General features: G+C 55.1%; 59 protein-coding genes, 1 tRNA gene, 1 pseudogene and 1 riboswitch (2 of these 62 cut by a window edge). Of the genes and pseudogenes, 33 read left to right on the top strand and 28 right to left on the bottom strand.

Annotated features, from left to right (window positions below; genetic code table 11):
• The 4 genes in view from ACR0IU_RS03325 to ACR0IU_RS03310 are tightly spaced (at most 5 nt apart) and all read right to left on the bottom strand, a layout consistent with a single transcriptional unit that may run on beyond the window.
• Positions 1-41 carry the start of a cobalamin biosynthesis protein CobG gene (locus ACR0IU_RS03325; protein WP_480715238.1) on the bottom strand. The gene continues 1,099 nt to the left of window position 1, outside the view, so the window shows 41 of its 1,140 coding nt (coding positions 1-41); the start codon lies at positions 39-41; its stop codon lies off the left edge, out of view.
• Positions 38-3,331 carry a cobaltochelatase subunit CobN gene (cobN, locus tag ACR0IU_RS03320; protein ID WP_480715237.1) on the bottom strand — a complete coding sequence of 1,098 codons (3,294 nt, stop codon included), beginning with the start codon at positions 3,329-3,331 and terminating at the stop codon, positions 38-40. Before cobN ends, ACR0IU_RS03325 begins: the two co-directional genes overlap by 4 nt.
• Before the next feature lie 5 nt (positions 3,332-3,336).
• Positions 3,337-4,392 (bottom strand): cobalamin biosynthesis protein CobW, encoded by a 1,056-nt coding sequence (gene cobW, locus ACR0IU_RS03315; protein ID WP_480715236.1) that lies wholly within the window; start codon positions 4,390-4,392, stop codon positions 3,337-3,339.
• Positions 4,389-4,769, bottom strand: coding sequence for a DUF1636 domain-containing protein (locus tag ACR0IU_RS03310; protein WP_319546809.1), 381 nt, complete (start codon positions 4,767-4,769; stop codon positions 4,389-4,391). The genes cobW and ACR0IU_RS03310 overlap by 4 nt, the downstream gene beginning before the upstream one ends.
• Positions 4,770-4,854: 85 nt before the next feature.
• Positions 4,855-5,057, bottom strand: a riboswitch (cobalamin riboswitch).
• 145 nt (positions 5,058-5,202) lie between these two features.
• Here ACR0IU_RS03310 and ACR0IU_RS03305 point away from each other — a divergent pair.
• The 5 genes from ACR0IU_RS03305 (at position 5,203) to ACR0IU_RS03285 (ending at position 10,005) form a co-directional block, all read left to right on the top strand.
• Positions 5,203-6,150: an NAD(P)-dependent oxidoreductase gene (locus ACR0IU_RS03305; protein WP_480608525.1), complete on the top strand. Its 948-nt coding sequence runs from the start codon at positions 5,203-5,205 to the stop codon at positions 6,148-6,150.
• A 296-nt stretch (positions 6,151-6,446) separates the two neighbouring features.
• Positions 6,447-7,454 (top strand): glycosyltransferase family 2 protein, encoded by a 1,008-nt coding sequence (locus tag ACR0IU_RS03300; protein ID WP_480608523.1) that lies wholly within the window; start codon positions 6,447-6,449, stop codon positions 7,452-7,454.
• Positions 7,447-8,058 carry a class I SAM-dependent methyltransferase gene (locus ACR0IU_RS03295; protein ID WP_480715235.1) on the top strand — a complete coding sequence of 204 codons (612 nt, stop codon included), beginning with the start codon at positions 7,447-7,449 and terminating at the stop codon, positions 8,056-8,058. The genes ACR0IU_RS03300 and ACR0IU_RS03295 overlap by 8 nt, the downstream gene beginning before the upstream one ends.
• Before the next feature lie 109 nt (positions 8,059-8,167).
• Entirely contained in the window at positions 8,168-8,992 is an 825-nt protein-coding gene (locus tag ACR0IU_RS03290) for a glycosyltransferase family 32 protein (RefSeq protein ID WP_480715234.1), read from the top strand.
• 14 nt (positions 8,993-9,006) lie between these two features.
• On the top strand, positions 9,007-10,005 hold the full coding sequence (locus tag ACR0IU_RS03285) for a glycosyltransferase family 2 protein (RefSeq protein WP_480715233.1): 999 nt from the start codon (positions 9,007-9,009) through the stop codon (positions 10,003-10,005).
• A gap of 296 nt (positions 10,006-10,301) precedes the next feature.
• Here ACR0IU_RS03285 and ACR0IU_RS03280 read toward each other — a convergent pair whose 3' ends face one another.
• Both ACR0IU_RS03280 and ACR0IU_RS03275 read right to left on the bottom strand, forming a co-directional pair.
• Positions 10,302-10,925 (bottom strand): hypothetical protein, encoded by a 624-nt coding sequence (locus ACR0IU_RS03280; protein WP_480715232.1) that lies wholly within the window; start codon positions 10,923-10,925, stop codon positions 10,302-10,304.
• Between the two features lie 125 nt (positions 10,926-11,050).
• Positions 11,051-11,124, bottom strand: a tRNA-Cys gene (locus ACR0IU_RS03275).
• A 225-nt stretch (positions 11,125-11,349) separates the two neighbouring features.
• Between ACR0IU_RS03275 and ACR0IU_RS03270 the strand changes: the two genes are divergently transcribed.
• The 3 genes from ACR0IU_RS03270 (at position 11,350) to ACR0IU_RS03260 (ending at position 14,340) form a co-directional block, all read left to right on the top strand.
• The gene (locus tag ACR0IU_RS03270) at positions 11,350-12,003 is read left to right on the top strand and encodes a protein-L-isoaspartate O-methyltransferase family protein (protein WP_170770249.1); all 654 of its coding nucleotides are present in this window, start codon (positions 11,350-11,352) and stop codon (positions 12,001-12,003) included.
• A 95-nt stretch (positions 12,004-12,098) separates the two neighbouring features.
• Entirely contained in the window at positions 12,099-13,517 is a 1,419-nt protein-coding gene (locus tag ACR0IU_RS03265; RefSeq protein WP_480715231.1) for a TolC family outer membrane protein, read from the top strand.
• 73 nt (positions 13,518-13,590) lie between these two features.
• Complete coding sequence (locus tag ACR0IU_RS03260; protein ID WP_480715230.1) at positions 13,591-14,340, top strand: hypothetical protein; 750 nt, start codon at positions 13,591-13,593, stop codon at positions 14,338-14,340.
• A 3-nt stretch (positions 14,341-14,343) separates the two neighbouring features.
• Here ACR0IU_RS03260 and ACR0IU_RS03255 read toward each other — a convergent pair whose 3' ends face one another.
• On the bottom strand, positions 14,344-15,801 hold the full coding sequence (locus tag ACR0IU_RS03255) for a cobyric acid synthase (protein WP_480715229.1): 1,458 nt from the start codon (positions 15,799-15,801) through the stop codon (positions 14,344-14,346).
• Positions 15,802-15,861: 60 nt separating this feature from the next.
• On the opposite strand from ACR0IU_RS03255, the gene ACR0IU_RS03250 reads away from it, so the two are divergent.
• Positions 15,862-16,431: a cobalamin biosynthesis protein CobQ gene (locus ACR0IU_RS03250; protein WP_480715228.1), complete on the top strand. Its 570-nt coding sequence runs from the start codon at positions 15,862-15,864 to the stop codon at positions 16,429-16,431.
• Positions 16,432-16,495: 64 nt separating this feature from the next.
• On the opposite strand, the gene ACR0IU_RS03245 is transcribed toward ACR0IU_RS03250, so the two are convergent.
• Positions 16,496-16,816: a DUF6280 family protein gene (locus ACR0IU_RS03245; protein WP_008757056.1), complete on the bottom strand. Its 321-nt coding sequence runs from the start codon at positions 16,814-16,816 to the stop codon at positions 16,496-16,498.
• A gap of 219 nt (positions 16,817-17,035) precedes the next feature.
• On the opposite strand from ACR0IU_RS03245, the gene efp reads away from it, so the two are divergent.
• Positions 17,036-17,599: an elongation factor P gene (efp, locus tag ACR0IU_RS03240; RefSeq protein ID WP_010439041.1), complete on the top strand. Its 564-nt coding sequence runs from the start codon at positions 17,036-17,038 to the stop codon at positions 17,597-17,599.
• A 34-nt stretch (positions 17,600-17,633) separates the two neighbouring features.
• Here the strand turns inward: efp and ACR0IU_RS03235 are convergent, their stop codons facing one another.
• Together ACR0IU_RS03235 and ygfZ are read right to left on the bottom strand one after the other, a co-directional pair.
• Positions 17,634-18,587: an ABC transporter transmembrane domain-containing protein gene (locus ACR0IU_RS03235; RefSeq protein WP_480715227.1), complete on the bottom strand. Its 954-nt coding sequence runs from the start codon at positions 18,585-18,587 to the stop codon at positions 17,634-17,636.
• 90 nt (positions 18,588-18,677) lie between these two features.
• On the bottom strand, positions 18,678-19,415 hold the full coding sequence (ygfZ, locus tag ACR0IU_RS03230) for a CAF17-like 4Fe-4S cluster assembly/insertion protein YgfZ (protein WP_480715226.1): 738 nt from the start codon (positions 19,413-19,415) through the stop codon (positions 18,678-18,680).
• 73 nt (positions 19,416-19,488) lie between these two features.
• On the opposite strand from ygfZ, the gene ACR0IU_RS03225 reads away from it, so the two are divergent.
• A complete protein-coding gene (locus tag ACR0IU_RS03225; protein ID WP_480715225.1) occupies positions 19,489-20,163 on the top strand; it encodes a TIGR04283 family arsenosugar biosynthesis glycosyltransferase in 675 nt (224 codons plus the stop codon).
• Positions 20,164-20,170: 7 nt separating this feature from the next.
• Here the strand turns inward: ACR0IU_RS03225 and ACR0IU_RS03220 are convergent.
• Together ACR0IU_RS03220 and ACR0IU_RS03215 are read right to left on the bottom strand one after the other, a co-directional pair.
• Positions 20,171-20,926: pseudogene (locus tag ACR0IU_RS03220) on the bottom strand (hypothetical protein); the annotation flags it as partial.
• A gap of 81 nt (positions 20,927-21,007) precedes the next feature.
• Complete coding sequence (locus ACR0IU_RS03215) at positions 21,008-21,877, bottom strand: MurR/RpiR family transcriptional regulator (RefSeq protein WP_170779195.1); 870 nt, start codon at positions 21,875-21,877, stop codon at positions 21,008-21,010.
• A 123-nt stretch (positions 21,878-22,000) separates the two neighbouring features.
• Between ACR0IU_RS03215 and ACR0IU_RS03210 the strand changes: the two genes are divergently transcribed.
• The 5 genes from ACR0IU_RS03210 (at position 22,001) to ACR0IU_RS03190 (ending at position 26,813) form a co-directional block, all read left to right on the top strand.
• A complete protein-coding gene (locus tag ACR0IU_RS03210) occupies positions 22,001-22,795 on the top strand; it encodes an N-formylglutamate amidohydrolase (protein ID WP_480715224.1) in 795 nt (264 codons plus the stop codon).
• The gene (locus ACR0IU_RS03205) at positions 22,792-23,373 is read left to right on the top strand and encodes a TRAP transporter small permease subunit (RefSeq protein ID WP_480715223.1); all 582 of its coding nucleotides are present in this window, start codon (positions 22,792-22,794) and stop codon (positions 23,371-23,373) included. The genes ACR0IU_RS03210 and ACR0IU_RS03205 overlap by 4 nt, the downstream gene beginning before the upstream one ends.
• A complete protein-coding gene (locus ACR0IU_RS03200; RefSeq protein WP_480715222.1) occupies positions 23,370-24,689 on the top strand; it encodes a TRAP transporter large permease in 1,320 nt (439 codons plus the stop codon). The genes ACR0IU_RS03205 and ACR0IU_RS03200 overlap by 4 nt, the downstream gene beginning before the upstream one ends.
• Positions 24,690-24,740: 51 nt before the next feature.
• A complete protein-coding gene (locus ACR0IU_RS03195) occupies positions 24,741-25,775 on the top strand; it encodes a TRAP transporter substrate-binding protein (RefSeq protein ID WP_319546851.1) in 1,035 nt (344 codons plus the stop codon).
• Between the two features lie 267 nt (positions 25,776-26,042).
• Positions 26,043-26,813, top strand: coding sequence for an alpha/beta hydrolase (locus tag ACR0IU_RS03190; protein WP_480715221.1), 771 nt, complete (start codon positions 26,043-26,045; stop codon positions 26,811-26,813).
• A gap of 59 nt (positions 26,814-26,872) precedes the next feature.
• On the opposite strand, the gene ACR0IU_RS03185 is transcribed toward ACR0IU_RS03190, so the two are convergent.
• The 4 genes from ACR0IU_RS03185 to parE all read right to left on the bottom strand — a co-directional run bounded on the left by ACR0IU_RS03185 (position 26,873) and on the right by parE (position 30,195).
• On the bottom strand, positions 26,873-27,154 hold the full coding sequence (locus ACR0IU_RS03185) for a hypothetical protein (RefSeq protein WP_480715220.1): 282 nt from the start codon (positions 27,152-27,154) through the stop codon (positions 26,873-26,875).
• A gap of 307 nt (positions 27,155-27,461) precedes the next feature.
• Entirely contained in the window at positions 27,462-27,872 is a 411-nt protein-coding gene (locus tag ACR0IU_RS03180; protein WP_480715219.1) for a hypothetical protein, read from the bottom strand.
• Positions 27,865-28,215 (bottom strand): DUF6864 domain-containing function, encoded by a 351-nt coding sequence (locus ACR0IU_RS03175; RefSeq protein WP_480715218.1) that lies wholly within the window; start codon positions 28,213-28,215, stop codon positions 27,865-27,867. Before ACR0IU_RS03175 ends, ACR0IU_RS03180 begins: the two co-directional genes overlap by 8 nt.
• 21 nt (positions 28,216-28,236) lie before the next feature.
• Positions 28,237-30,195 (bottom strand): DNA topoisomerase IV subunit B, encoded by a 1,959-nt coding sequence (gene parE / locus ACR0IU_RS03170; protein WP_170770271.1) that lies wholly within the window; start codon positions 30,193-30,195, stop codon positions 28,237-28,239.
• Between the two features lie 158 nt (positions 30,196-30,353).
• Between parE and ACR0IU_RS03165 the strand changes: the two genes are divergently transcribed.
• The 4 genes from ACR0IU_RS03165 to ACR0IU_RS03150 all read left to right on the top strand — a co-directional run bounded on the left by ACR0IU_RS03165 (position 30,354) and on the right by ACR0IU_RS03150 (position 35,353).
• Entirely contained in the window at positions 30,354-32,120 is a 1,767-nt protein-coding gene (locus ACR0IU_RS03165) for an adenylate/guanylate cyclase domain-containing protein (RefSeq protein ID WP_480715217.1), read from the top strand.
• Between the two features lie 30 nt (positions 32,121-32,150).
• Positions 32,151-32,759, top strand: coding sequence for a carboxymuconolactone decarboxylase family protein (locus ACR0IU_RS03160; RefSeq protein WP_480715216.1), 609 nt, complete (start codon positions 32,151-32,153; stop codon positions 32,757-32,759).
• Positions 32,760-32,939: 180 nt separating this feature from the next.
• On the top strand, positions 32,940-33,869 hold the full coding sequence (gene ppk2, locus ACR0IU_RS03155; protein ID WP_480715215.1) for a polyphosphate kinase 2: 930 nt from the start codon (positions 32,940-32,942) through the stop codon (positions 33,867-33,869).
• Between the two features lie 119 nt (positions 33,870-33,988).
• Positions 33,989-35,353 (top strand): MATE family efflux transporter, encoded by a 1,365-nt coding sequence (locus ACR0IU_RS03150; RefSeq protein WP_480715214.1) that lies wholly within the window; start codon positions 33,989-33,991, stop codon positions 35,351-35,353.
• A gap of 4 nt (positions 35,354-35,357) precedes the next feature.
• Here ACR0IU_RS03150 and ACR0IU_RS03145 read toward each other — a convergent pair whose 3' ends face one another.
• The gene (locus tag ACR0IU_RS03145; protein WP_170469092.1) at positions 35,358-35,759 is read right to left on the bottom strand and encodes a hypothetical protein; all 402 of its coding nucleotides are present in this window, start codon (positions 35,757-35,759) and stop codon (positions 35,358-35,360) included.
• 7 nt (positions 35,760-35,766) lie between these two features.
• Positions 35,767-36,969: a pyridoxal phosphate-dependent aminotransferase gene (locus ACR0IU_RS03140; RefSeq protein ID WP_170779171.1), complete on the bottom strand. Its 1,203-nt coding sequence runs from the start codon at positions 36,967-36,969 to the stop codon at positions 35,767-35,769.
• A gap of 92 nt (positions 36,970-37,061) precedes the next feature.
• Here ACR0IU_RS03140 and ACR0IU_RS03135 point away from each other — a divergent pair, with 92 nt between their 5' ends.
• The 3 genes from ACR0IU_RS03135 to ACR0IU_RS03125 all read left to right on the top strand — a co-directional run bounded on the left by ACR0IU_RS03135 (position 37,062) and on the right by ACR0IU_RS03125 (position 38,283).
• Positions 37,062-37,454, top strand: a complete 393-nt coding sequence (locus tag ACR0IU_RS03135; RefSeq protein WP_010439102.1) for a helix-turn-helix domain-containing protein — start codon at positions 37,062-37,064, stop codon at positions 37,452-37,454.
• Complete coding sequence (locus tag ACR0IU_RS03130) at positions 37,451-37,708, top strand: succinate dehydrogenase assembly factor 2 (protein WP_170779169.1); 258 nt, start codon at positions 37,451-37,453, stop codon at positions 37,706-37,708. Before ACR0IU_RS03135 ends, ACR0IU_RS03130 begins: the two co-directional genes overlap by 4 nt.
• Positions 37,709-37,785: 77 nt before the next feature.
• On the top strand, positions 37,786-38,283 hold the full coding sequence (locus tag ACR0IU_RS03125; RefSeq protein ID WP_170538906.1) for a MarR family winged helix-turn-helix transcriptional regulator: 498 nt from the start codon (positions 37,786-37,788) through the stop codon (positions 38,281-38,283).
• A gap of 80 nt (positions 38,284-38,363) precedes the next feature.
• Here the strand turns inward: ACR0IU_RS03125 and ACR0IU_RS03120 are convergent, their stop codons facing one another.
• Together ACR0IU_RS03120 and ACR0IU_RS03115 are read right to left on the bottom strand one after the other, a co-directional pair.
• Positions 38,364-39,059 (bottom strand): DUF1194 domain-containing protein, encoded by a 696-nt coding sequence (locus ACR0IU_RS03120; RefSeq protein ID WP_480715286.1) that lies wholly within the window; start codon positions 39,057-39,059, stop codon positions 38,364-38,366.
• Entirely contained in the window at positions 39,053-39,481 is a 429-nt protein-coding gene (locus ACR0IU_RS03115) for a VOC family protein (protein WP_480650645.1), read from the bottom strand. Before ACR0IU_RS03115 ends, ACR0IU_RS03120 begins: the two co-directional genes overlap by 7 nt.
• A gap of 179 nt (positions 39,482-39,660) precedes the next feature.
• Between ACR0IU_RS03115 and thyX the strand changes: the two genes are divergently transcribed.
• On the top strand, positions 39,661-40,572 hold the full coding sequence (gene thyX, locus ACR0IU_RS03110; protein ID WP_480715213.1) for an FAD-dependent thymidylate synthase: 912 nt from the start codon (positions 39,661-39,663) through the stop codon (positions 40,570-40,572).
• A 124-nt stretch (positions 40,573-40,696) separates the two neighbouring features.
• Here the strand turns inward: thyX and ACR0IU_RS03105 are convergent, their stop codons facing one another.
• The gene (locus ACR0IU_RS03105) at positions 40,697-40,903 is read right to left on the bottom strand and encodes a cold-shock protein (protein WP_010439113.1); all 207 of its coding nucleotides are present in this window, start codon (positions 40,901-40,903) and stop codon (positions 40,697-40,699) included.
• Positions 40,904-41,117: 214 nt separating this feature from the next.
• Here ACR0IU_RS03105 and ACR0IU_RS03100 point away from each other — a divergent pair, with 214 nt between their 5' ends.
• Positions 41,118-41,435, top strand: coding sequence for an ArsC/Spx/MgsR family protein (locus ACR0IU_RS03100; RefSeq protein ID WP_170538913.1), 318 nt, complete (start codon positions 41,118-41,120; stop codon positions 41,433-41,435).
• A 42-nt stretch (positions 41,436-41,477) separates the two neighbouring features.
• Complete coding sequence (locus ACR0IU_RS03095; protein ID WP_170469113.1) at positions 41,478-41,846, top strand: hypothetical protein; 369 nt, start codon at positions 41,478-41,480, stop codon at positions 41,844-41,846.
• Position 41,847: 1 nt separating this feature from the next.
• Here ACR0IU_RS03095 and ACR0IU_RS03090 read toward each other — a convergent pair whose 3' ends face one another.
• From ACR0IU_RS03090 to thrS, 5 genes are all read right to left on the bottom strand, one after another.
• Entirely contained in the window at positions 41,848-42,366 is a 519-nt protein-coding gene (locus ACR0IU_RS03090) for a hypothetical protein (RefSeq protein WP_480715212.1), read from the bottom strand.
• Positions 42,363-43,124, bottom strand: a complete 762-nt coding sequence (locus ACR0IU_RS03085) for an HvfC/BufC family peptide modification chaperone (RefSeq protein WP_480715211.1) — start codon at positions 43,122-43,124, stop codon at positions 42,363-42,365. Before ACR0IU_RS03085 ends, ACR0IU_RS03090 begins: the two co-directional genes overlap by 4 nt.
• On the bottom strand, positions 43,121-43,978 hold the full coding sequence (gene bufB, locus ACR0IU_RS03080) for an MNIO family bufferin maturase (protein WP_480715210.1): 858 nt from the start codon (positions 43,976-43,978) through the stop codon (positions 43,121-43,123). Before bufB ends, ACR0IU_RS03085 begins: the two co-directional genes overlap by 4 nt.
• Positions 43,979-44,049: 71 nt before the next feature.
• Positions 44,050-44,352 carry a BufA1 family periplasmic bufferin-type metallophore gene (locus ACR0IU_RS03075; protein WP_010439128.1) on the bottom strand — a complete coding sequence of 101 codons (303 nt, stop codon included), beginning with the start codon at positions 44,350-44,352 and terminating at the stop codon, positions 44,050-44,052.
• 222 nt (positions 44,353-44,574) lie between these two features.
• Positions 44,575-46,533, bottom strand: a complete 1,959-nt coding sequence (thrS, locus tag ACR0IU_RS03070; RefSeq protein WP_480715209.1) for a threonine--tRNA ligase — start codon at positions 46,531-46,533, stop codon at positions 44,575-44,577.
• A 216-nt stretch (positions 46,534-46,749) separates the two neighbouring features.
• Here thrS and ACR0IU_RS03065 point away from each other — a divergent pair, with 216 nt between their 5' ends.
• From ACR0IU_RS03065 to ACR0IU_RS03045, 5 genes are all read left to right on the top strand, one after another.
• Positions 46,750-47,499, top strand: coding sequence for an alpha/beta fold hydrolase (locus tag ACR0IU_RS03065; protein ID WP_480715208.1), 750 nt, complete (start codon positions 46,750-46,752; stop codon positions 47,497-47,499).
• The gene (locus ACR0IU_RS03060; RefSeq protein WP_480715207.1) at positions 47,499-48,491 is read left to right on the top strand and encodes an alpha/beta hydrolase; all 993 of its coding nucleotides are present in this window, start codon (positions 47,499-47,501) and stop codon (positions 48,489-48,491) included. The genes ACR0IU_RS03065 and ACR0IU_RS03060 overlap by 1 nt, the downstream gene beginning before the upstream one ends.
• Entirely contained in the window at positions 48,491-48,916 is a 426-nt protein-coding gene (locus tag ACR0IU_RS03055) for a VOC family protein (RefSeq protein ID WP_480715206.1), read from the top strand. The genes ACR0IU_RS03060 and ACR0IU_RS03055 overlap by 1 nt, the downstream gene beginning before the upstream one ends.
• 20 nt (positions 48,917-48,936) lie before the next feature.
• The gene (locus tag ACR0IU_RS03050; RefSeq protein WP_480715205.1) at positions 48,937-49,551 is read left to right on the top strand and encodes a hypothetical protein; all 615 of its coding nucleotides are present in this window, start codon (positions 48,937-48,939) and stop codon (positions 49,549-49,551) included.
• A gap of 74 nt (positions 49,552-49,625) precedes the next feature.
• Positions 49,626-50,336 (top strand): alpha/beta fold hydrolase, encoded by a 711-nt coding sequence (locus ACR0IU_RS03045; RefSeq protein ID WP_480715204.1) that lies wholly within the window; start codon positions 49,626-49,628, stop codon positions 50,334-50,336.
• Here ACR0IU_RS03045 and ACR0IU_RS03040 read toward each other — a convergent pair.
• Together ACR0IU_RS03040 and phaZ are read right to left on the bottom strand one after the other, a co-directional pair.
• A complete protein-coding gene (locus ACR0IU_RS03040; protein WP_480715203.1) occupies positions 50,333-50,917 on the bottom strand; it encodes a DUF6151 family protein in 585 nt (194 codons plus the stop codon). The genes ACR0IU_RS03045 and ACR0IU_RS03040 overlap by 4 nt on opposite strands.
• Complete coding sequence (gene phaZ, locus ACR0IU_RS03035) at positions 50,914-52,185, bottom strand: polyhydroxyalkanoate depolymerase (protein WP_480715202.1); 1,272 nt, start codon at positions 52,183-52,185, stop codon at positions 50,914-50,916. The genes ACR0IU_RS03040 and phaZ overlap by 4 nt, the downstream gene beginning before the upstream one ends.
• A gap of 111 nt (positions 52,186-52,296) precedes the next feature.
• Here phaZ and ACR0IU_RS03030 point away from each other — a divergent pair, with 111 nt between their 5' ends.
• Both ACR0IU_RS03030 and ACR0IU_RS03025 read left to right on the top strand, forming a co-directional pair.
• Entirely contained in the window at positions 52,297-54,099 is a 1,803-nt protein-coding gene (locus tag ACR0IU_RS03030) for a PHA/PHB synthase family protein (RefSeq protein ID WP_480715201.1), read from the top strand.
• A gap of 132 nt (positions 54,100-54,231) precedes the next feature.
• Positions 54,232-54,460, top strand: the 5' portion of a protein-coding gene (locus ACR0IU_RS03025; protein WP_029621740.1) for a phasin family protein. The gene runs 218 nt beyond the window's last position; 229 of the gene's 447 nt are visible here — the first part of the coding sequence; it begins with the start codon at positions 54,232-54,234; the stop codon falls past the right edge of the window.

Genomic DNA, 54,460 nt, shown 5'->3' with positions numbered 1-54,460 from the left:
CACCAGCCTTGGACGACAGGTTTGTCGGTGAGAGCGCTCATCCCAGACCTTCCAAACCGGCACGGATCGAGTTTCGGCGCGTATTCCATAATCCAGCATCCAACAAGGCGCGGAAACGGTCTTGCATCGCTTGATGCGCACGCGGGTTCGCCTCTTGTAGAAAGGCATCGACGCCTTCGTCGCCAAGCGTGGCTTCATGATAAAGATCGAACAGATGCGGCGCGACGGTGCCAGACAAATGTGCAAACGAGGCCATGTGATCAAGCGTCGCTGCGATCTCGGCCGCGCCTCGAAAACCATGCCGCTGCATCCCCGCTATCCATCCTGGATTGGCGGCGCGCGCATGAACCACGCGGCTAATCTCTTCGGGCAAGGTACGGGCGCGTGGATTTTCCGGGTTGGTATTGTCCAGGTGATAGAGCTGAGCGTTACCACCGGTGATTTTCTTGGCGGCAGCAAACCCGGCCTCATGCGTGGCATAGTCATTCGCCAATAGCAGGTCGGTCTCGGTCAGGTCCTGGAGGTGTACAAAGCTGTCAGCATTGGCGACACGCCGCGTAATGCCATCGACGTCCTTCGTGATGTGCTCACCTTCCAGTGCAAAGGAACTGGCATCTAACCACGCCTCACCCGCCTTTGAGCGGGCCTCATCGGTGTAGATTTCGGATAGTTGGGTCATGTTGACGCCATAGCTGCCGGGGGCCGGTCCAAAGACCCGTGCTGCCGGTTCCTGACCGGCATAAGGGTTCCAATCGGGCGCTTCGTCCCGTTCAGATAGTGCCCGTACGGCCTGACCAAAAAGCGCCGAAAGCGTTGGGAACACATCACGGAACAGGCCCGAGACCCGTAAGGTCACGTCCAGACGCGGACGGCTGAGGTCGGTGATCGGCAGCACTTCGATGCCCGAAACACGCTCCGAGCCTTTGTCCCAAACCGGTTTCACACCCAGCAAGTGCAGCGCCATGGCGAATTCCTCGCCTGCGGTGCGCATCGTGGCCGAGCCCCACAGGTCGACGATCAGCCCCTTAGGATAGTCGCCTTCTTCCTGCAGGTGTCGACGCACCAACTCCTCTGCCAGCTTGACGCCTTGAGTATAGGCCGCACGCGTGGGCACAGAACGCGGGTCGGTGGTATAAAGATTCCGCCCAGTAGGCAGCACGTCTGAGCGCCCGCGATAGGGAGAGCCTGAAGGTCCGGCTTCGATTCGTTTGCCAGCTAGCGCATCGACCAGAGCATTGCGCTCAGCTTGGGCAGAAGGCGCGGGGTTGAAATCACCCGTCACATCTGGAACCCGTCCAAAGATGTGCAGGCCGTCGCCGAACTGACTTTCCTTGATATCGCAGACAAATCGATCAATGCGCGTGATCGCCTCGGCGATGCAGGTGGCCTGATCGAGGCCAAGGTCGCTTGCCAGCCCAATGGCCTGGGCCTCGTCGCGGATATCTTCCTGTAACCGGTCACGGCGCTTGGGGTCCAGACCGTCCGCGTTCGAGAACTCATCCAGCAGTGCTTCCAGCCGAACCATGCGATCCGGCGTACCACTTTCTTTCATCGGGGGCGGGATATGGCCCAGCGTAACAGCGCCGATCCGGCGCTTGGCCTGCGCAGCTTCGCCGGGGTCATTGACGATGAACGGGTAGATCACCGGCAGATCGCCGATCAACACCTCGGGCCAGCATTCATTGCATAAAGCGACCGATTTACCTGGCAGCCATTCCAGCGTGCCATGGGCACCAATATGGATCAAAGCATCCGCGCCTATCCCTTTGCGCAGCCAAAGGTAAAAGGCGACGTAGCTGTGACGAGGCGTGCGCGAAAGGTCATGATAGTCATCCTCTCGCAGCTCTGGCGTGCCGCGTTCTGGCTGCAGCGCAACCACAGCGTTGCCACGCCGAAGGGCCGTGAAATGGAATGCTCCATCTGTGAACGCTGGATCGTCCTCGGGGTCTCCCCAGACCGTCTGCAGATCGGCGCGCAATTGATCGGGTAGCTCTGCATGCGCCATCAGGTATTCCTGCAATGACCACGAAATCCGGGCGCCCAGCAGGGTTTCGGCAATCGGCTCGGCCGGTGCGGTTGCATATCCCTCATTCTGAAGATCGGTCAGCATCGCTTCGGCAGAAGCGAGCGCATCAAGGCCAACTGCATGCGCCATCTGCCAGTCCTTACCCGGGTAAGTCGACAGAACCAGCGCCGGTATTTGATCCGAACTGGGCTTTTCGTGCAGGTCCAGCCAGCCAGAGACCCGATCGATGACAGCTTCGATCCGGTCAGGTTCGGGCTGGTGGGCAAAACGTGAATATTCCAGATAAGGATCGCGCTTGCCCGGCTCTTTGAACGACACGATGCCCGCGTTAATCCGCCCGTCGACCTCGGGCAGCACCACATGCATGGCGAGGTCAGCAGGCGAAAGCCCGCGTTCCGCTTCTGCCCAGGCTTTGCGGCGCGAGGTCGCGAGGGCGACCTGAAAGACGGGCACATTGGCAGCATCCAAGGGTGAAGTGCCTGATGTGCCCTTGCCCGAAAAGGAGGTGGCATTGATGATCGCCGAAGGTTTCAGCGCCACGATCGTCTCACGTAACCAGTCTGCGGCGGTTGGCGCTTTGAGCGACGGGGCGAACAGGCCAATGGCCTCGAATCCACGCGATCGCACACTGCGGATCAAAGCCGCGATTGAGGCAGTGTCGGCAGAGGTCAGGTAGGCCCGGTAAAACGTGACGATAATGCGTTTTGCATCGCCCGAAAAAGCTGTGTCCGCCGGTATCACGCCACGATCCGGGCACCAGGCGCCGTAATCCGGTATGGTCTTTGCCCCCATCACCGGACCGGCATATAGTCCCGCCGCCAGTGCCATCTGCGCGAGCGCGGCCTGTGCCGCAACCTGTCCGCCGGTATCACACAGATGCGCCAAGCGCCGCAGGGTTGAGACGGGAAGGGTGGAGTACTCATCCAGCCGCGTATCCTCGCGCCCGTCCGCAGGCAGGACAGCCAATGCGATCCCCTTGGCCTGTGCCAGTGCCAGAACCTGCTGCAAGCCGTAAGACCAATATGGCACGCCGCCAATCAGGCGGATCAAGATGCCTTTGGCCCCCTCAAGCGTCTGTTCGACATATGTATCGACAGAAAGGGGGTGTTTTAGAGCTGTCAGGTTGGCCAACCGCAGGGTTGGCATGCGCCCGTCTGGCCCGCCACCGCGATGCCAGCCCGTCGCGAAAGCGCCAAGGTCACTGTCAGAAAATGACAGCACCACCAAGTCCGCCGGGCTCTGGCCCAGATCGGTTGGGGTCTCGGATTCCTCTAACCCGTGGCTTTCGCGGAAGACGACGTGCATGAATCTTACTCGGCGGCCTCGGTCACACCCACAAGGATATCACGGATTTCGGCCTCTTTGATATCATCATGCTCGGCGATGACCACAAGGCGCGAGCGGCGCTCTTCACCAGGTTCCCACGGGCGGTCATACTGATGACGTACCCGCGAGCCGACGGCCTGTACCAGCAGGCGCATGGGCTTGCCCTGAACCGCGGCATAGCCTTTGACGCGCAGGATGTTCAGTTCCTTTGCCAGGCGTTCGATCTTGGTGACCAGATCCAGCGGATCAGCCTGTTCCGGCAGTTCGACGATGATGCTTTCAAAATCGTCATGCTCGTGATCGTGATGACCATCATGATGGCTGGGACGCGCTTCCATGTCGTCCTCGGCGGCAGCTTCAAGGCCCAAGACAACGCGCACGTCGACGACACCTTCTGCGACTTCGACGACGGGTAGGGGGCGAGGGGCTTCGGCCGCGATGACCTCTTTGGCTTTGGCGACACCTTCGGGACCAGCCAGATCGGGCTTGGTCAGCAGGATGATGTCGGCGCAGGAGATCTGATCTTCAAACACTTCCGATAGTGGCGTCTCGTGGTCGATCGATTCATCGGCAAGGCGCTGGGCGTCTACCGCTTCGACATTGGGTGCAAACCGACCAGCGGCAACAGCTTCGGCATCGGCCAAAGCGATCACGCCGTCGACGGTGATTTTCGAGCGAATGTCTGGCCAGTCGAACGCTTTAAGCAGCGGCTTAGGCAGGGCCAGGCCCGAGGTTTCGATCAAGATGTGATCTGGGCGCGGTTCCAGCGCCATCAGTGCCTCGATCGTGGGAATGAAATCGTCGGCCACAGTGCAGCAGATGCAGCCATTCGCCAGTTCCATGATATTTTCTGCTGGGCAATCCGGGATTGCGCAGGATTTTAGGATATCGCCATCGACACCCACATCGCCGAACTCATTGACTACAACAGCCAAGCGCTTGCCTTGCGGGTTCTGCATCAAATGCTTGACCAGCGTCGTTTTGCCCGAGCCCAGAAAGCCGGTGATCACGGTGACGGGGAGTTTTTCGAGATTGCTCATTTCAGGGCTCCAATCGGGGGAATACGGGCCGCGCAATTCTTGCGGAAGTGTTCTGGGCGTTCACGCCATTTGACCAGACCGTCCTCGGTTTGAAGATACTTGGTGGCACCTTCGACAATAGTTTCGACGTGGTCGGTTTCGCTCAGATGTTCATAGACGAATGTCCATCGATCAGGTCCACCACGCAGCACGATAGAACAGCCCTCATCGCAGTTTGAAAGGCATTCTACTGCTTTCAAGGTGATGCCTTCGGGCAGGTCAGCCTGTTCTAGCGCTTTGTGCAGCAATGTGCCGGGGCGTTGGGCGTCGTCTTCGACGGGTAGGCCGCGACGACAGGTGGTGCAGACTAGCAGTTCGACCGGTGTGGTGTCGGTCATGTCTCTCATCCCCCCAAATCCTCTTCGTGGGGGACGGGGTTTCATGTGGGCTGATTAAAGCCCCACACCGGAACACCCCGTCCGGTTTCATCTTCGGGCGTTGGCAGGTCTCCCGGCTTGCGGATGTCAGAGCGGTGCTCTGTCGGATGTCCCGCCTTCCCGGCATTCGCCAGTGGCTTGGGCACCCTCTCCGGTCACGGTCGCGGGGGCGGCTGCGTTTGACGGAAAATCCGCTGACGCATTCCCTTTTCATCTGCTGCTGCAGACACCAACACTTGGCTCTTGGGACAGCATCACCCCCCTTGTCAAGCGAGTCTCGCTCAACTGTGCGTACAGGGGCAAAAAAGCGACCTCTGAGGGTCGCTGGACGGCATGACTTAGGTCAACGGGCGTGTTGGCATGTGCATCGAAAGACGAATAGGGAGAGCGTCATATGAAAGTAGGCTTTATCGGGCTGGGAAACGTGGGCGGAAAATTGTCGGGCTCGCTGCTGCGCAATGGGATTGACCTGACCGTTCATGACCTCAACCCTGATCTTGTGTCCGGTTTTGTCGCGCAGGGTGCGAAGGCAGCTGAAAGCCCCGCCCAATTGATGCGTGATTGTGACGCTGTGATTACCTGTCTGCCATCTCCTGCCGCCTCGGACGCGGTAATGCAGGAGATGCTGTCCGAAGTGACATCCGGTAAGATCTGGATGGAAATGTCCACCACCGACGAAGCGGAAGTAAAACGATTGGGTGCTTCGGTGATCGAACGTGGGGGGGCTGCAGTTGATTGCCCGGTATCGGGCGGATGTCATCGGGCGGCTACGGGCAATATTTCGATTTTTGCAGGCTGCGATCGGGAAACATTTGAGTGCATTCTGCCGTTCCTGACGACGATGGGGCGCCGCGTTTTGCACACAGGCGATCTGGGATCGGCCTCAGTGTTGAAGGTGCTGACAAACTATCTGGCAACTGCAAATCTGATCACTTGCGCCGAGGCTTTGGTGACCGCAAAGGCTGCAGGGATGGATCTTGGTACGACCTATGAGGCGATCAAAATTTCGTCGGGCACATCATTTGTGCACGAAACGGAAAGCCAGGTGATTCTGAATGGGTCCCGCGATATTTCATTCACCATGGATCTGGTCAAAAAGGATATCGGTCTGTTTCAGGAGGTCGCCGACCGCGCCGGGGTGCCGCTGGAGATAAACCCGGTGATGATGGAAATCTTCGACGACGGAATCGCTCGCTACGGTGACCGGGAACTTTCCCCTAACATTATCAAACGCCTTGAGGAAGCTACAGGACTGGATATCCGTGCTCCGGGGTTCCCCGCGGAAATGCAGGATGATGAGCCGGAAGAGCCGGGTTACGAAGTGGTTCCTCAGAATCGGTAAAACATAATGTGCTGATGTTCATGAAGAGTTTCGTTTGATGATGCCACAGCTATCTGCGGTTCGGAGGTGGCTATTCGGATTGTCGCGGGAAAGTTCTGATGAAGTCAGCGGTTAACTCAATATTAGTTGGCGCTGAATGCAAATTGAGTTCCATCATTTTCATCAGACCCCCTCCCTCGAGGGGCCGAGGTGCGGTAGCCAGTTATTCCTGGGACTTGCTTCGTTGGACAAATTTCGGAGGCTATTCTAAACAGATCAACAATAGTCCGATAATGGCACAGGCAAGAGTTTAACTTATGGGAAACGAGACCTTTCTCATCGTGACGACGATGAAGAACGAAGGGCCATTTATGATCGATTGGGTGGCTTACAACCGCGCAATCGGGTTCAATGATATCCTGATCTATACCAACGACTGTTCTGATGGCACAGATGTCATCGGTGATCGGATGCAGGCCTTAGGCTGGGCGCATCATGAGCGCAACAAGGTTGGACCACGCGCTGCGCCCCAGAACCGGGCTTTTACCCGATCTCGCAGTCATCCAAGCTATCAGTCCGCAAATTGGATCATGAGCCTGGATGTGGATGAATACATCAATATCCGTTTGCCTGAAGGCAATGTTCAGTCACTGGTAGAGGCAAGCGGTGAAGCTGATGCAATATCGATCTGTTGGCGTATGTTCGGAAATGCCGGCTTAAACGACTTTGTCGATCAACCTGTCCCTGAGACATTCTTTCAGGCGGCCACCGAAGACGGCTACCCGCATCACCGGACAAAAGGTTTCAAAACGCTATTCCGAAACAACGGCAAGTTCAGCCGGTTTCGCGCCCACCGTCCTCGGATCAATCCAGAGGACGCCCCAAATCCCGACGCACCGTACGAAGGGGTGTTGTGGAGAGATGCAGGCGGAAACCTCTACCCGGCAGATCAGGTGAAATGGAAAGCGTGGCGAGGATTCAGCCATGAATTCGCGCGTATTCACCACTATGCAGTGCGAAGTACCGATAGCTTTCTTGTCAAACGTGAACGGGGCCGGACTAACCATGTTGGCCAGGACCAAGGTCTGAAATACTGGCTTGTTATGAATCACAATGACGTCGAAGATCGCTCGATCTTGGGCCACATGCCCGCCATGCATGACATCAAAGCCGAGATGATGGCTGATCCACAGTTGGCCGAACTTCACCACAAAGCCTGCGAATGGCATAGTACAAAAGCCGCAGAGTTGAAGGCCAGACCTGATTGGCTCGATTTGGTTGAGGCCTTGCAGAATTCTCATATCGGAGAAGACGCCCATGGCTGAAACCGTATCCGCCGAAGACCGCCGCAAGAAACAAGCCCTGCAGCGCGAGCGGAAAGATGCGCTGAGGCGCGAAATGCTCAGGACAATGCCGCACGGAAAGCTCAGCGTTGAAATCGGCGTCTGGCGGGGCGAGTTTTCGCGGATATTGCTCGACGAATTGAAGCCTTCCAAGTTGTGCCTCATCGACCCATGGGGCGTGCAGCCCGACGCAGATGGCGGTGCTTCTTTGGCCGGAGCGCGTAGCCAAATCGATTTGGACCGCATCTATGAAGCGGTAAAAGATACGTACGCAGCTGAGATAGCGAAGGGTCAAGTCTCAGTTATTCGCGATTTTTCGGTTCCTGCACTGCGCCTGTTCGAAGATCAGAGTATCGGTTTTGTATATCTGGATGGCGACCATTCATATGAAGGGGTCAAAGCGGATCTGGATGCGCTGTTGCCGAAGATGATCGAAGGCGGGGTTATCATGCTGGATGACTATCACCGGCGAGGCTGGTGGAAAGATGGCGTAATGCGTGCATTCCACGAGTTTTTGGGCGCAAATTCTGCAGATCTGCGTCTTAAGGCGATCAAGGGCGCTCAGGTCGCGGTTCAGAAGCTTTGATGGCTGTAATCTGCAAACATCCAATTCAAACGGGCAGAGCCATAGTGCAAATCAGGTTTCCGATTGGTTCGCCTCAGGTTCCATCAAATCTCGGCAGGGGAGAGAAGATTTGACTGAGCGTGTTGCGTCGCTGTGGATCGGAAACAGGCTAACGATACTCGAGAAGCTCTGCCTGAAGTCGTTCCACGACCTAGGCCAGACGCCAATTTTGTATTGCTACCATCCAATTGAAAACATCCCCGCATATGTCGAGATGCGCGATGCACGCGAAGTTTTGCCTTTGAATGCAAATAACCGGATTTTTGTCGATCCCGTTTTTCAATCTCCTGCCGTGCATGCCGATCTGTTTCGCCTGCATCTCATGGCAAAGACTGATGAAATCTGGGTGGATTGTGATATTTATGCGCTCAAGCCATTTCAATCGAGCGAGGGGTATCTGGTTTCAAGTCGGCGGGATGGGCAACGTCGCGTACAGAACTGTGTTCTTCGCCTTCCCTCGTGCAGCCCGGCCTTGAAGGCTTGGCTTGAGTTTGTGGCAACCAAACCCTGTATCCCACCTTGGTGGGATAGACGTACATCGCGAGTGTATCAGCGGCTTTACGGAAAGAAAGCATCATTCAGTACGCTTCCCCTTGGCACAATTGGCCCCCTGTCGGCGTATCATTTCTTGCTTGAAAGTGGTGAAATCGAACGGGTGCTACCTGAAAGAGAGTATAGTGCGCTTCCTTTTTCCAGTCGAAAAGAGTGGGTTAGCGAGGATGTGGGCCAGCTTGAAGAATTTGACTGGAGATCCAAATCATCTATTCACTTTTTTTCGTCAGTTATGCGACCTCGTCTGGCGAGATCACGAAATCGGGTATTGGCCTCAAGTTTCTTTGGCGGACTCTTGATAAAACACGGCTTGGCCGATGATCCTGATTTCACCTTGATTTAGAGTTGGGCTTCGCAATGTCGGACAAAATACTCGTCTACACGACTATGAAAAACGAAGGCCCATTCGTTATTGATTGGGTGTCTTACTACCTGTCTCTCGGCATTGATCACTTTCTCATCTACACGAATGACTGCGACGACGGGACTGACCTGATTGCAGAGCGGCTCGGGGATCTGGGCGTCGCAACCCATGTTGATAATTCGGTCAAGCCAAAGCAAAGCCCGCAGAACACGATGCTCAGGCGAGTTCGTTCACATCCGAGGTTTCTTGATGCGGACTGGACCTTTTCGCTGGACGTTGATGAATATCTGAACATCCGCCTTCCTGATTCTTCCATGCACAAGTTGCTGGAAAAGTTACAGGAAACCGCAGGAGAGCCTTTTGATGTTGCCTCTTTTGCCTGGAAGCTATTCGGTTGCGGTGGCGTCGAAGATTTCAGCGATATTCCAGTGGCTGAGCAGTTCTTTCTTTGCGATACCGAGCAGGGCTTTTATTCGGGCGTTGCGGGCGGGCTGAAAAGTATAACGCGCAACAACGGGTTATTCACCCGATATGGTCCGCATCGCCCCAAAGGAGTTGCGCCTGAGCGCATGTCCGAGATCAGATGGGTTGATGGTGGGGGGCAACTACTTGACCCCGAAGCTGTGACCTGGCGCGCCACATCCAACTACCGCCATGATTTTGCGCGTATCCATCATTATGTGACGCGTTCAATCGGGTCGTTCATGGTTAAACGGGATCGGGGTAAAACCAATCATATTAACGATGATCAGGCCGAATCCTATTGGAACAATATGAACGCGAATTTGGTTGAGGACCGGTCGATCTTGCCGCTTTGGGAAAAGGCTGCGGTAGAGCGGCAACGTTTGATGTCTGATGACCAACTGGCGTCCTTGCATGCCGCCGCGTGCTCTTGGCACGCGCAGAAAATTGTCGAGCTAAATCAAAGACCGGATTGGGTGGAATTCCGAGAGTTTTTGCACCGGTACAAGACTATGGGCCCCGGTCGCTGACGCATCTCAGGGCCGTAAGAAAGATTTCGACGGGGTACCATTCAAAGACGCTGAGGCACAGCTTATTTGCGGGATTGCCGGCGGAGTTAGCGCTCTTGGGGTCTATCGATCAGGGATGCGATACGGCACCGAACAGCGGGAGCGTTCCAACACATGGGAGACAAGCGCAATCCTGACAGAAAAAATGTTTCAAGTGGTCCGATATCAGTCCGTTTCCGAAGGAGCCGCCGTTGGTAGTTGCGCAGGGTTGAGTGGCCGGCTGAGTGATATCGCGAGTAGTTGCTTCTTCTAATAGTTCACTGCACGATAAACGACACAGTAACCCTCGTCCGCCTCTTATCCTCGTCCTGTATGGAGAGTCGCATCGTGTGCCGCCCAACCGGCAGTTCAGCCGAACGTGCGAGCAGGCGCGAACCTTCGACCGAGGCGTGCTTCATTATTCGTTTGGTCACATTGATCCATGCTGGCCCCATACGATAGTCGATCCGAATTGACGACAAATCAACTGCCGTATCTTCTCTCGGGCTAATGTCTACGTCAATATTAACAGGCGACTGGACAATATCCTTTTTGGGCGAATTGAAATTGACGAAGGGGCCATCGGATTGAGTAACGGTCAATCCCCGGTCTAGAGACTCAGTAACTTTAGGTTGATTGTCGAGTTCTGCCATTTCGGCTGGAGTTAGCAGGGAGAACGCTTCTTGCTCGCTATTTCGCGGAAGAAGACTCCAAACGAAAAAGGCCAACACAAACAGTATTGCACCAATCAACAACCATCTCGCACGCACTACCCACACATACATCACCTTAAGCAAACCAGATTGGCACGAGACTATCACACAACGAGACAAAATCTCAATTTGCGGGGCTTGGTCTGAAGTCGAGGCGCCCAATTGTAGGGGAAAATGGGCATTGCGCATGAAATCACACGGCAAGTCTTGCGGCGCGATAAAAGCCCATATCGGGCTACATTTCCCCTATGTGACCCCAAAGAACAAGCATTTGTATCGCTCGGTCTGGGGAGAGGTGAGCTATTGAAATCTATTGGAGGCGAGTACCGGAATCGAACCGGTGTACACGGATTTGCAATCCGCTGCGTCACCACTCCGCCAACTCGCCTTGTCAAGCAATATCAAGTACTTGCTGTGGTGTGGTCGGCGTTCTAACAGCTTTCTGAGTGAACGTCCAGAGTTTTAAGTGCGATTGTTTCGGCTTTTGTACTAAATTCCGAAGCGCTCAGATAAGATCATTTTGCCGCGCCCGAATTTGCCGTCTGAGCCGTTGCTGCTGGCAGACGGATGTGGCACAAGTCAATAAGCAGAATGACAAGGATTGAGCGATCAAATGACAGATTTCGCAGCCCGGCGTCTTACGATGGTTGATACTCAAGTCAGGCCCTCGGATGTGACAAAATTCCCGATCATTGATGCGATGCTGTCAGTGGCACGTGAAAATTTCGTGCCGGATTCGCAGCGCGAGGCAGCCTATGTCGGCGATCTGATTGAATTGGGAGGCGGGCGTTGCCTACTGGAGCCCAGAACTTTGGCCAAGATGTTGGATGTAGTGAATATTTCCAACGACGAAGTGGTGTTGGATATTGCACCTGGATTGGGCTATTCGACTGCGATTGTGGCGCGAATGGCTGAGTTGGTAGTGGCTGTGGAATCCGAAGACGATTTGGCGGCAGAAGCGCAGACACTTCTGATGGAAGCCGATGCAGATAATGCAATTGTTCACACAGGCCCTCTCGAAATGGGTGCCGTTGAGCATGGCCCTTATGATGTGATCTTGGTTCAGGGCGGTGTTGAGCAGTTGCCCGCCACGCTGCTGGATCAGCTCAAGGATGGTGGACGGATCGTCTGCTTGTTCATGGAGGGCAGTCTTGGGACTGTGCGGGTAGGTATTAAGGCTGCAGGCCGGATTTCGTGGCGCTATGCGTTTAATGCCAGCGCTCCGGTTTTGCCCGCGTTTTGCGCTGAGTGTGCATTTTCGCTATAGTTGGCAATAGAAGTATTTTGATGCCTTGATTACTTGAAAACACCGGCGCAAACTGCTCCGGTGGTTGCGTAATTTCGATTTGAGAGGATTTGGTAATGCGCGGGACGACGACAGGAAAGCTGCTCAAAGGTCTCACTTTGGCTGCTGGTATTGCGTTTAGTGCAATACCCGGACGGTCAGTTTGGGCTGACAATCTGACAGATGCGTTTATCGGTGCGTATCGTACCAGCGGTCTGCTCGAACAGAACCGTGCATTGCTGCGGGCAGCGGATGAAGACGTCGCAATTGCGCTGTCTGCATTACGTCCCATCATCAACTGGACGGTGCGTGTTAGCCGCGACTACACTCGGACCAATACAAGCAGCCTAATCAACACGACCGAACCCTCCAGTTTTTTCTCGGGCCTTACGCTTAGCCAGTTGATCTATGACGGCGGCGCTTCGGTTCTGGGCAAGCAATCGGCGCAGGAAACCGTTCTTTCCACGCGTCAGTCTTTAATCGATATCGAACAGCAAATCCTAATTCGTGCAGCGAATGCTTATTTAGGTGTATTGCTGCAGGAAGAAACTGTCGCGATCCGCCAAAACAACGTGGAAGTGTCGGCCGAGGAACTCCGTGCCTCGCAAGACCGTTTCGAGGTTGGTGAAGTGACACGTACAGACGTCGCGCTGTCCGAGGCACAGTTGGCCAGTTCGCAAGCGGACTTGGCCGTTGCCCGTGGTAACCTGAGCATTGCGCAGGCTGAATACGTGAATGCAGTTGGCAAAACGCCCGGAAGGACGGCTGGCCAGCCGAGGTTGCCGAATCTGCCGCGTTCGGAATCCGATGCTGTCAATCTGGCGCAGCGTAACCACCCGGCTATCCTTTCGGCGCAGCATCAGGTTCGCGCGCTGGATCTGATCGTACAGCAACAGCGAGCCAATCTTGGGCCGAATGTCAGCTTGAATGCTGATGCAGGTATCACCGAGAGCTATGACAACGACGACTACATCAACGATGCAACGATCTCGTTGAATTTCAATCAGCCGATCTATGCTGGCGGTGGTCTGGCGGCTGCAGTGCGTCGGGCGATGGCAACGCGTGACGCGTCTCGCGCGAATTTGCTGAATGTACAGAAAAACATCACGCAAGGAGTTGCGGATCGCTATGCGGCATTTCAGGCCGCAACTGCCAGCCTTCGGGCTTCGACCGAGCGTGTTCGCGCCTCGCAAGTTGCCTTTGACGGTATCCGCGAAGAAGCGACGCTAGGTGCGCGTACAACTTTGGATGTTCTGAACGCTCAGCAGGATTTGTTGGACGCACAATTGGCTGAAGTTGCGTCTCGGACTGAGCGGTCTCGTGCTGCGTATGAGTTGCTGCAGGCGCAGGGTTTGTTGACGGCAGAACGTTTGGGGCTGGCGGTGCAGATTTATGACCCGACCTTGTATTACAACCTCGTCAAAAAGGCGCCATCGCAGGTTAGCAAGCAAAGCCGCGATTTGGATCGGGTGCTCAAGGCGTTGCGCCGGGATTAAACAGTATCGCTACCTGTTGTGGCGATGGTTTTGATTGGCTACAATCGAACCAAGGTTAGAGCGGTAGAAAAATATGTCGGATCGTGTTGTAAACGCCAATATTCAGGACGTTCTCTCGTCGGTTAAACGAATGGTCGACGAAGACGCCAGTGGCGAATCGGAATTTATCTTTGTCCCTTCGCCCCCGGCGTCCAAGCCTGGGCGGCTGGTTTTGACCGACGCCTTGCGCGTCAGCGAGGAACCGCTGATTGCCAAGAAGCGGGCACCTCTGAAGTTGATGCCTCATAGCAACGCGGGCGATGAGGCAGAAAGACAGGCCGCGAATACGCCTGACAACCCAGATGAACCGATGCGTTTGCAGCCCAACGATGTTGTGCCTGCCAAAGATGCGGAGGCCAGCTCCGAGGAACCAAAGCGTGATCTTGCGGGGAGTTTGAGCGCAAAAATCGAAGCCTTGGAGGCCGCGATCGCCCGGACTGAAGATCAGTGGGAACCGGATGGTGAAAGCGACGATGAGTACTCTGGCACCAAGACAATGGCTGTCGAGTGGCCAGTGGACAAGGGATTTGCGCAGTCTAAGGTCGCACAACCTGACACAGAGGCCAAAACAGAGGCCGTGTTCATACGCGATCTTTCGGTAAAAGCGGATCCGACACCAAAGCCCACCGGTGCAGTGTTTGAGGAGCAGCAGTTGCGCGAGCTTGTTGCGCAGATCGTCCGAGAAGAGCTGCAAGGCGCATTGGGCGAGCGGATAACTAAGAACCTGCGTAAGATGGTTCGGCGCGAAATTGTGCGGGCGTTGGCCGCTGGGGATCGAGACTAATCCTCAGCCCCGATTTGGTGTCTGCGCCATCGAGAGAAGCAGGTCTAAATCCATGTGCCGCTCAAGATGGTCGGCAAGGTCGTCCAAAACCTGTTCGACGCCGTCTTCATAGGCGTTTTCTGATACAACGCCCAATTCGGACAGATAGTTTGCGCGAAACGCGTCTGATGTAAAAATCCCATGCAGATAGCTGCCGCGTATGCGACCGTTGGCGCTGGCAGCACCTTCTGGCCTCCCCCCGACCTGCAGCCATGCGCGGGCGCAATCCGGACCGTCGGTCCTACCCATATGGATTTCATAACCGCTGACGGGTTCCTTACCGGGTAGGGCGGTCGCTGATCGCAATGTAACCTGCTTTTGACCGGCCATGGTGGTGGTGACATCCAGCAGCCCCAAACCTTCGACGTGACCCGGGCGACCGTCTACGCCATCCGGGTCCGCGATGGTTTTTCCCAGCATCTGATATCCGCCGCAAAGGCCCAGAACGTGTCCTCCCCGACGGACATGGGCATACAGGTCTATGTCCCAGCCTTGCGCCCGGAAATAGGCCAGATCGCCAATCGTGGATTTGCTGCCGGGCAGCAACACCAGATCGGCATCGCCGGGCAGGGGGCGGCCGGCAGGAATGATCTCGACCGTCACACCGGGTTCTGCCGAAAGCGGGTCAAGATCATCAAAATTGGCCATCCGCTCTAGCTGAGGCACAACGATCTTGCACGCACCTCCGGCATGAGAGCGAATATCCATCATATCCTCGGCAGGCAGCTTCCATGCATCGTGAAACCACGGCACCACGCCGATGCAGGGCCAACCGGTCCGTGCCGCGATGTCATCGCGACCTTCGTCAAATAGGGACACGTCACCTTTGAACCGATTTATGGCAAAGCCTCGGATCATCTCGAGATCCCTTGCGTCCAGGACTGCCTGTGTTCCAACGATTTGGGCGATCACTCCGCCACGATGGATATCGCCGACCAGAACAACTGGAACGTCAGCGGCACACGCAAATCCCATATTGGCAATATCACCCATGCGCAAATTGGTCTCAGCTGGGCTGCCTGCGCCCTCGATCAGCACCAAATCGGCATCGCTGCACAGCCGGCCGAAGCTTTCCAAAGCCGCACCCAGAAGCTTGGATTTATCTTTGCGATAGTCGCCCGCTTTCATTGTGCCTGCGCGCTTGCCCTGAAGGATGATTTGCGCGCCTGTGTCGGTTTCTGGTTTCAACAGGATCGGGTTCATGTCGGTATGCGTCGGCCGTTTCGCCGCCCGCGCCTGCAGGGCCTGCGCACGCCCGATTTCTCCACCGTTTTCAGTAACAGCGGCGTTGTTTGACATGTTCTGCGGTTTGAACGGAGCAACCCTCAGCCCGCGTCGGGTATATGCGCGTGCCAGTCCGGTCACCAAAACCGATTTTCCGACATTGCTGCCGGTGCCTTGAATCATGATGGACCGCGCCATGGCCTGTCTCCTATGTTGACGCGCAGATGACCTGATTTAAGGGCAAAGGAAAAGCCCCCTATGAACACACCTGCGCATCTTTTGATCGGCGCCGCCACTTTTGCACGCCCAGCCCAAGGAGCCGCATTATGGGCAGCGTTGCTTGGATCGTTGCTGCCGGACTTGTCGTTGTATGTGATGGCAAGTGCCTCGCTGTATTTTCTGAACATCCCGGCACAGGTTGTATTCGACCAGCTTTACTTTTCGCCAGCCTGGCAAACGGTGTTCGCCGTCGACAACTCGTTCTTTGTGTGGGGAACCGCGCTTGGCCTAGGGCTGTGGCGAAGTTGGCACCTATTGACCATAGGTGCGTCCGCAGGGCTGCTGCACTTGGTGATGGATTTCTTTTTGCACGCAGGAGACGGTCGGCCACAATTCTGGCCGCTCAGTTCTTGGGTATTCGACAGCCCCATCAGCTATTGGGACAGCACTCATCACGCCATTTGGGTCGCGCCCATATCCATGGCGGTGTGTTTGGCGGCCTATGCCGTGTTGTGGCAACGCGGCCTTTCGATAGGGGCTAAGCTCTTTTTTGCTGTTTTGCTTACGGCCGAGCTCTGGGTTGCAAGGCAATGGATAATGTACTTTTAGCCTGGTCAATGAAAAACGCGCCCCGTCGTCAGGGCGCGTTTTTTCAATCGGATGCGGGGTTCAATCAGGCCGCTTCGGCCTGCTGAGCCGCATTCCGGCGTTCGCTTTCTTCGCGTGACAGAGCCACCGAAGTCCGGACGCCGCGACCGACGAATTCCATCAATCCACCAACAACCCGCTCATTGGGGTCGATACCGGCGCAGGACAGTACTTCGCGACCATCGCGCGAACGGGCCCAGCGGGCAATTTGTTCTGGCCCATTGCCGTATTTCTTGTCGTCAGCGATGGCATCATCCAGAGCAGCCAGTACAACGGCTGCGAAAAGTTTGCGTGCACGATTGCCTTGTTCGTTATTGAAGGCAGTGCCGTCAACGAAATCTCTCATCTCGTTTTTCCTGTTTTTCTTGCTCTTGCAATTTTCGGCGTGACGGTCCTTATGACCTATTACATGCGATTCGGATACACCTAAATCGCATAACTACGTTGCGTCATTTGCATGGCTCGCTGCATGTGCAGCACTAGGTTTCGTTGTCTTGTCAGGTGTGGTCACGCCAGATATAGGGACAACAACTGACGCATCAACCGTTTGTGAAGGATTTAAGTCATGCCCAAGATAAATGGGAACGAAATTCGCCCCGGCAATGTGCTTGAGCATAACGATGGGCTGTGGGCGGCTGTTAAGGTGGATCACGTAAAGCCCGGTAAAGGCGGTGCTTTTGCACAGGTCGAACTGCGCAACCTGCGCAATGGCTCAAAACTGAACGAACGCTTTCGTTCTGCGGACAAGGTTGAGCGCGTACGGCTTGAGCAAAAAGATCAGCAATTCCTGTACGAATCCGATGGCATGTTGGTGTTCATGGATTCTGAGACATACGAACAGATCGAGCTGCCGTCGGAATTGCTGGGTGAGCGCCGCCCGTTTCTGCAGGACGGCATGACCATTGTTGTCGAATTCTACGAGAGCGAGGCGTTGAATGCGACGCTGCCGCAAAAGGTGACCTGCAAGATTGTTGAGACCGAACCGGTCGTCAAAGGGCAAACCGCTGCAAACTCGTTCAAACCTGCAATCTTGGACAATGGCGTTAAGGTCATGGTTCCACCGTTTATTGGTCAGGATGAAATGATCATCGTGAATACGGAAACCATGGAATATTCTGAACGCGCCTAAGCTTGTTCCAATCACATTCGAAAGACCGCATCCTTTAGGTGCGGTCTTTTTTGTTGCGTTGCCGCCGGTATCGCTCGGGGTCTGGACCGAACAGTTCAAGCATCAATTCGAACTTGATGCGATTGGCGCTGACTTGGCGATAGAATGCGATTAGGAATGCGGTTGGACCTTGTATGCGTGTTAGCCCGCTGGTGGCAGCAACCACGGTGCCGACGTCCGTACGCCCATGCAAAACCAGCCATCCGCCAAGCATCAAGATGCCAACCGTCCCGGCACCGTTGATAACGCTCAGCAAGAATTTGGCAGATAATTTCCAGATGAACATGCGACGGCGTGTTTCGTAAATGTCATCAAACAGTGCCTCAATAGCTGTAGATACAGCCTCGATATCCTCGGTCGTCAAACGGTCGGTCGAATTGCGCAGGATACGGACCCGTTCGGCGACAAAGACGTTCACGCGCCGTTGCGAGACCAGAACAATGATGATTTGTGGAAGGATCATCGAAAACGCGATCAGACCCAGGCCGGGTTGTGTGGATGAGATATAGCCAATCACACTGATCAACGTTCCGATCTGAACAACGGGGTCGGAAAAGGCGCCGCCTGCAAATTTACCAAGCTCTTCAGCCTCGGCAGAGACAGCAGTGCTCATGGTTCCCTTGCGAAAGGATCCTCCGGTTTGGTTGAGGTCAGCTGCGCGCACCAACAGGCGTTGACGGATCAGGCGGATCAGGTCCTCACCCAAAGTGCCCGCCCGGTAGCCCAGCACCCATTTCAGGGCAAGGCTCAACAAAATGACAGCCATCATGCCAGCACCCAATGTCAACAATCGCTCGACCCCGACATCTGCAGATGTCAGGTGATTGATGATGTCGCGCTGAAATTCCAGCGGAACTGCAGCTAGCGCTGCGACTGCCAATGACAGCAGGATAAGTATAACTTGCCGGCCCGCACTGGCCCGCCAGATTGCCCGATACAGCCGGAACATCTTTTACATCCCTCTTGCAGTTCCGGCGCCAGTGTTACCGCGCAGCGCGATGGGTTCCAGCGAAAACGTGGCGCGAGGTTACCCGCGGGGTTAGTCGGTCAAACGCACGATCGCATCACCCGCCAGCATGTCCCCTTGGGCGCGATCAAGGCGCAGATATGCAATTGCCTTGCCATTGGATTGCGTAAACAAAGTTCCGGCGGGCTTTCCACCAGACTGAATCTCGGTTCCAACCGGAGCAGCGCCTGTCATTTCTACAACACGCAAACCTTTGCGCAGTTCGGTTTTGTGCTTCATGCGCGCGGTGACTTCCTGACCAACATAGCAACCTTTTTTGAAGTCGAGGCCATTCAGGGCTTCGAAACCGGCTTCAAGTATGTAGCTGTCTGGCGTTAGTTCGATGTTTGTCTCTGGAATGCAATGACGGACGCGGATCGCATCCCAGTCTGTACCATCTTCGTCTTCCGGTGCCGAAGAATAGCCGCGCCAGCCAAGATCGGGATGCCTTGGATCGGGCAGAGCGCCTTCTGGTGCGGGACCTGTGCCGCGCTGCAGATTGAGGTCGGTCGCTTCGATCGCAACTTCAGCACGCAGCTTGTACATCGTCAGGCGCTTATTCAGCGCGTCGGCCAGATCCACTGCCACGTCCAGCAGAACCGATGATCCGTCCCGTTTCAAAAAGAAATCAGCCAGATACTTGCCCTGCGGGGTCAGCAGGGCAGCGTAGACCAACCCCTCGTTCATCCGCTGTACGTCATTTGTGATCAGCCCTTGCAGAAAGCTGTCTGTATCCTTGCCGGTCAGGCGCAGAATGCGGCGATTGGGCATGGGTTGATCCTCGTCATTTGGTCTGGCCTCGTGATATAGGAGAACGCGCCGCCATGACCAGAGGGTATCAGACGTGTCCGCCCCAATCAGCATCGTGATCCCGACATTGAATGCAGGGCAGGAGCTGCCAAGTACTTTGCAATCGCTGATGGAAGGTCTGCAACAGGGACTGATCCGCGAGTTGATCGTCAGCGATGCTGGTTCGGATGATCACACGCTAAAGATCGCTGATGAGGCAGGGGCCCGGATCGTGTCAGGCACCCCATCACGCGGCGGGCAATTGCGGAGGGGATGCGCTGAGGCCAAGGCTGACTGGTTGCTGATACTGCACGCGGATACCGAGTTGCAACCGGGCTGGACCGCAGCGGTTGCAGAGCATCTGAACACAGGCCAACCTGCGGCCTTTCGTTTGCGGTTCCGCGCCAAGGGCGTGGCCCCACTCTGGGTTGCTGGCTGGGCGAATTTGCGCAGCCGCCTGTTCGGGTTGCCTTACGGAGATCAGGGACTGTTGGTCCAGCGCCAGACCTATCTGTCGGCGGGTGGGTATCCGGATCAGCCATTGATGGAAGATGTCGCCCTGGTTCGCGCCCTGCCGCGCTCGGTGCTGTTAAAAGCGAATGCGGTTACGAATGCGGAACGCTATATCCGTCAGGGCTGGTTTCGGCGGGGTGCGCGGAATCTCTGGACATTGGCGCGCTATTTTCTTGGGGCTGATCCGGCGAAGTTGGCAAAGGCGTATCGGGGATAAAGGCGGTGCGCAGTTCAACAATGGACTTGCCGAGGCGAAACGGGGCCGCAAAACTGACCAGACATAGGGCGATGATCTGTAAGACCAGAATATGCGCATTGGCCTGCAGATATTCCCATTCCTCCTTCAATTTGCCCACCTGATCAATCAGATCGTCATAGCTCTGGGCGAGGATCAGGTAGTCGCCTGCGATGGCAGGTACTTTGCGGCGCATGTTGTCAACTGCGGCTTGCGTGGTTTCATCCAGAGAGGTGAACACTAGAAACTGCTGGATATCAAAAGCATCGGCCTTAGCGGCCATATCGCGAGCCTCTTCCATCTCGTCCTTTGATGTCCGGCCAAACAGGAAATGCAGCCCTTGCAGCGGTGCAACTTCGTTTGTGACCGCAATAAAGAGCGGTAAATCGGCATTGCTGGCGGTCGAGGCAGACAAGAATTCCACCTTTTCACACAAAACGGCCGTATCGGGATCATATGCCGGGTCGCAAAACCGCAGTCGAAAGCGTGCTGCGTCGCGGTCGAAGGCCAGAGTTGCCGCATAAGCTACGTCAATTTGCCGATCCAATCGTGAGCTGTCTGATGTATAGAGCCCCGCCAGTACGGCGACCAATGCGCCGATCCCACCCAAAACCACCCAGACAAGATCTGCCAGTTTCCAGGCTCGATGTCCCGCTGGCTTCCGGAATAAGAAGCCGGTTCCCAATAGGCCGATCAGAAACGAAAGAATAAGCAACGGTAGTTGATTGTCGGCAATAAATGTCATGTGTACAGAATGTACGGTCTGAGGTCGTTCAGACAATAGTGTTCACGCGCAGTTGTATCTCATGACACCACGAAAAAGGCGTCAGGATCCCGAGCTCTGACCGAATTTGCGGAACAGTTTGGTCCTGTCGAATGCCTGCTCAAGCTCTTCCGTACGTTCTTTCACGCTGTCCCACAGACGTTCTTGCATTTCGGCGATCACACATTCCAACAGTACCAGGATCGAGGCCATGGAATCCCACGCAGACGGAACCGCGATACGCGCTGCAAATGTGTGCTTTGCCAGCCGATGGATCGGCGAACGCCATTGATCCGTCAGCAGCACGACCTCGGCGCCTCGTTCATGGCAAAGCTGTCCGATCAGCAGCGTGGTGTTTTCGTACCGCCGCACATCCAAGGCCACCAACACGTCCCCTTCACGCACCTCAAGCAGATCATGGGTCCAGGAGGCCGCATCTGATAGCAGTTTCACGTCGGGCCGTATCATTTGCAGGTGCAGATATAGATACTGCGCCAGCGTCCCGGTAATGCGTCCTCCGGTTATGAAAATGCGTCGATCCGGATCGCACAATAGGCGGCAAAAGCTGTCGAACTCTTCCGGAGCCACCTCATCGATTGAACGCCGTTGGTTGTCCAACGCCTGCCGGGAATAGCGGTTTAGGATATGTTCCTCTGGCAGATCATTTTGCCAGACATCCCGCTTGGCAACGGGACCCGAGATCATCTCTTTCACTTCGCTGCGGATAGCGGCTTGAAACTGAGGATAGCCGCCAAATCCGGTTTTCTGCAGCATGCGCGCGACTGTCGTGGTTGAAACCGAGGCGATGCTTGCAAGTTCCGTAATGCTGCCAAGACCTGCCATTGGATAATCATCCAGCAGCACATTCACCAATTGCCGCTCCGATGGGGTCATCGTTTCGCGATGGGCAAGGAGTCTTTCAGTTACGCGCACGGACTACATCCTCTTTGGTTGTCCACCATCCAATGTGTAATTTTTGACATCTGAAACGGTTGTGTGGGATATTTTACAGGAAAATTATTGACAGGTTAAGGCTGGGTGTAGAAATTTTTCCCCATGGAATCGCACAACAACCTTTCGCCGATCGGGCATCTGGATTTTGGACCAGTAGTTCACGCACGCCAACCGGCGGACAGCCCATCGGTTATCGTGGTCTGTGAACATGCATCGTGCCGGATACCCAAAGAATTGAGGGACTTGGGTCTAAACGCCGATGCTTTGCGCAGCCATATCGCATGGGATCCGGGTGCTTTGCCTGTCGCGCAGGCTATGGCACGACAAATGTCTGCTTCATTGATCTACGGAGGCGTTTCGCGGCTTGTTTATGATTGTAATCGACCACCTGAAGCCGACGATGCGATGCCTGCTATCAGCGAGGATTTCACGATTCCAGGCAACGCCTCCCTGTCTGACGCTGATCGCAAGGCCAGAGTCGAAGAGGTCTATAAGCCATTTTGTTTGGAACTTGCAGGAATGTTGGATCGTCATCGCGAAACGCTTGAGTTGATGGTGACAATACATAGCTTTACGCCCGTGTATCGGGGACAGAAACGGACTGTCGAATTGGGCTTATTGCATGGCGAAGACGAGCGCTTTGCGTTGAAAATGCTGGAAGAAGCTCCTGCAGACCTGTCGCTGAAGACGCGCCTCAATGAGCCATACTCAGCCCGCGATGGCGTGGCACATACGCTGGATGTTCATGCGAAACCAAGAGGTTTGCTGAACGTCATGATCGAAATTCGCAATGATCTGATCGAGACGCCCGAGCAACAACAAGCGATTGCTGATGATCTAGTGCATTGGATCGAAAACACGATGAGCGCGATCCAAAGCGAGGGCGCGCGGCAATGAAAATGATGGCCGCATATGTGCGCATCGTTGATGCGGTGAACTATCGGATCGGGCGGGTCATGATGTGGGGCCTGTTCGTGATGATGGGTATTTTGCTGTGGTCCTCGATCTCGAAAACGTTCTTTCTACCTTCGCTCTGGACGCTGGAAATGGCGCAGTTTGCAATGGTGACCTACTACATCATAGGAGGTCCGTACTCGATCCAATTGGGTTCGAACGTCCGGATGGATCTGTTTTATCACAATTGGAGCCCGCGCCGGAAAGCTTGGTTCGACGCCTGCACGGTGTTGTTACTGATCCTATATCTAGGCGTGCTGTTCTATGGTGGACTTGGTTCGACCGCCTACAGCCTCGGCTATTGGGGCGATGAACCGGTTTCCTATTTCACAGGTCTTCTGACCGGCAGTGAAGAGATCGGGAGACTTGAACGCTCATCAACTGCATGGAGGCCCTATATCTGGCCGGTCAAGGCAATTACGGTGTTCGGCTTCTTTCTTATGCTGCTGCAAGCAATTTCTGAACTCTTCAAAGACATCGCACGGATCAACGGGCAGGAAATCGGGGTCAGCCGGGCATGAGTCAGGAATATATCGCCATTTTCATGTTTGCCTCAATGATGCTGATGCTGTTTACAGGCCAGCGCGTTTTCGGGGCCATCGGCGCGGTTTCGGCGATTGCGGCGCTGGCACTGTGGGGAACAGGCGGGCAGGATATTCCCTTTTCGGCCGCGATGAAACTGATGAAGTGGTATCCGTTGCTCACGCTGCCGATGTTTATCTTCATGGGTTATGTTCTGAGCGAAAGCCGCCTGGCGGACGACCTCTATCGCATGTTTCACGTTTGGATGGGGCCGGTGAACGGAGGCCTTGCGATCGGTACAATCGGGCTGATGGTTCTGGTTTCTGCTATGAACGGCCTCAGTGTCGCCGGAATGGCCATTGGGGCGACAATTGCTTTGCCCGAGCTTTTGCGGCGCGGATACGACAAGACCATGGTGACCGGGGTCATTCAAGCCGGATCGAGCCTGGGGATTCTCGTGCCGCCTTCCGTGGTTCTAGTGCTGTATGCCATGATCGCGCGGCAACCTGTAGGTCAGCTGTGGTTGGCCGGTATTGTGCCCGGGCTGCTGATGGCGTCAATGTTCATCCTCTACATATGGATACGCTGTCGCATTCAACCTCAGCTCGGCCCAGCGATGGAGGACGCGCACGAAGTGCCTCGGGGCGAGAAAATCCGGTTGTTGGGGGCAGGCGCTCTGCCGCTGATTATCTTCGCATCCATGATGATCCCTTTTGTCAATGGCTGGACCTCGCTTGTTGAAAGTTCAGCGATCGGGGCGCTGGCGGCTTTAGCGGCCTCGGTTCTCAAACGCCGGATGACGTGGAAAATCTTTGAAGACTGCACCAAGCAAACGCTGGCCATATCCTGCATGTTCATGTGGATCATTCTGGCCGCACTGGGATTTGGAGCCGTATTTGATGGATTGGGTGCGGTTAAGGCCATCGACAATCTGTTCACCGAACAACTCAATCTTTCACCATGGATGATCCTGATCCTGATGCAGCTCAGCTTTATCGTAATGGGCACGTTCCTCGATGATACCGCGATGCTCGTCATCGTTGCTCCGCTATATGTACCGCTGGTGGGGGCATTGGGTTTTGATCTGATCTGGTACGGCGTGCTTTATACGATCACGACCCAGATCGCCTATATGACGCCGCCATTCGGCTACAATCTGTTCCTGATGCGAGCGATGGCCCCGCCCGAGATTACGCTTCGCGATATCTATCGCTCGATCTTTCCTTTTGTGGGCGTAATGGTTCTGGCGCTCGCGATAATCATGATCTTCCCGGAAATAGCGCTTTGGCTGCCCGGATATGTTTACGGAAATTAACCAGAAGGCCCGGCAAACGGGCACTTGAACTTTAACAGAGAGGAAATTGACATGACGACAAGACGTAAGTTTCTCAAAACTGCTGGGGTGGGGGTTGCAGCTGCACCTTTGGCTGCACCGGCGCTGGCGCAAAATACGATTACATGGCGGATGCAGACCTATGCAGGGCCAGCGCTCGCGGCTCATGTGATCGATCCAGCCATCGAGATGTTCAACAAGATCGCCGGTGACCGGATGCAGATCGAGTTGTTCTACGCCGATCAGCTTGTGCCCACCGGAGAGCTGTTCCGCGCCATGCAGAAGGGCACCATCGATGCGGTGCAGTCGGATGATGACTCGATGGCTTCACCCACCGAGGTCACTGTTTTCGGCGGCTATTTCCCATTTGCCTCGCGCTATTCGCTGGACGTGCCGGTTCTGTTCAACCAGTGGGGCCTGAACGAGATCTGGGATGAAGAGTATTCTAAGGTCGGCGTCAAACACATCAGCGCCGGCGCCTGGGATCCCTGCCATTTTGCCACCAAGGATCCGATCAATTCTCTGGAGGATATGAAGGGCAAGCGCATCTTCACTTTCCCGACGGCGGGCCGGTTCCTGTCGCAGTTCGGCGTGGTTCCTGTGACCCTGCCGTGGGAAGACATCGAAGTCGCGGTGCAAACCGGAGAGCTGGACGGCATCGCGTGGTCAGGCATTACCGAAGACTACACCGTCGGTTGGGCCGATGTGACCAACTACTTCCTGACCAACAACGTATCGGGCGCCTGGGCGGGTCACTTCTTTGCCAATATGGACCGTTGGAACGAACTGCCCGAAGACTTGCAGACGTTGTTCCGCGCTTGCTGTGATCAGTCGCACTATTATCGCCAGTGGTGGTATTGGGGTGGTGAAGCCAACCTTCGCGTCAATGGCACCAAGATGCAACTGACCACAATTCCAGATGCCGAATGGGCGCAGGTCGAAGAAGCGGCTGTCAAATTCTGGGATGAGATTGCAGCTGAATCCGAGACCAAGGCCAAGGTTGTTGAAATCTTCAAGAAATATAACGCCGAAATGCAAAAGGCCGGTCGGCCCTATCGCTACGGCTGACCCAACTCGACCGGTCCGCGAGCGAGCGGGCCGGTCGCAACTGCGCAAAAAATTTTCGTCGAATTTTCTAGATCAAACTGGACGAATTTATTGATCCTGTGACACCAGGCGCGGCGCTCTGTCAGGCACACAATCTACCAACATGGGCCTGCGAGACGCATTCATCGGAACGTTTCCAATACCCCAGTCCTTTGAGCGCAGTGCAGTAACGGGCTTGCAGACCTCGTCCTTCACCTCACATATTGGTCACAGGTGAGGGAGTTTTTCATGACAAAAGAGATTGTTCTGATCCACGGAGCTTTTGCCGGGCCGTGGTGCATGCAGGATTACGCGGAGTTCTTTCGCGCACGTGGCTGGTCGGTACACACGCCTGCGTTGCGGTATCATGGCGGCGACCCTAACGCCGAACCCGATCCGGGCCTGACCGAAACCAGCGTCTTGGATTACGCCAATGACATTGCCGACTTCGTACAAGGGTTGGATAGCAAACCGGTGCTGCTAGGCCATGCCATCGCGGGCGTAGTGGCACAACAGGTGGCCTCTCGCGGTTTGGCCAGCGCCATTGTCCTGATCAACCCAAATGCGGCCTGGGGCACCTTGCCTGAAACTGACGACGAACGCGCCGTGCCGCGCGCGCTGATGGAGGGTGGGGCGTTCTGGAAACAGCCCATGCGCGTTGATTTCGATCTGATGGCCCCCTTTGCGCTGAACAAGATGCCCGAGGCGCAGCAGCATGAGGTTTTCGACCAACTCGGTCCGGAAAGCGGGCGCGTGATGTTCGAGATGTTCTTTTGGATGTTCGACGATCACCACGCGATGAAGGTGGATATCGACAAGGTCGACTGCCCGGTGCTGATCGTCTCAGGCACCGAGGACCGGGCCGTGAACCCCAATACCTGCCGCGCGCTGGCGAAGCTCTACGGAAACCGTGCGACCTTTCTGCCCGTCGAGAACCATGCGCATTTTCTGTTCATGGAATCGGGTTGGGAAGAGCCAGCCGGACAGATCGCCGATTGGCTGGACCAGAAATTGGGGTAGGATGGGGTTTCACCCCATCGCTCCCGGTACGCTTTGATGGGTTGGAAACCTATCCTACGTCAGTTGTTGGTTTGAAACGTGCTTTGCGGTTTCCAGACCAGAGAGCCATCGTCATTGCGATGACACCGCAGCAAGCGTTCCTCGCGCGTGCTGATGGTTGAGGTGACGGTATTGTCACCGGTCAGCAAGACGAACGCATCCGGCGAATAGGCCATGCCGTCATAGTAGCAAAACCGCGTCTCGGCGCCGTCTGGAATGGGCGATGCGGTGCTGAGCATCTGCTGCGCAGAGGCTGCCGAGGCCAGCAGGGTCAGGGCCAGCCCGAGGGTTAGTGTTTTCATGTCGTCCTCCCGTTTGGAAATGTGTTGGTGGTCTTACTCGGTCTTGGACGCCCGGAACCTCAAATGTCGTTCTTGGGTGACGGTTTGAGGGCAAGTGTGAACGGGATCAACGGGTTAGGCAAGGGGGTTGCGGTGTGCCGGGCTGAAGCCCGGCCTACGGGGGAGAGCTGTTTCACCCAATACATGATGCGAGGCATCCTACAGGCACCGAATTCGCCGTATGGGCGGGCGCGATGGGTGTGGTCAAGTAGGATGGGTGTTTAAACCCATCTAGACGCGGGGAAATTGATGGGTGCGAGCATCCTTCCTACGCTTGCTGATTGCCTGATTTTTTTGTTGGCGGATCTCGTTTCAATTTTTCAATTACACTATCAATGTCGCCTACCCGTTTGCCCGAAAGGTATCCTTTTCCAACTTTCCAAACGTTAGTGAGTGAAACCCAAACACTGATAAAGAGGAAGCCGACAAAGAGATATTGAAAATTTTCCGCGGTGATCCCCCATTTTGAGTTAAAACTGGAGGTGAGCAAGGCGGCAAGCAGTGAAATCCCGATCCCGAAAGGTGCCCAAAGCGATCTTTGTTCAGTAACGCATTCTTTGTGCTCGGTGAGTACAAGTTTGAGTCTGTCCACTGTGACGTAGATTAACTCTTGACCAGTGTTGTCAAATGTTTGGGCAACAGGAACGGTATTAGGCGTGACTTTGAGTTGGTCAGTCATCTTTGCCTCCCTCCAGCATTAGCTGAAGCATTACCTCGTTAACATTCCCGATCGTTCTGTTCGCACACAGAAAGAGAAGTCTTTGACCACTATTTGTTACTCCCAGTTCAAGAGGCTCAGTTGTTGCAGTTCCAAGGCTGTTATTCCAGTTAACGAGCTCGATAGTGGGAAGCCCGTCGATTTTGTCGATCTTCAATCGTTGTTCCCTAGTGTTCGAATCGATTGAAAACTCAACTGCGATGTCTAAGTTTGCGACTTCATTTCGTATGGAAAACAAAGCAACGTCGTTATTCGGTGTTAGCAAAGACCCAACATAAAAAACTGTGTTATTTCCAACCCTCATTTAGTGTTTTTCCTTCGGCTCCTATACATCCAACTCCTCCACAAACCGCGCGTTTTCCTGAATGTATTGGAACCGCAGTTCGGGTTTTTTGCCCATCAGGCGCTCGACAAGGTCGCCGGTTTCGCCGGGTTCGTCCTCGTCTATGGTGACGCGGATCAGCTTGCGAGAGGTCGGGTCCATCGTGGTCTCTTTCAGATCCTTGGCATCCATCTCGCCCAGACCTTTGAAGCGCGAGACGTCGATCTTGCCTTTGCCGCCCAGACCTTTCTCAAGCCACTCGTCGCGTTCGGCCTCGTCCAGGCAATAAACGCGCTTGGCCCCTTGCGTCAGGCGGTAGAGAGGCGGGCAGGCGAGGTACAGATGGCCCGCGTCGATCATCGGGCGCATCTGGGTAAAGAAGAACGTCATCAGCAGCGAGGCGATATGCGCCCCGTCCACATCCGCGTCGGTCATGATGATGATCTTGTCATAGCGCAGGTCGTCGACATTGAACTTGGTGCCAAGGCCCACACCCAGCGCTTGGGTCAGGTCGTTGATCTCGGCATTGGTGCCCAGCTTGGAAGAGGCCGCGCCCAGCACGTTCAGGATTTTGCCGCGCAGGGGCAGCAGGGCCTGAGTCTTGCGGTCACGGCCCATCTTGGCGGACCCGCCCGCCGAGTCGCCCTCGACGATGAATAACTCCGTACCGTCGCGTGTTGAACTGGAACAGTCCACCAGCTTGCCGGGGAGGCGAAGTTTCTTAGTGGCGGACTTGCGTTGTGTTTCTTTCTCGGCCCGTCGGCGCAGGCGTTCTTCGGCCCTCAGGATGAGGAAGTCGAGGATCGCCCCCGCGGACTTCGTATCCGCCGCCAGCCAGTTGTCGAAATGGTCGCGGACCGAGTTTTCGACCAGCCGTTGCGCCTCGACCGTGGCCAGACGGTCTTTGGTTTGGCCGACGAATTCCGGTTCCGAGATAAAGCAGGACACCAGCGCACAGCCACCGGTGATCAGGTCATCGCGGGTGATCTGACCGGCCTTTTTATTGTTGATCAGCTCGCCATAGGCCTTGATCCCCTTGAGGACCGCAGCCCAGAACCCGGCCACGTGGGTGCCGCCTTCGGGGGTGGGGACGGTGTTACAGTAGGACTGGATGAACCCGTCGCGCGAGGGTGTCCAGTTGATCGCCCATTCGACCTTGCCGGGAGTGCCGAACTTCTCCTGAAAATCCACGGTGCCAGCAAAGGGTTGCTCGGCATAGGTGGACGAGCCGTTCATAGTTTCTTTAAGATAGTCAGAGAGCCCGCCGGGGAAGTGGAATGTGGCCTCGGTTGGCGTTTCACCGTCATCGATGGCAGATTTCCAGCGGATTTCGACGCCCGAGAACAGGTAGGCCTTGGAGCGGATGGATTTGAACAGCCGCGCCGGTTTGAACTTGTGATGGCCGAAAATCTCGGCGTCCGCATGGAAGGTAACGGTGGTGCCGCGCCGGTTGGGCGCCGCGCCCACTTTTTCGACGGGGCCCAGTGGGATCCCTCGTGAAAAGCGTTGTTCGAACAGCTGTTTGTCGCGCGCCACTTGAACGACCATAGAATCCGACAAGGCATTGACCACCGACGCGCCCACGCCGTGCAGACCGCCCGAGGTCTGATAAGCCTTGCCCGAGAATTTTCCGCCCGCGTGCAGGGTGCACAGGATGACTTCAAGCGCCGATTTGTCGGGGAACTTGGGGTGCGGGTCGATCGGAATGCCACGCCCGTTGTCGCGTACGGTCAGGGCGTAATCGGAATGCAGTTCGACCTCGATCCGGTTGGCGTGGCCCGCTACGGCTTCGTCCATCGAGTTGTCTAGGATTTCAGCCACCATATGGTGCAAGGCACGCTCATCGGTACCACCAATATACATGCCGGGCCGTTTTCGAACCGGTTCCAGCCCTTCGAGCACCTCAATGGACGAGGCGTCATAAGTTGTGGTCGCTTCTGGCGTCAACAGATCGTCGGGCATGGGTGCTGCTCTTGTTTTATATGTTTGAGGCATTATGGCATCGAGAGCAGAATTGGGAAAGAGCCGATACCAACTTGCCGTAAGCAAACAGTTCGAAATTCGCCCTTGTGTGACCTTTTACTTGGATTGGAATCGACGTCGCCGTTACTGTAGACGGGATGAAGAATGCAAGATCAGATCGCAAACTGGCTGCAATATTGGCTGCCGATGTTGTTGGTTATTCAAATCTGATGAACAAAGACGAGGCCGGAACGTTCAAGGCGTTGTCAGTATTGTTGCGTGATTCAATAAGACCGATGATCCGGAGGCATGGCGGAAAGATTGTAAAATTGATGGGCGATGGCCTGCTGGCTGAGTTCGTCAGCGCTACGGATGCAGTGAACTGTGCTGCAGAGTGGCAATCCACCGCGGAAGCGCAGGGTAAATTTCAGTTTCGAATAGGTATTAACCTTGGTGATATCATTCATCGCCATGGAGATATCTTTGGGAATGGCGTCAATATTGCTGCACGGCTAGAGGCCCTGGCTAATCCTGGGGGCATCTGCGTCTCAGCCTCGGTTCGCGATCAGATAGCTAGTAACAGCGGCCTGCGTTTTGCCGATTTGGGTTTGCAAAATATCAAGAACATACCTGACCCCGTCCATGCGTTTTCTATCCGGCCAGAAAGTGACGAGGGCACAGATGGATCGGTAGCTGACTTCACTGAACCAACGCTCGCCCCATTGGATAAACCATCCATCGCGGTCCTGCCCTTTGACAACATGTCCGGTGATGGTGAGCAGGACTATCTGGCCGACGGAATAACCGAAGATTTGATCACCGCGTTATCCCGAATCCGGTGGTTCTATGTAATCGCACGCAACAGCACGTTTACCTATAAGGGGAAGCCTGTCGACGTAAAGGTGGTCGCGCGCGAGTTGGGTGTGCGCTATGTTCTTGAGGGCAGTATCCGTTGCGCCGGAGGCCGGGTGCGCGTCACTGCACAATTGATCGACGCAACCGATGGGCATCATGTTTGGGCAGAACGGTATGATCGGCAAATCGAAGATATCTTCGATTTGCAGGACGAGATGACCCAGACCATCATCGGTGCGGTTGAGCCTGAGATATCCGCGGTCGAGCGCGCCCGGGTCGCCGGAAAATCTCCTGACAGTCTGGATGCATGGGAAAGCTTCCAACGTGGTGTTTTTCATATGTGGTCGTATTCGCAGGACGATCACGACGCAGCGTTGTCATTCCTGACCAGAGCAAGTGAACTTGATCCAAGTTTTGCGCCGGCACATGCGTACAGGGCATATGTGCACTATCAGAGTGTTGTCATGCACTGGGTCAACACAGATGAAATTCCGGCCGAGTTGGATGCGGGGTTGGAAGCCGGACAGAAGGCGCTTGCAGCTGATCCCAGGGATGCAGTTGCATATTTCGGTATCGGGCGGATCTATATGATGAAAGGGCGGACTGAGGACTCGATTGCGGCGCTGGAATCTGCGATCAAGCTCAATCCGAGTTTCGCACAAGCCTATCACGGGCTGGGTATGGCATTGTGTCTTGCAGGGCGGTTTGACGAGGCGCACAACGCCAACGCAATGTGCGAACGCTTGAGCCCGCGTGATCCAATTATTTGGGCATCGTTGGTAGTGCAGTCGTTAACCTATTTGCTGGCACGAGACTACGATAATGCGTTGATTTGGGCGCAAAAAACCCGTCGGCACCCCAACGCTGTCGGCTATTGGCCACACTCCATGCTGGCTGCGTCGCTGGCGCAGCTCGGTCGGATTGACGAAGCACAGAAAGAAATAACAATGGCTTTGCAAGAGGTCCCGACGTTGTCGATCGGTGAGCTGCGAACAGCCTATCCGACAACAAAACCCGGCGGATTGGATCCTTATCTTGAGGGATTGCGCCTTGCCGGATTACCTGAATAGGTAATCACTACATTTGTTAAGGAAGACGAGATGACCTGGATCACGACCGTGCCGTTCAGCGAAGCTACGGGCAAGTTGAGAAAACTATACGAACGGGTGACGGGACCGGACAATAATGTGGACAACATCATGATGGCGCACTCTCTGCGGCCTCATTCGATGGAAGCCCACATGGCGGTCTATAAGAACGTTTTGCATCATTCGGCGAACAAGGTTCCCAAGTGGTTTCTTGAAACGCTGGGCGTATGGGTAAGTGCTTTGAATCGCTGCGGTTACTGCGTTGAACATCACTTTGCCGGTCTGCAACGGCTGCTGCAGGATGAAGGTCGAGGTAACGCAATCCGGGCCTCGATCGAAGCGAGTGATCCATCGTCGGCCCCGCTGGATGCCGCGCAGGTGGCGGCAATGGGTTATGCGCAAAAACTGACTGAGGCCCCCGGAGATCTGGTTGAGGCGGATGTTATCGCCTTGCGAGATGCTGGTTGGGATGATGGAGAGATTCTTGAGATCAATCAGGTATGCTCGTACTTTTCCTATGCGAACCGAACCGTACTTGGGTTAGGGTGCTCGACGGATGGGGATGTTCTGGGACTGTCGCCGAACAATTCGAAAAACCCGGATGATTGGGGCCATCGGTGAGGGCAGGAGCGAGGGGCCAGCCCCTCGCGCTCCCCGAGATATTTTTGGCCAGATGAAGGGCGGATCGGCGCGTCTGCCCGGAGGCTCAGTTAAAACACAACTCTGTTTGACACCAATCAAAGCGCTGAACATGCCGAGCTGCTAGCTTTCTCTTCGACAGTGAAACCGAGGAGAGAATGTATGGATGCAACGCCCCAGATCAGTCAGAAATCACCTCATATTAATTCGACAACTGCCCCAAATGCGGAGGCCTCGGCGCCGACGCTTGAAAAAATTCGGCAAGCTTTTGAAAGCGGTAACTATCCCTATGGCCGAAAGATGGCGCGCAAGGATTATGAGGCGCAGAAGGCCGAGTTGCAGGCTGAGTTGCTGAAAGTTCAGTTGTGGGCGCAGGAGACAGGCCAGCGGTTTGTGCTGTTGTTCGAGGGGCGCGATGCGGCCGGGAAGGGCGGCACAATCAAGCGGTTCATGGAACACTTGAACCCGCGTCAGGCGCGCGTCGTTGCGTTAAACAAGCCGACGGATGAAGAGAAAGGGCAGTGGTATTACCAGCGGTACGTGCAACTGCTGCCGACCTTAGGTGAGATGGTGTTTTATGACCGGTCCTGGTACAATCGCGCGGGTGTCGAACGGGTTATGGGGTTCTGTTCTCCTAACGAGTACTTGGAATTCATGCGCCAGACTCCTGAGTTGGAGCGGATGTTAGTACGCTCGGGCATTCAGCTCTACAAGTACTGGTTCTCGGTCACACAGGAAGAACAGCAACGGCGCTTTCGGAGCCGTGAAACCGACCCATTGAAACAATGGAAATTGTCGCCGATCGACAAAGCCAGCCTGAGCAAATGGGATGACTATACCGAGGCGAAAGAGGCGATGTTCTTCTACACCGACACGGCCGACGCGCCCTGGACCATTGTAAAATCTAATGACAAAAAACGCGCGCGTCTGAATTGCATGCGTCACTTTTTGTCGACGTTGGACTATCCTGACAAGGATCACGAGATCGTTGTTGAACCTGACCCTCTGATCGTGGGGCAGGCGCATCATGTGATCCATCGCTCGGACCATATTCTTGGAACGGCACTGCATCCAGATGCAAAAATTGGCTAACGGGCCGGGTCATCACCAGACAGGTGATGGCCCACTTGGTACAAGTCAATTAAGTCTCACATTGAAATAAACCTGTTCTGCTCTTGTTTTGCGCTGCGGGCAAGCCTAAGGCTGGCGGGATGAACAAGGTGATGACATATCCCGGCCATTTGCGGGCAATTACAGTGTTGGGCGTGCCATTGATTGGCGGGCATTTGGCACAATATGCGATCGGTCTGACCGATACCATCATGCTGGGGTGGTACGGGGTCGAGGCACTGGCCGCAGTGACATTGGCCAGCAGCTATTTCTTTGTTCTTTTTCTGTTTGGCGCAGGATTTGGCTTGGCCGTTATGCCGATGGTGGCGACTGCTGCGGCTGAAGAGAATGAGACCAGCATACGCCGGTCGACCCGCATGGGCCTGTGGCTGTCTTTGATCTATGCGACGGTGATGATGCCCCTTCTGTGGTGGTCACAACCCATTCTGATTGCATTAAAGCAAGAACCGCAAGTTGCTGAAACCGCAGCGATTTACCTGCGTGTGGCAGGGTGGGGCCTGTTCCCGGCGTTGTTGGTGATGACCCTCAAGTCCTATTTGGCCGCACTTGAACGAACGCAGATTGTGCTCTGGATCACGGTTGTTGCTGCTGTTGTGAATGGGTTGACGAACTATGCGCTGATTTTCGGCAATTGGGGTGCGCCTGAGTTGGGAGTGATGGGCGCGGCCATCGCTTCGGCCGTGACGCAGATCGTGTCACTGGTGGCGGTGGTGATCTATGCGGTGAAGGCGTTGCCGGAACACAGTCTGTTCCAACGATTTTGGCGTCCGGATTGGGAAATGTTTATGAGCGTTCTACGCTTGGGCGTTCCGATCGGCCTGACGACACTGGCAGAGGTGTCTTTGTTCGCTATTTCAGCGGTGATGATGGGCTGGCTGGGTCCGGTGCCACTGGCGGCGCATGGTATTGCGCTGAATCTCGCGTCTGCGACATTCATGGTGCATCTGGGACTGTCAAATGTAGCAACAATCCGCGCGGGAAATGCATTGGGTCGTCGAGATCGTGCACATCTTGAAAAAGGCGCCATTACAGTGACCGGAATGTCGCTGGTGGTTTCAGTCTTGACCATTATTCTGTTCTTGACCTGTGCCGAGCCTCTCATTTCCTTGTTTATGGAATTTGATGATCCGCAACGGCCGGAAATTCTGTTGATTGGCACCGGGCTGCTGGCAATGGCTGCTTTGTTCCAACTGGTCGATGGCGCTCAGGTGATCGCACTGGGTCTTTTGCGCGGATTGCAGGATGCCAAAGTGCCGATGGTGATGGCCGCACTCAGTTATTGGGCGATCGGGATCCCTGCATCGTATTATTTCGGCTTCGTTCAGGGCATGGAAGGGATCGGAGTGTGGCTTGGCTTGGTGCTGGGCCTTGCCTGTGCCGCTGTCCTTTTGATGTCGCGATTCTGGCTGCGGTCTGTGCGCGAGGTTGGCGAAGTTCCGGCCTAAGGGATCAACCTTTGCTGATCCGATCTGATTTTTTGCGCACTAGCACCGAGCGCAGATCGTGCATAGCCATCAATAGCCGATCCGTGACGTCCTCCAACTGCTCATCCGTGGCCTTGGACTGCGCCCATTGCGTCGTCAGATTCAGATGGTCGACGGCGCGATGAATATCATCCAAGTCGCGGCGGGATAGCAGGGCTTTCCGCTCTTCCATCCAGCGCGTGATTTCGGCTTTGTCCGCATCGGACAGACTACGTTGACCCTGCGGTTTGACCTCACCATTGCGGATGTTGACCACTGCGATCTGATCCATCTCGATCCGACGTTGGCGGTTTTCCGTATCGATTTTGAACACTGCTGCGCCATTCTCGCGTACGCGGAAGTAATATTCGGGCAGGGTTGTGGACATGGAAACCTCAGGTCAGGGACGCGCAGAAGCGTTGGATACGGGTGCAAGCCTCGGTCAGCGCTTCATCAGATGTCGCGTAGCTAACTCGGAAATTGGGAGATAGACCAAAGGCCGCGCCAAACACCACCGCAACGTCGGCTTCCTCCAGCAGAGCAGTCGCGAATGCTTCGTCCGAGTCAATCACCGTCCCTGCCGGGGTGGTCTTTCCGATCAGGCCAGCGATGGACGGGTAGACATAGAATGCGCCTTCGGGTGTTGGGCAAGAGATGCCATCGATCTGGCTAAGCATATCGACCACCAGATCGCGACGGCGTTTAAATATCTCGTTATTTGGCGCAAGAAACGCCTGAGTCCCATTCAACGCTTCGACCGCAGCCCATTGGCTGACCGAGCAGGGATTCGACGTGGACTGCGACTGCACTTTACGCATTGCCGCGATCAACTCGACCGGGCCCGCAGCATATCCGATGCGCCAGCCGGTCATGGCATAGGCTTTGGAGACGCCGTTACAGGTTAGCGTCCGGTCGTAAAGCCCCGGTTCCACTTGTGCAGGTGTGCAGAATTCGAACCCGTCATAGGCCAGATGCTCATACATATCGTCAGTCATCACCCAGACATGCGGATGCCGCATCAGCACGTCAGTCAGCTCTTTCAGCTCTGCTCGGCTGTAGCCCGCACCGGTTGGATTGGACGGAGAATTGAAGATGAACCATTTGGTCTTGGGCGTAATCGCTGCTTCTAACTGATCGGCCGTCAGTTTAAAGTTGGTCTGAAGCGAGGTTTCAGTAATCACCGGTGTCCCGCCTGCCAGCAAGACCATATCCGGATAGCTGACCCAATAGGGTGCGGGGATGACGACCTCATCCCCCTCATTGAGCGTGGCCATAAGGGCGTTGTAAAGCGTCTGCTTGCCCCCGGTCCCGACCGAGACCTGAGCGGGCGTATAATCCAACCCGTGGTCACGCTTCATCTTGGCGCAGACCGCCTGTTTCAGCTCAGGGATACCATCTGGCGCAGTGTATTTCGTCTTGCCTGCGGCGATAGCAGCAACAGCGGCGTCCTTGATGTTCTGCGGTGTGTCAAAATCCGGCTCACCAGCACTCAGCCCAATGACATCGCGTCCGGCAGCTTTCAACTCGGCCGCTTTGGCTGTCATGGCGATGGTGGGCGAGGGTTTTACGCGTGACAATGTCGCAGACAGGAAACTCATGGGTGGCCTCAGTTTGTATGTTCAGCCTGACTGTCATAGGGTGCGCCGAAATATCGATCAAGCCAATTGAACCTCACCTATTGGAGACCCCAATGAACGACGAAACGGACTGGTTCGGACCGGACACTGCAACCTTTGGAGATCGCGTCGCGGGCGCGCGCGAGGTTGCGGGTATGACCCAGACACAATTGGCCCGTCGTCTAGGGGTTAAAAAGGCGACGATAATTTCGTGGGAAGATGATCTGTCCGAACCCCGTGCCAACAAGCTGTCGATGATGGCCGGGCTGTTGAATGTCTCGATCATGTGGCTTTTGACCGGTGAAGGCGACGGCATGGATGAGACCAGCCTGAACGGCGATGTGGACTCGGAGCTGCGCGATCTGGTGGCAGAACTGCGTACAATCAGGGGTGAGATGCGCGCGAGTTCAGAGCGCTTGGCAAGGGTGGAAAAGTCGCTGCGCCTGAAGTTGGAACGCAGTCAATGACCGAATCCCGCGAAACCCGGATCAAGCGCATGAAAATGCGCTCGATGCGACGTGGTATCAAAGAGATGGATTTGATCCTGACAGCCTATGCTGATCGCAACCTGTCATTGATGGATGACGATGGGCTGAATACCTATGACGCGCTGCTGCACGAAAATGATCAGGATTTGTACCAGTGGGTCACCGGTCAAGCCAGCCCTCCGACAGAGCTGTCAGATTTGATCACGGACATTGCGCAAACCTTTCAGAAATAAGCGATAATTCAACTTAACCGATTTTTCGGAAATTCGCGTCATGTTTTCAGAAACAGCGCGATGAATCGGAGGATCGGATGAGTATGGAGTTACAGGTCGCCGCGCCAGGGACCAAAGGGTTCATGACGGGCTATCTTGAGGCACTGGCGCTGGTTGAGCGTCTGCACCGTTTGCTTCTAGATGTCATCAAGGATGAATTTGAACGTGTCGGTGTGTTGGAAATCAACGCCGTGCAGGCCTTGTTGTTGTTTAACATTGGCGATCATGAAGTGACTGCCGGCGAATTGAAGAGCCGAGGCTACTATCAAGGCAGCAATGTCAGCTACAACCTCAAGAAGCTGGTCGAGATGGGGTATATGCACCATCAGAGATGCGAAATTGACCGGCGTTCTGTCAGAGTGCGATTGACCCAACGCGGGCGAGAGATTCGCGACATAGTATCTGATCTATTTGCCCGTCATGCAGAAGGGCTGCAAAATCGTGGCGTGATTGGTGCGGATGGAATTGAAGAGATATCGGGTTCATTGCGACGGGTCGAGCGGTACTGGACAGATCAAATCCGCTATATTTACTAGCTGTTTAAGCGGTCAGAGACCAAATTTCATTGGACTGTCCAATGAAGCGGCACCTTATGCCTGCAGATATGAAACATTCATCAGGGATGCAGCTCGGTAAGTTCAAAACCCTTCAATTCTCGTTCCAGCTTGCGTCGCATTGCGTTTTCAAAGTCTTCAAATCCATTTGCGATTTCAACGAAAGCTCCGGGGCCGTGCAGGACGTTGGACTGAAAAAACGGGATCAGGTCGATTTCGCCCTCAAAGTCGCCAGCGTTGATGACCAGACCATTCACGGTCGTGTTCTGGAACGGAAAATGCTTGTAGGCGATTTGAGGTCCGTAACCATCGTTGTTTTTCCCATCACCTGAAATGTCGATGGTTTGGAACAGGCAGCGGGGCGCGCGTTGCATGAGCGTTGCACCGTATGCCAAAGCATGTCCCATTGCTGTTGGATAATCATTGGCAGACCTCTCGGAATCGCCGATGCTGTGTGCGGCAGCAAGCAGGTCTGCAGGCGCCTCGATCAAGAGCCAATCCAAAAGAAGTTTCTGGTTGAAACTGCCGGACCATTCGTAGACCGCCAGTGCAACCGGCTGCGGAGAACTAAAAAAAGCCTCTTGCACTTCTGGTGCGATCAGGGCGGCGGCCAACCCTTTGCGCTGCAATGCATCTTCGACAGCATCGACCGAAGTTGAGATGTCCATAGCAAGGGCAAGTGCAAGGCGACATTGCTCGGCCCAAACGGGGCCGCCTGAAACGAGCAACCCCAGAGATGTTATCCGGCGGATCACCAGTGACCGGTGCTTTCCATGCTTGCCCACGGTTCCGCCGGTTCCAGTGCCTCTCCGTTTTGCAGTAATTCAACAGAGATGTTGTCGGGCGAGCGCACAAACGCCATTCGCCCGTCGCGGGGTGGGCGGTTGATTACGATCCCGTTGTCCTGAAGGTGCTGGCAGGTCTCATAAATATTGTCGACACCATAGGCGAGGTGACCAAAATGGCGGCTGTCGCTGGGCAGTTTATCGTCGCCATCCCAGTTATAGGTCAGTTCGATCGGGGCGTCTTCCTGACCAGGAGGGGCGAGGAAAACCAGTGTGAATCGACCTGCTTCACTGTCGTAGCGGCGGGTCTCTTTCAGGCCAAGAAGCTCATAAAATGCCATGGATTTCTCAAGATCCTTCACGCGGACCATAGTGTGGAGGTATGTCAGCCCCATCGCGACTTTCCTTACATTGATTGTGATGCCCAGCACCTTAGCGCGCCGCGATGCGGTGTCGAGAGGGAAGGAATGACACAATTCGCAAATTGCGCGCTACGCCGCACATATCGCGGTTCCGGTGGTTAAAAAAGTCGATATATAGTGGTGGGCGACTCATTGCTGGAAAGGATAATTTCATGCCTCTGTCTTCCGACCAACTGGCCGAGATTGAAGCGCAACGCTCACAATCGAGCCCGACCCGCCGCGTCGTTGCCGAAGGTATGGAAGATCACCTGTACACGGCGCATCAGGTTCTGGATCACGGGTTTGTCCGGGTCATAGACTATATGGGCGATGACGCCGCGATCTGTCAGGCCGCGCGGGTATCCTACGGCAAAGGCACCAAATCGGTGCAGAATGACGAAGGCCTGATCCGCTATCTGATGCGGCATTGGCATTCGACCCCATTTGAAATGTGCGAGATCAAACTGCATGTCAAACTGCCGGTTTTTGTCGCCCGCCAGTGGATTCGCCACCGGACTGCTAATGTGAACGAATACTCGGCCCGTTACTCGATTCTGGATCGGGAATTCTACATCCCCGCGCCCGAACATGTGGCCGCACAGTCTGAGGTGAACAATCAGGGCCGTGGGGACACGTTGCAGGGCGAAGAGGCCGCACGGGTGTTGGAGATTTTGAAGGCCGACAGCGCGCGATGCTATGACAACTACGAAGCTATGATTGGTCAGGATGGCCAGCAGGGGTTGGCACGAGAACTGGCGCGGATGAACCTGCCAGCCAATATCTATACGCAATGGTATTGGAAGGTGGATCTGCACAACCTGTTCCACTTCTTGCGTCTACGCGCTGACCCTCATGCGCAGTACGAAATCCGCGTTTATGCTGATACCATGTGCAAGATCATCGCTGACTGGGTGCCGTTTGCCTATCGCGCGTTCGAGGATTATCGCTTGGGTGCTGTCAATCTCTCGGCTCAGATGGTGACCTGCCTGCGCCGCATGCTAAGCGGTGAGACCGTTACTCAGGAAAATTCAGGCATGACAGCGCGAGAGTGGCGCGAGTTCGAAGGCGTTATCCGCGAAAGCTGAATAGTCAGGAAAAAAGAAAATAGCGCGTCCCGAGGTGGGCGCGTTTTTTAGGGGTAGCTAACGGTTAACGGCCGGAAATTGGCCGCCAACCTTATTTGTCTTTCCCGCCGGGGCGGGCCTTGCCTTACAGCGGCTTCAAATCAGACGCCATCTGTCGGCCATCACGTCCGTCTTCCAACTCGTACGAGACCTTCTGATTGTCAGCGAGCCCGGTCAGGCCGGATCGTTCTACGGCCGAGATATGTACAAACACATCTTTGCCACCCTCATCGGGCGCAATAAAACCATAGCCTTTGGTTGTATTAAACCATTTCACGGTGCCAGTTGGCATTTCCCGTGTCTCCTTCTACTTACACGTTGTCCCACAAATTGGTGGGGGTAGTGGTTGGCAATACCGCAACACATCACTGTTCGCCCACACGATACAGCCCGGGTCGCGTGTTTCGCCTTTTTCAACATTGCACGGTGAAGTAAAAAATCAAGAATAACTGGGCCATGCCAATGGAATTGCCCGATTTTGCAGCGAAGACAGGATCAATCAAACTATGCGCCTCTATGGGTTGAAGAATTGCGACACATGTCGCAAGGCATTGAAATCGCTTCCGAATGCGGAGTTTGTCGACGTGCGGGGGCAAGGTGTTCCCGAAAATATCCTGTCGGAGGCGTATGAGACTTTCGGCAAAGCCTTGCTCAATACGCGATCAACAACCTGGCGCGGATTGGATGAGGATACACGAAATCGGCCGGTGCTTGAGCTGTTGGCTGATCACCCGACCTTGATGAAGCGCCCATTGATCGAAACTGATGGCCGGATGTATTTGGGCTGGACGCCTGAAACGCGTCAGGCCCTTGGTGTTGCCTAATCAATTGCCTATGTGACATGGGCAACAAGCGGAGACCTGTGAATGCGGAACGCTGCCATGATACTGGGTGTGATTGCCGGGCTAATCGGAATGGTCGTCGGATTTTTCGGCTATGGATTTGTGGAACTGATCGACCAATTTGGTGAGATCGAAGGGATTGCCGAGCAGGTCGATAACCCGGAACTGATCCAGACCGCTTCGATTGTGGCACCGCTATTGGCGATAGTGGGTGGAGCGATGGCCCATTCACGTGCTCTGGTCGCGGGCATATTACTGCTTATTTCTGCGGCGGGCATGTACTACGCCTTTGGCTTTGGCGTTTTTACGATGTTCCCAATAGCCTTTGCCGGCGTAGCAGGAGTGCTTGGGCTCGCGGCTGGAAAACCGGACGAGCCCAAGGCGCATTTCTAGGTCATTTCAGGCGCAGCAACCGATCCAGCGAAAGCGGGCCTGCGCCGTTGATCACGATCACCAGCAATAGGAATGTCCACATCACGCGCTGATCCATCAGCGTGATTGCGTTGTCAAACAAGCCACCTAGTTTGACACCATGTCCGGTAACATCGGTGAGGGTCTGCACCCAGACAAATCCAATCATGCCAAGTGCGGCAAGACGGGTCAGCAAGCCGACCAGCAGTAGTACGGGCAATACAAACTCAGCCACGGTTCCAAAGAAGATGACAATTCGCTGGAAGAAAGTCATCTGGCCGACGTCATACAGGACGGCTTCGGCTGCCTTGGGGAAGATTTGCCCAAATGCCCCGGCGGATGGCGAAAATATTGAGCCGTCAATCTTCAGTGTTGCCGAGTTCCAATAATACACGAACAGGACAGCGATAAAGACAACCCGAGCGAGGGTAGGCGTCAGCCAGCCGGACGTGTTCGCCACTTTGTCCATCGTGTCATTGTAGGTAGAGATCAGGGCAGTCATGTGTCCAGCCTTTCGATAGTCACAGAAGTTATTGCACCGCCCTGCAAAAGCAGTGCCAGAGTGGTTCCAAGGTCAAATTCGGGCGTTTCCGCGACTGTGGCTTCAAATGCTTCGCCGATGCTTTGCCCGTTTCGAATGCGTGCGATCCATGCTGCGCCGCCTTGTGGCAGCGGGTGCGGGGCAGGATCGAATTCGGGACGTGTAATCAGAACATCCTGAGCGCTAGCTTCAGGTTTCGGGGCACCGTCTTCGGTGTTGAACAACCAGATCGCGTGCACAGGCCATTCAGATCTTAAAACGGTTGCCGCAGGTGCGAGGGTCAGCTTGGCGCGCATCAAGTCTTCTGGTGGAACGTTCAGAGCCTCAGGGTCGATAGGCTGGCAATCGGCAGCGTGATAGGCCCGCCGCAACGACAGCTCCAGCCGCGCTACATCTGGCAGGTATCCCAGATGCGACAATTGCTCCATACCTTCCAAAAAGGCAGGGAATTCATCACCGTAAAACATCATAAGTGGTGAGGTAGGCGGGTGCTGGCGCAGGAAAATCCCGGCAAGCCCATCCATGTTCTGTGATCCCAGCAACTTAGAAATGACTGGAAACGCCTGATGCATTGCCTCGGTCAATGAAACGGCGACATTGTTGCGATACACGCTGAAACGACGTCCCGCCGCGTTTGCTTGCGCGTCCAGCAATCCATCCGGAACCGACTTGTTGGCGTCCAGCAAAGCGTCATGGAATGTGGTCTGAGACACGTTCATGCCGGAATCTTGTCCAACGCAGATTGGGCACGTTCGGCCTCGGCCCTCAGGATTGGCCAGTCAGGTACGTCGGTATCCCATTCAATCAGCACCGGCTTCGGTCCCGATTTTTCCAAAACGTAATCCAGCAATGCCCAGACCGGATCAACCACCTCGCGCCCGTGGCTATCGATCAGCAAGGGGTGGCCATGATCGTCTTCGTCTTCGTCGTGACCGCCCAAGTGAATCTCACCCACCTGATCCAGCGGGTAGGCGTCGATATAGCCCTGAGGCGAGAAATCCAGATTAGTGGCAGAAACAAAGACGTTGTTCACATCCAACAGCAAACCACATCCGGTACGGCGCGTTATTTCGCGCAGGAAATCAGGCTCGGACCAGGTGCTTTCTTCGAAAGCCAAATAGCTGGAAGGATTTTCCAACAGCATTTGCCGTCCAACGACCCCTTGCACCCGATCAATATGATCGCACACGCGGGTCAGAGTGGCATCGGTATAGGGCAGGGGCAGCAGATCATTCAGGAAGTGGCTGTCATGAGTTGACCATGCCAGATGTTCAGAGAAGCTTGCTGGGTTCAGCCAACCAACCAAGTGTTTCAGGCGTGCGAGGTGATCTAGGTCCAGCGGTGTTTCACCACCAATGGAGAGGCCAACGCCGTGAACGGATATGGGGAATTGTTCGGATAGATGGCGCAATTGTGCCAAAGGACGTCCGCCATCGCCCATATAGTTTTCAGCATGAATCTCAAGCCATTCTACTGGCTTCGCATGCTCAAGGATTTGCGAGAAATGCTGCGGTTTATATCCGACGCCTGGGGCGGCGGGCAATCGATTTGATCTGAGAGCATTGTCTAACATGTGCAAATCCCTTGATCATCACAGAAAGGGCGGGCGATGGTGCCCGCCCTTTCCGGTTCATTCGGGCAGACTTATGCAGGCAGATCGCGTTCCAGCGGCTCGAGCGAGCCTTTGCGGTCCGCACCATCTGCTGTTTTTGGCAGCTCAATGTCCGCGCAGGTGCCTGCGTCAACCAGAGTCCATGCATTACCCTGATAATCTACAGTTGACGTGCCCGCGCAGGTCGTACCGGGGCCAGCCGCGCAGTCGTTTTGACCGGCCAGCGAAACGCCATAGCATTTCTCTTTGGCCTGAGCGGTCGCCGTTGTTGCAGCGCCGGAAACGGCGGCGGCAACTGCGCTTGCGATAACCAGTGTTTTTGCGGTGTTCGACATCTCGGATTTTCCTTTTGCTGACTTTACGTGTCTGCTTGTGACAATGACAAAGGTAGTAGCTTGATGCTCAGAGTTGAATTCACGAGCCCGTGTCTCACAACCCCGTCAAAGACCGTCATGGCCCCTTGAAGGTTAACAAACTGTTTTTGAATTGAAAAATGGTATTTGTTTCAATCCGGCCCTAAAATCAGGGCCGGATTTTCGGCAATTTGGCACCGAATGTTACAGCAGATCTGGCGGCGTTGCGGCCTGACCCAACTCTTTTGTTACAGATTCAAGCGACTGAACCTGTGTCTGTTTTTCACCGAGACGGCGGACACTGACCGTGCGCTCATCGACTTCGCGGTGACCGACGGCCAGAATGATCGGGACTTTGCCAACCGAATGCTCGCGGACCTTGTAGTTGATTTTCTCGTTACGAATATCAGCTTCGGCCCGAACACCAGCGGCGCGCAAGGCTTCGACCACTTCGGCCACATACGCATCTGCCTCGGACGTGATCGAGGCGACCACGACCTGACGCGGCGCAAGCCAGAAGGGCAGTTTGCCTGCGTGTTCTTCAATCAAGATGCCGATAAACCGCTCGAACGAACCCAGTGTCGCGCGGTGCAGCATGACCGGACGGTGTTTGCCGCCATCGGCGCCGATATATGTGGCGTCCAGACGCTCTGGCAGAACAAAATCTACCTGATGGGTGCCGCACTGCCAGTCCCGACCAATCGCATCGGTCAGAACGAACTCCAGTTTCGGGCCATAGAACGCCCCTTCACCCGGGTTGAGTTCCGGTTCGATCCCCGCAGCACGAGTCGCACTGAGCAGGGCGGCCTCAGCCTTGTCCCATACCTCGTCGGAGCCAGACCGCTTTTCGGGGCGATCCGAGAACTTGACCGAGAAGTTTTCGAACCCGAGGTCTTTGTAGATCTCGGACAGGAACCGAATGAACTCGGCGGTTTCAGATTCGATCTGGTCTTCGGTGCAGAAGATATGGCCATCATCCTGGGTAAAGCCGCGTACGCGCATGATGCCGTGCAGAGCACCCGAGGGTTCGTACCGATTGCACGATCCGAATTCGGCCATACGCAAAGGCAAATCGCGATAGGATTTCAAGCCTTGGTTGAATATCTGCACGTGACAGGGGCAGTTCATCGGTTTCAAGGCGTTAATAGCCTTTTCCCGCGCATGTTCCTCGTCGACTTCGACGATGAACATGTTTTCCTGATATTTGTCCCAGTGACCCGAGGCTTCCCACAGCTTGCGGTCGACAACCTGAGGCGTGTTAACCTCGACATAACCGCCCTTGCGCTGCTGACGGCGCATATAGTCCTGAAGTTGGGTGTAGACGGTCCAGCCGTTGGGGTGCCAGAAAATCTGCCCCGGAGCCTCTTCCTGCATGTGGAACAGGTCCATCTCGCGGCCCAGCTTGCGGTGATCGCGCTTGGCTGCTTCTTCCAGCATGTGCATGTGAGCTTTGAGCTTTTCCTTGCCAGTAAAGGCCACGCCATAGATGCGTTGAAGCATGGCGCGGTCGCTGTCGCCGCGCCAGTAGGCACCGGCGATGGACATCAGTTTGAACGCGTCGCCCGGCAGTTGACCAGTGTGCTGCAAGTGTGGGCCACGGCAGAGATCCTGCCAGTGGCCGTGCCAATACATGCGTAGCGGCTCATCACCCGGGATGGATTCGATCAGCTCAACTTTATAGGGCTCATTGTTGGCCTTGTAGAACTCGATCGCGCGGTCACGGTCCCAAACCTCGGTGGTCACCGGATCACGCTTGTTGATGATCTCTTTCATCTTTTTCTCGATTAGGCCGAGATCTTCGGGCGTAAACGGCTCCTCGCGGTCAAAGTCATAGTACCAGCCGTTTTCGATGACGGGGCCGATGGTGACTTTGGTAGCGGGCCAAATCTCCTGCACGGCGCGCGCCATGACATGCGCCAGATCGTGGCGGATCAGCTCATTGGCTTGCGCCTCGTCCTTCATGGTGTGAATGGCGATTTGCGCGTCGGCTTCGATGGGCCATTGCAAGTCCCAATGCTGGCCGTTCACCGTGGCAGAGATGGCTTTTTTGGCAAGCGAGGTCGAGATGCCGGCAGCGACCTGAGCGGGCGTGACGCCTGCATCGAAGGATCGGGAATTGCCATCGGGAAAGGTAAGGGAGACTGACTGTGAGTCCAAGGCCATATCGGCTCTCCTCGTCGGTTTGGCGCCCACTGAACGCCCGGTTGCGGGTTATGTGTGTTCGGCTCATGTGGCAGGTGGGGATGCGCGTGTCAAGGGTGGGAACGAGGGGCGCTGCCCCTCGCGCACCCCGGGATATTTTTGGCCGGATGAAAAGGGATCGGGGAATTGCGAAGCGCGTGATGACGTGCATGATGCGGGAAAAGAAAAGAGGATTTCATGGCAGAGACAAAATTTCTTGTGACAGCGCAGGGGCGACGGCTGGCTTATCACAAGTCTGAAGGAACGGGGCCAACCATCGTTTTTCTGGGCGGATTGAAATCGGACATGGAAGGCACCAAGGCTGTGCATCTTGAGGCATGGGCCAAGGCGCGAGGGCAGTCTTTCTTACGCTTCGATTATTCGGGGCATGGTGAAAGTTCCGGTGAGTTTACCGACGGGTGCATTGGGGACTGGCACGAGGATACGTTAGCTGCAGTCTCTCGGTTGACCGCGGGCCCGTTGATTATTGTGGGATCATCCATGGGCGGATGGCAGGCGTTGTTGCTTGCGCGGGTCATGCCCGAGCGGATTGCGGGTATGGTAACGATCGCTGCAGCACCGGATTTTACCGAGGACGGGTACTGGGCTTCTTTTTCAGATCAGCAGAAATCTGATCTGGAGATCGTTGGGCATGTTGAGCTGCCTTCGGACTATATGGAGCCCTACGTCATTACCAAGCGGATGATTGAAGATGGGCGGCAGCGTCTGGTTTTGCGTACGCCACTTGAATTGCCCTTTCCGGTGCGTTTCCTGCAGGGAACGGCAGATACCGCGGTATCCACTGAAACAGCAGTAGGCTTGCTTAACCACGCGTCGGGTCAAGACATGCAGTTACTGCTAGTCAAAGACGCGGATCACCGATTCTCGGACGGACCGTGCCTTGGTTTGATCGAGCAGGCCGTTCGGGATGTAATAGGAGGCACCTGATGCAGCGCTTTGGCTGGATTTTGGGGCGTCTGCTGCTGGGATTGGCCCTGATTGGTGGTTTGGTCTTCGTATTTGGTCCCCGTGAGCCGGTAGACCTGCATCCCCGTTTCGATCCACGCAAATTTGGTGAAGGCGTTCAGGTCTATTTTGAAAGCATCGAATCTGCCTATGACGACATCGTGCCGGGCGTTGAAAAGCGTGTGATCTGGCAGGATGGGTTTTACGAGCAGCGAACACCGTACGCGGTGCTTTATATCCATGGGTTCTCGGCCTCGTCAGAAGAGATCAGGCCGGTGCCCGATCGAGTCGCCGAGGCGCTGGGCGCCAACCTTGTTTATACCCGGCTTCAAGGGCATGGGCGCGATGGTTACGCTATGGCCGAAGCGACGGCCTCGGGCTGGATGCGGGATGCGGCCGAGGGGGTGGCGGCAGCCCGGGCAGTCGGAGAGCAGGTAGTTGTAATCTCGACATCTACTGGCGGAACTCTGGCGGCAGCAGCTGCGCTGGATACCGAACTGAGTGCGAATGTGGCCGCGATGATTTTTGTCTCTCCGAACTTCGGTGTGAACATGGCTGCAGCCTGGGTGCCAACTTTGCCTTGGGCGCGAGATTGGTTGCCTCTTTTGATGGGGGCCGAGCGGGATGTATCCAGTTCTGATACTGAAAAGAATAGGTATTGGACAACAATCTACCCATGGGAGGCGGTTGTGCCGATGTCTGTCATCGTAGATGCAGTCTATGGGTTGGACTTTTCAGGTGCACCGATCCCCGCGCTATTCTGGTTCTCGGATGACGATCAAGTCGTGCGGCCGGACAGAACGCATGAGGTGGCAAAGGCATGGGGAGGCCCGGCCTCGGTTGCATTGGTGACCATGGGCCCCGGGGATGATCCAGCCTCGCACGTTGTGGCCGGGCGGTTGATGTCGCCCGGTCAGACGGATGCAACGGTCTCAGGTATGTTGGAGTGGCTATCGGAGCAGGGGATTGAGTGATGGAACAGCGTGTAAGTCTGATCACGATCGGCGTCGAAGACTTAGAAACAGCCGCTGTTTTTTATGAGAAACTGGGCTGGCGACGTGTTGAAAGTCCGGATGGGGTGATTGCGTTTGATCTGATCGGGCAAACGCTGGGTCTCTATCCACTTGCCGCTTTGGCTGACGAAATGGGAGTGGGCGTCGCAACTCTGGGAGGCGGGTCAATGACGTTAAGCCATAACTGCCGAGCGAAAGATGACGTGGCAGCGCTGATTGATCAGGCGGAACGTGCCGGAGCGGAGGTGCTCAAGCCAGCATCAGACGTCTTCTGGGGCGGACATCACGGGTATTTTCGCGCTCCGGACAAGACGATCTGGGAAATTGCGTTCAACCCGTTCTCGACCTTAGCAGCGGACGGTTCCTTTCGCTGGAACGGGTACTGATCGTGCGTCGGCCGGGCAGCATGTGGAGCCTCGAGAACCTGGGTCGTGTGCGCCTTTCCCGGCATTTCTTCATGCGGGATTTCCTTTATTCCGAAATTGGAAACTTTCACGAGATACAGAACGTACCTGACAACCCCGATCTTGCGATCGAAACGGGGCGTGCGTTTTGTGAAACACTGATGGATCCACTGGAAGAGACCTTTGGGCGGGTCGCTGTACGCTCGGGCTATCGTTCTCGGTCCTTGAACCGGTTCGGGAACGAGAACAGATTGAACTGCGCCCGCAATGACAACCCATTAAAGTGCCACATCTGGGATTGGGGCGAAGGCGACGCGCGTGTCGCGGGTGCTTCGGTCGTTATACCATGGTTTGCCGACCGGTATGAACAAGGGCGCGATTGGCGGGATCTTGCGTGGTGGTTGCATGACCATCTGGATTACTCTGAAATCTGGTTTTTTCCGAAACTCTGCGCGTTCAATCTGGTATGGCGGCCCAAGCCTGTTAGGCGGATCGACAGTTATATTGCGCCGCGCGGCTGCTTGTTGCGGGCGGGGGCCGATCCGGAAGAAACGCTGGCACAAAGGCAGGCGCGCTACGCGGATTTTCCGCCATTCAGGGCGATCAGTCATCCCTGAAGTTTTACTTGCCCGCCCCTGGCAATCCTCTCATCCTGTAACAAAACAATAAACAACGAGCGGAGGGCGCCAGGGTGATCGAGCCGTTGGTTTTGCTGCCCGGATTGATGTGTGACGCGCGGTTGTTTCAGGCGCAGATCACAGCGATGTCGCATGATCGTGCGGTCACGGTTGCACCAATCACCGGTGGTAAGCGGATAGAGGAGATCGCGTCGGGTCTGCTGGATCAACTACCGCATCGGTTCGCATTGTGTGGGTTTGGTCTGGGTGGAGGCATCGCGCTTGAAATTGTGCGATGCGCGCCCGAGCGGGTGACACGATTATGTCTGATCACGGCAGAGGTGCAGGCGGACACGCCTCAGATCGCTGCAGACCGCGAAGAATTGATCATAGGGGCGCAGGCGGGACGGTTGGACGACGTCATGCGTAGAGTGATCGGTTCAGACATGCTGGCCCCAGGACCGCAACGAATTCCGATTCTCGACAGTGTATTGCAGATGGCTGGGGCGTTGGGGCCGGAAGTATTTGTGCGACAGATGCGATTGTTGCAGCGGCGTCCGGATCAGCAAGGCACGTTGCGACGGATCAAGATGCCGACCGTGATCATGTGCGGTGCTCATGATGCCGAAAACATGGTGCGGAAACACACTTTCGTGGCAGATCTCATTCCGGATGCGGTGCTGCATGTAGTTGATGGAGCTGGACATTTCCCAACACTTGAAGCTCCTAACACAGTAACTGAAACGCTGCTGGACTGGATTCAAACTCCGCTACGGCTGACCTAGTCGTAGAAAGCTGCGCGTTCTTCTTTTGTTAAAATGGTCGGTGGAGCAACGGGGGTGCCCGTCTCGGAATCGAAAAACGGTGTTTTCTTCCAGCTTCCCGACAGGCGCGATTTTAGAACCCGCTTCAGCAATCCCATGGCCGCATAGCGAATTTTTTCATGAGATTGTTTGCCATCAGGCCCGGGCACAAATCCGCGTGTGGTAATGGGACCAAGACTGTTGCTGTCGGGGATGCGTTTCACAATAACCCCCGCGAATGGAAATTTGGGGGTCATTGGCGTTGTTGCCAATGGCGCGTTGCAGCATTTGGCATACCACCGCAACATGCCCTTGGGACTAAGCTGCATCACAGCCAAGTGCTCGGCTCCTCGGTTAATCTCGATTTCTTCCGGGGCCATCTGAAAAATATCGACAGGGCCGGGGGCCGGGTCTGGCTGTTTGAAATACAGTTGGGCTGCGCGACAATCATGGCAGAAGCAGACGACATGGGTGCCTGATTTGACGCCGCGCTCTGTGATGCGGCCAGAAAGCGCGCCGCAGTCGCAGCTGAAGGAGAGTTCCTTAGCTGCGGTGCCGCTCATGCCACTTTGTTGCTATTGGCGGCGCGACGGCGTGGCTTACGGCTATTTTCATTCATGAAATCAATCACAAGCGGGCGGATATTGTCACGCCAGCTGCGGCCCGCGAAAATACCATAATGGCCAGCGCCAGGTTCGACATGGCTTGCTTTTTTGCTGTCCGGCAGGCCGGTGCACAACTCAAGCGCTGCAATGCACTGACCGGGTGCCGAGATATCGTCGTTCGCGCCTTCAACCGATTTCACTGCGACATCGGTAATCTTGCCGATATCCACCTTGTGTCCGGCGACAACAAATTCGTTCCGCGCAATCTCGCGGTTCTTAAAGACCCGTTCGACGGTTGAAAGGTAGAACTCGGCCGTCATGTCCATCACGGCAAGATATTCATCATAGAACCGGTTGTGGGCATCGTGATCCGAAGCTTCATCCCGGATCACCCGCTGGATTTGGTCCGAAAACGCCTTGCTGTGACGCTCGGCATTCATCGACATGAACGAGGCAAGTTGCAGCAGGCCGGGATAGACCATGCGACCGACCCCTTTGTATTTGAAGCCAACGCGCTGGATCATGGTTTCTTCCAGTTGGCCCATTGTAACGCGGCGACCAAAATCCGTGACCTCGGTTGGTGTCGCATCGGGATCGACTGGCCCTCCGATCAGGGTCAGTGTACTGGGCTGCGCCTTTGGTTCGACTTCGGCCAGATAGGCCGTTGCCGCCAATGTCAGAGGGGCGGGCTGGCAAACAGCGACAACATGTGTGTCGGGCCCGAGCTCTTTCATAAAATCGACAAGGTAGAGGGTGTAATCCTCAACATCGAATTTGCCTTCGGACACGGGGATATCGCGCGCATTATGCCAATCAGTGATGTATACTTCACAATTGACCAACAAGCTTTTGACAGTCGAGCGCAGCAGCGTCGCATAATGGCCCGACATGGGGGCCACCAGCAGAACTTTGCGAGGCTGCTCTTCGCGCCCGTTGACGCGGAAGTGGATCAGATCGCCGAACGGGCGCTCAAGCACTGTTGTGACATCGACCAAATGGTCCTTGCCATCTTCGCAGGTGAAGGTGCGAATACCCCAATCGGGTTTGACGATCATACGTTGGAATGTTCGCTCGGTTACTTCACCCCAGGCTGCCATCCAATTGAAGGCCGGATTGGGTGTCATCGAAAACAGGGGATAGGACGCCATCGCGCTTGCGGTTGCACCAAGCCATTGGTTGGTGTTACGCATGGTTTCCATCAGGTCATAGGTCATCATGTAGCGCATCGAATGTGCCTCCTGAGTATCAGCCTGAGAATTCGGACCATTCGCCGCTTTGCCCCCCGACGCCTACGACGTTATTCTGCACAGCAGCGAGACTAGGGGGGAATTGTTAAAATGACAACTACCGACGACCAGACGCCAGAATTGACTGAAGAACATATTGAACGACTTAAAGAAAATATGGGAAAAGTTGAAGAATTGTCCAAACGCCTCGTCGAAGTCATGGCGGGAAAAACGCCGCATACCCCTGCGTTAGACGGCCCGAATCAAGAGCTTTTTGCAAAAGCAGCAACAGCCTATTGGGCTGATGTTATGCAAAACCCTTCAAAGCTGCTGGAACAACAGATCGAGTATTGGGGAAAGTCAGTACTCAACTTTGCCGAAGCGCAGAAAGCGATGACTTCTGGCGAAAGCGAAGAGCCGGACGCCCCAGTCAAAGATAAGCGGTTTTCCAACCCGATGTGGGACACCAACCCCTATTTCCGCTTGATCCGCCAGCAATACCAGACCAATGCTGATGCGATCGCTCAGGCTGTCGCATCTGTTGATGACCTAGACACCAAAGACAAGCAGCGCCTGCGTTATTTCTCGCAACAGATCATCGATATGATGGCTCCGACGAATTTTCTGGCCACCAACCCCGATGCGCTGGAGAAAGCTGTCGAAACTGAGGGTCAATCGTTAATTCAAGGGCTTGAAAACCTCGTTTCTGACCTTGAAGCCAATGATGGCGAGATGGTTGTCCGACTCGCCGACGAAAGCGCCTTTGAGATTGGTGGCAATATCGCGACAACGCCTGGAGACGTCGTTTACCGCAACCGGATGATGGAACTGATCCAATATAAACCGGTGACCGAGACGGTGCATGAAACCCCGATCGTTCTTTTCCCGCCCTGGATTAACAAATTCTATATCCTCGACCTGAAGGCTCAGAACAGCTTGATCAAGTGGGTGACCGAGCAGGGCTATACTCTGTTTGTGGTCAGTTGGGTCAATGCCGACAGCTCTCATGCTGATATCGGGATGGAAGACTATATTCAGGAAGGGTTCCTGACTGCCATCGAAGAGGCCAAGAAAATCTGCAAGGTCAAGCAGGTCAACGCGGTAGGCTACTGCATTGCTGGAACGACACTCAGCCTAACCCTTTCGCTGATGAAGCAACGTGGCGACAAATCTGTCAAATCGGCTACCTTCTTCACAACCTTGACGGACTTTGGAGAGCAGGGTGAATTTACGCCGTTCCTGCAAAACGATTTCGTAGATGGGATCGAAGATCAGGTTTCAAAAGACGGCGTGCTGAAGGCCTGGATCATTGGCCGGACGATGTCCTTCCTGCGATCACGGGATCTGATCTACACACCGGCGATCCGCAGCTACATGATGGGAGAGACGCCGCCCGCCTTTGATCTGCTTTACTGGAACGGGGATGGGGCCAATCTGCCAGGTAAGATGGCGATCCAGTATCTGCGCGGTTTATGTCAGAGCAATGGTTTCGTGACGGACGGGTTCGAATTGCTGGGGCAGAAGCTGCATATCAAAGATGTGGATGTACCGCTGATGGCGATTACCTGTGAAACAGACCATATCGCCGCCTGGAAAGACTGCTATCGCGGTGTGCAGCAGATGGGTTCGAAATCAAAATCCTTTGTCGTGTCTGAGTCCGGTCATATCGCAGGCATCGTCAATCCGCCCAGTAAGAAGAAATACGGCCACTATACCAACCCCGATCTTAAAGCGGATGCTGAGACATGGCTGAAAGAGGCTGACTTCCACGAAGGTTCGTGGTGGCCGATGTGGGAAGCGTGGTTGAAGAAGCGGTCAGGCAAGCAGGTTCCGGCCCGGGATACCGGCGATTCGGATCATCCGCGCTTATGTTCGGCTCCGGGGACCTATGTTTTGGTCAAGGCAAACCGCTGATATTATTATGAAACTAAAAATATTCTGCATCGCAGCAAGAAAAAACTTGCAATGCTGCGATGCAGCAATCATATTGCCTTCAAGCTGATGAAAACCGGGGTGGGCCCGGAACGGCTAGAAGGATTTAGGACAATGGCAAAGACCCAAGACTTTACCGCGACCCTGAAAGACATGATGGGCGCGTTCCCGGTTGACACAACCGCTCTGGAAGACGCATTCAAATCGACCGCTTCGCTGAACGAAAAGCTGTCGGGTGTTGCTCTGGACGCAGCTGAAAAATCGGCTGAAATCTCGAACAAATGGACCAAAGAAACTCTGGCCAAACTGACCGAGATGTCGAAAGCAAAAACCGAGCCGGCAG

The organism is Ruegeria sp. CL5 (assembly GCF_056536485.1).
Note: the sequence above shows the minus strand (reverse complement) of the source record. Positions and strands in the feature narration are given on the sequence as shown.

What these genes read in the sequence shown, in the direction of transcription:
- ACR0IU_RS03105 (WP_010439113.1), bottom strand. Translation starts at nt 40,903, where the DNA reads ATGCCAACTGGCACCGTGAAATGGTTTAATACAACCAAAGGCTATGGT.
- ACR0IU_RS03265 (WP_480715231.1), top strand. Translation starts at nt 12,099, where the DNA reads ATGCGCGGGACGACGACAGGAAAGCTGCTCAAAGGTCTCACTTTGGCT.
- ACR0IU_RS03195 (WP_319546851.1), top strand. Translation starts at nt 24,741, where the DNA reads ATGACGACAAGACGTAAGTTTCTCAAAACTGCTGGGGTGGGGGTTGCA.
- ACR0IU_RS03085 (WP_480715211.1), bottom strand. Translation starts at nt 43,124, where the DNA reads ATGAACGTGTCTCAGACCACATTCCATGACGCTTTGCTGGACGCCAAC.
- thrS (WP_480715209.1), bottom strand. Translation starts at nt 46,533, where the DNA reads ATGGCCTTGGACTCACAGTCAGTCTCCCTTACCTTTCCCGATGGCAAT.
- ACR0IU_RS03160 (WP_480715216.1), top strand. Translation starts at nt 32,151, where the DNA reads ATGACCTGGATCACGACCGTGCCGTTCAGCGAAGCTACGGGCAAGTTG.
- ACR0IU_RS03300 (WP_480608523.1), top strand. Translation starts at nt 6,447, where the DNA reads ATGGGAAACGAGACCTTTCTCATCGTGACGACGATGAAGAACGAAGGG.
- ACR0IU_RS03165 (WP_480715217.1), top strand. Translation starts at nt 30,354, where the DNA reads ATGAAGAATGCAAGATCAGATCGCAAACTGGCTGCAATATTGGCTGCC.
- ACR0IU_RS03075 (WP_010439128.1), bottom strand. Translation starts at nt 44,352, where the DNA reads ATGTCGAACACCGCAAAAACACTGGTTATCGCAAGCGCAGTTGCCGCC.
- ACR0IU_RS03090 (WP_480715212.1), bottom strand. Translation starts at nt 42,366, where the DNA reads ATGACTGCCCTGATCTCTACCTACAATGACACGATGGACAAAGTGGCG.
- ACR0IU_RS03140 (WP_170779171.1), bottom strand. Translation starts at nt 36,969, where the DNA reads ATGAGTTTCCTGTCTGCGACATTGTCACGCGTAAAACCCTCGCCCACC.
- ACR0IU_RS03130 (WP_170779169.1), top strand. Translation starts at nt 37,451, where the DNA reads ATGACCGAATCCCGCGAAACCCGGATCAAGCGCATGAAAATGCGCTCG.
- ACR0IU_RS03305 (WP_480608525.1), top strand. Translation starts at nt 5,203, where the DNA reads ATGAAAGTAGGCTTTATCGGGCTGGGAAACGTGGGCGGAAAATTGTCG.
- ACR0IU_RS03145 (WP_170469092.1), bottom strand. Translation starts at nt 35,759, where the DNA reads ATGTCCACAACCCTGCCCGAATATTACTTCCGCGTACGCGAGAATGGC.
- cobN (WP_480715237.1), bottom strand. Translation starts at nt 3,331, where the DNA reads ATGCACGTCGTCTTCCGCGAAAGCCACGGGTTAGAGGAATCCGAGACC.
- ACR0IU_RS03235 (WP_480715227.1), bottom strand. Translation starts at nt 18,587, where the DNA reads ATGTTCCGGCTGTATCGGGCAATCTGGCGGGCCAGTGCGGGCCGGCAA.
- ACR0IU_RS03310 (WP_319546809.1), bottom strand. Translation starts at nt 4,769, where the DNA reads ATGACCGACACCACACCGGTCGAACTGCTAGTCTGCACCACCTGTCGT.
- ACR0IU_RS03135 (WP_010439102.1), top strand. Translation starts at nt 37,062, where the DNA reads ATGAACGACGAAACGGACTGGTTCGGACCGGACACTGCAACCTTTGGA.
- cobW (WP_480715236.1), bottom strand. Translation starts at nt 4,392, where the DNA reads ATGAGCAATCTCGAAAAACTCCCCGTCACCGTGATCACCGGCTTTCTG.
- ACR0IU_RS03055 (WP_480715206.1), top strand. Translation starts at nt 48,491, where the DNA reads ATGGAACAGCGTGTAAGTCTGATCACGATCGGCGTCGAAGACTTAGAA.
- ACR0IU_RS03175 (WP_480715218.1), bottom strand. Translation starts at nt 28,215, where the DNA reads ATGAGGGTTGGAAATAACACAGTTTTTTATGTTGGGTCTTTGCTAACA.
- phaZ (WP_480715202.1), bottom strand. Translation starts at nt 52,185, where the DNA reads ATGCGCTACATGATGACCTATGACCTGATGGAAACCATGCGTAACACC.
- efp (WP_010439041.1), top strand. Translation starts at nt 17,036, where the DNA reads ATGCCCAAGATAAATGGGAACGAAATTCGCCCCGGCAATGTGCTTGAG.
- ACR0IU_RS03260 (WP_480715230.1), top strand. Translation starts at nt 13,591, where the DNA reads ATGTCGGATCGTGTTGTAAACGCCAATATTCAGGACGTTCTCTCGTCG.
- ACR0IU_RS03180 (WP_480715219.1), bottom strand. Translation starts at nt 27,872, where the DNA reads ATGACTGACCAACTCAAAGTCACGCCTAATACCGTTCCTGTTGCCCAA.
- thyX (WP_480715213.1), top strand. Translation starts at nt 39,661, where the DNA reads ATGCCTCTGTCTTCCGACCAACTGGCCGAGATTGAAGCGCAACGCTCA.
- ACR0IU_RS03190 (WP_480715221.1), top strand. Translation starts at nt 26,043, where the DNA reads ATGACAAAAGAGATTGTTCTGATCCACGGAGCTTTTGCCGGGCCGTGG.
- ACR0IU_RS03255 (WP_480715229.1), bottom strand. Translation starts at nt 15,801, where the DNA reads ATGGCGCGGTCCATCATGATTCAAGGCACCGGCAGCAATGTCGGAAAA.
- ACR0IU_RS03050 (WP_480715205.1), top strand. Translation starts at nt 48,937, where the DNA reads ATGTGGAGCCTCGAGAACCTGGGTCGTGTGCGCCTTTCCCGGCATTTC.
- ACR0IU_RS03185 (WP_480715220.1), bottom strand. Translation starts at nt 27,154, where the DNA reads ATGAAAACACTAACCCTCGGGCTGGCCCTGACCCTGCTGGCCTCGGCA.
- ACR0IU_RS03060 (WP_480715207.1), top strand. Translation starts at nt 47,499, where the DNA reads ATGCAGCGCTTTGGCTGGATTTTGGGGCGTCTGCTGCTGGGATTGGCC.
- ACR0IU_RS03205 (WP_480715223.1), top strand. Translation starts at nt 22,792, where the DNA reads ATGAAAATGATGGCCGCATATGTGCGCATCGTTGATGCGGTGAACTAT.
- ACR0IU_RS03125 (WP_170538906.1), top strand. Translation starts at nt 37,786, where the DNA reads ATGAGTATGGAGTTACAGGTCGCCGCGCCAGGGACCAAAGGGTTCATG.
- ACR0IU_RS03245 (WP_008757056.1), bottom strand. Translation starts at nt 16,816, where the DNA reads ATGAGAGATTTCGTTGACGGCACTGCCTTCAATAACGAACAAGGCAAT.
- ACR0IU_RS03065 (WP_480715208.1), top strand. Translation starts at nt 46,750, where the DNA reads ATGGCAGAGACAAAATTTCTTGTGACAGCGCAGGGGCGACGGCTGGCT.
- ACR0IU_RS03150 (WP_480715214.1), top strand. Translation starts at nt 33,989, where the DNA reads ATGAACAAGGTGATGACATATCCCGGCCATTTGCGGGCAATTACAGTG.
- ACR0IU_RS03280 (WP_480715232.1), bottom strand. Translation starts at nt 10,925, where the DNA reads ATGCGCAATGCCCATTTTCCCCTACAATTGGGCGCCTCGACTTCAGAC.
- ACR0IU_RS03095 (WP_170469113.1), top strand. Translation starts at nt 41,478, where the DNA reads ATGCGGAACGCTGCCATGATACTGGGTGTGATTGCCGGGCTAATCGGA.
- ACR0IU_RS03250 (WP_480715228.1), top strand. Translation starts at nt 15,862, where the DNA reads ATGAACACACCTGCGCATCTTTTGATCGGCGCCGCCACTTTTGCACGC.
- parE (WP_170770271.1), bottom strand. Translation starts at nt 30,195, where the DNA reads ATGCCCGACGATCTGTTGACGCCAGAAGCGACCACAACTTATGACGCC.
- ACR0IU_RS03200 (WP_480715222.1), top strand. Translation starts at nt 23,370, where the DNA reads ATGAGTCAGGAATATATCGCCATTTTCATGTTTGCCTCAATGATGCTG.
- ACR0IU_RS03030 (WP_480715201.1), top strand. Translation starts at nt 52,297, where the DNA reads ATGACAACTACCGACGACCAGACGCCAGAATTGACTGAAGAACATATT.
- ppk2 (WP_480715215.1), top strand. Translation starts at nt 32,940, where the DNA reads ATGGATGCAACGCCCCAGATCAGTCAGAAATCACCTCATATTAATTCG.
- ACR0IU_RS03270 (WP_170770249.1), top strand. Translation starts at nt 11,350, where the DNA reads ATGACAGATTTCGCAGCCCGGCGTCTTACGATGGTTGATACTCAAGTC.
- ACR0IU_RS03040 (WP_480715203.1), bottom strand. Translation starts at nt 50,917, where the DNA reads ATGAGCGGCACCGCAGCTAAGGAACTCTCCTTCAGCTGCGACTGCGGC.
- ACR0IU_RS03295 (WP_480715235.1), top strand. Translation starts at nt 7,447, where the DNA reads ATGGCTGAAACCGTATCCGCCGAAGACCGCCGCAAGAAACAAGCCCTG.
- ACR0IU_RS03100 (WP_170538913.1), top strand. Translation starts at nt 41,118, where the DNA reads ATGCGCCTCTATGGGTTGAAGAATTGCGACACATGTCGCAAGGCATTG.
- ACR0IU_RS03285 (WP_480715233.1), top strand. Translation starts at nt 9,007, where the DNA reads ATGTCGGACAAAATACTCGTCTACACGACTATGAAAAACGAAGGCCCA.
- ACR0IU_RS03210 (WP_480715224.1), top strand. Translation starts at nt 22,001, where the DNA reads ATGGAATCGCACAACAACCTTTCGCCGATCGGGCATCTGGATTTTGGA.
- ACR0IU_RS03115 (WP_480650645.1), bottom strand. Translation starts at nt 39,481, where the DNA reads ATGGGGCTGACATACCTCCACACTATGGTCCGCGTGAAGGATCTTGAG.
- ygfZ (WP_480715226.1), bottom strand. Translation starts at nt 19,415, where the DNA reads ATGCCCAATCGCCGCATTCTGCGCCTGACCGGCAAGGATACAGACAGC.
- bufB (WP_480715210.1), bottom strand. Translation starts at nt 43,978, where the DNA reads ATGTTAGACAATGCTCTCAGATCAAATCGATTGCCCGCCGCCCCAGGC.